48 protein-coding genes (1 of these 48 running past the window's edge) are annotated in these 57,671 nt (G+C 60.0%); 24 read left to right on the top strand and 24 right to left on the bottom strand.

The window, feature by feature from the left end:
* The 4 genes from V5E99_RS25835 to V5E99_RS25820 form a co-directional block, all read right to left on the bottom strand.
* A protein-coding gene (locus V5E99_RS25835; protein WP_213939047.1) for a mandelate racemase/muconate lactonizing enzyme family protein crosses the window boundary here: on the bottom strand, positions 1-659 show its 5' portion. The gene continues 559 nt to the left of window position 1, outside the view; only the first 659 of its 1,218 coding nucleotides appear in the window; the start codon lies at positions 657-659; its stop codon lies beyond the left edge, outside the window.
* A 1-nt stretch (position 660) separates the two neighbouring features.
* A complete protein-coding gene (locus V5E99_RS25830) occupies positions 661-1,980 on the bottom strand; it encodes an MFS transporter (protein WP_499805075.1) in 1,320 nt (439 codons plus the stop codon).
* A 192-nt stretch (positions 1,981-2,172) separates the two neighbouring features.
* On the bottom strand, positions 2,173-3,597 hold the full coding sequence (aldA, locus tag V5E99_RS25825; RefSeq protein WP_499805074.1) for an aldehyde dehydrogenase: 1,425 nt from the start codon (positions 3,595-3,597) through the stop codon (positions 2,173-2,175).
* A gap of 232 nt (positions 3,598-3,829) precedes the next feature.
* Positions 3,830-4,750, bottom strand: coding sequence for a LysR substrate-binding domain-containing protein (locus tag V5E99_RS25820; protein ID WP_499805096.1), 921 nt, complete (start codon positions 4,748-4,750; stop codon positions 3,830-3,832).
* A gap of 469 nt (positions 4,751-5,219) precedes the next feature.
* Here V5E99_RS25820 and V5E99_RS25815 point away from each other — a divergent pair, with 469 nt between their 5' ends.
* A complete protein-coding gene (locus V5E99_RS25815; protein ID WP_499805072.1) occupies positions 5,220-6,413 on the top strand; it encodes an MFS transporter in 1,194 nt (397 codons plus the stop codon).
* Here V5E99_RS25815 and V5E99_RS25810 read toward each other — a convergent pair.
* Positions 6,351-7,265, bottom strand: a complete 915-nt coding sequence (locus V5E99_RS25810; RefSeq protein WP_499805071.1) for a LysR substrate-binding domain-containing protein — start codon at positions 7,263-7,265, stop codon at positions 6,351-6,353. The two genes, V5E99_RS25815 and V5E99_RS25810, sit on opposite strands and share 63 nt — an antisense overlap.
* Positions 7,266-7,381: 116 nt before the next feature.
* On the opposite strand from V5E99_RS25810, the gene V5E99_RS25805 reads away from it, so the two are divergent.
* The 8 genes from V5E99_RS25805 (at position 7,382) to V5E99_RS25770 (ending at position 17,503) form a co-directional block, all read left to right on the top strand.
* Positions 7,382-8,263, top strand: a complete 882-nt coding sequence (locus tag V5E99_RS25805) for a HalD/BesD family halogenase (RefSeq protein WP_499805069.1) — start codon at positions 7,382-7,384, stop codon at positions 8,261-8,263.
* 60 nt (positions 8,264-8,323) lie between these two features.
* Positions 8,324-9,553, top strand: coding sequence for a M24 family metallopeptidase (locus V5E99_RS25800; protein WP_499805067.1), 1,230 nt, complete (start codon positions 8,324-8,326; stop codon positions 9,551-9,553).
* A 449-nt stretch (positions 9,554-10,002) separates the two neighbouring features.
* Positions 10,003-11,637 carry an ABC transporter substrate-binding protein gene (locus V5E99_RS25795; protein WP_499805066.1) on the top strand — a complete coding sequence of 545 codons (1,635 nt, stop codon included), beginning with the start codon at positions 10,003-10,005 and terminating at the stop codon, positions 11,635-11,637.
* Between the two features lie 76 nt (positions 11,638-11,713).
* A complete protein-coding gene (locus tag V5E99_RS25790; RefSeq protein ID WP_499805065.1) occupies positions 11,714-12,667 on the top strand; it encodes an ABC transporter permease in 954 nt (317 codons plus the stop codon).
* Positions 12,664-13,500, top strand: a complete 837-nt coding sequence (locus tag V5E99_RS25785; protein ID WP_123511858.1) for an ABC transporter permease — start codon at positions 12,664-12,666, stop codon at positions 13,498-13,500. The genes V5E99_RS25790 and V5E99_RS25785 overlap by 4 nt, the downstream gene beginning before the upstream one ends.
* Positions 13,501-13,502: 2 nt before the next feature.
* Positions 13,503-15,149, top strand: coding sequence for a dipeptide ABC transporter ATP-binding protein (locus V5E99_RS25780; protein ID WP_499805064.1), 1,647 nt, complete (start codon positions 13,503-13,505; stop codon positions 15,147-15,149).
* An 86-nt stretch (positions 15,150-15,235) separates the two neighbouring features.
* Positions 15,236-16,417, top strand: a complete 1,182-nt coding sequence (locus V5E99_RS25775; protein WP_499805062.1) for a hypothetical protein — start codon at positions 15,236-15,238, stop codon at positions 16,415-16,417.
* A gap of 210 nt (positions 16,418-16,627) precedes the next feature.
* Complete coding sequence (locus V5E99_RS25770) at positions 16,628-17,503, top strand: LysR substrate-binding domain-containing protein (RefSeq protein ID WP_499805061.1); 876 nt, start codon at positions 16,628-16,630, stop codon at positions 17,501-17,503.
* Between the two features lie 122 nt (positions 17,504-17,625).
* Here the strand turns inward: V5E99_RS25770 and V5E99_RS25765 are convergent, their stop codons facing one another.
* The 7 genes from V5E99_RS25765 to V5E99_RS25735 form a co-directional block, all read right to left on the bottom strand.
* Positions 17,626-18,990, bottom strand: coding sequence for an MFS transporter (locus V5E99_RS25765; protein ID WP_499805059.1), 1,365 nt, complete (start codon positions 18,988-18,990; stop codon positions 17,626-17,628).
* A gap of 137 nt (positions 18,991-19,127) precedes the next feature.
* A complete protein-coding gene (locus V5E99_RS25760; protein WP_499805057.1) occupies positions 19,128-20,561 on the bottom strand; it encodes an NAD-dependent succinate-semialdehyde dehydrogenase in 1,434 nt (477 codons plus the stop codon).
* Positions 20,558-21,592, bottom strand: a complete 1,035-nt coding sequence (locus V5E99_RS25755) for an aldo/keto reductase (RefSeq protein ID WP_499805056.1) — start codon at positions 21,590-21,592, stop codon at positions 20,558-20,560. The genes V5E99_RS25760 and V5E99_RS25755 overlap by 4 nt, the downstream gene beginning before the upstream one ends.
* A gap of 10 nt (positions 21,593-21,602) precedes the next feature.
* Positions 21,603-22,115 carry a formaldehyde-activating enzyme gene (gene fae / locus V5E99_RS25750; protein ID WP_054615233.1) on the bottom strand — a complete coding sequence of 171 codons (513 nt, stop codon included), beginning with the start codon at positions 22,113-22,115 and terminating at the stop codon, positions 21,603-21,605.
* A gap of 377 nt (positions 22,116-22,492) precedes the next feature.
* The gene (locus V5E99_RS25745) at positions 22,493-22,789 is read right to left on the bottom strand and encodes a pentapeptide MXKDX repeat protein (RefSeq protein ID WP_499805053.1); all 297 of its coding nucleotides are present in this window, start codon (positions 22,787-22,789) and stop codon (positions 22,493-22,495) included.
* 54 nt (positions 22,790-22,843) lie between these two features.
* Positions 22,844-23,623 (bottom strand): molybdopterin-dependent oxidoreductase, encoded by a 780-nt coding sequence (locus V5E99_RS25740; protein ID WP_499805052.1) that lies wholly within the window; start codon positions 23,621-23,623, stop codon positions 22,844-22,846.
* Positions 23,620-24,237 (bottom strand): cytochrome b/b6 domain-containing protein, encoded by a 618-nt coding sequence (locus V5E99_RS25735; protein ID WP_499805051.1) that lies wholly within the window; start codon positions 24,235-24,237, stop codon positions 23,620-23,622. Before V5E99_RS25735 ends, V5E99_RS25740 begins: the two co-directional genes overlap by 4 nt.
* 157 nt (positions 24,238-24,394) lie before the next feature.
* On the opposite strand from V5E99_RS25735, the gene V5E99_RS25730 reads away from it, so the two are divergent.
* Complete coding sequence (locus V5E99_RS25730; protein WP_499805049.1) at positions 24,395-25,333, top strand: class I SAM-dependent methyltransferase; 939 nt, start codon at positions 24,395-24,397, stop codon at positions 25,331-25,333.
* A 90-nt stretch (positions 25,334-25,423) separates the two neighbouring features.
* Here V5E99_RS25730 and V5E99_RS25725 read toward each other — a convergent pair whose 3' ends face one another.
* On the bottom strand, positions 25,424-26,191 hold the full coding sequence (locus V5E99_RS25725) for a helix-turn-helix transcriptional regulator (protein WP_499805048.1): 768 nt from the start codon (positions 26,189-26,191) through the stop codon (positions 25,424-25,426).
* Positions 26,192-26,302: 111 nt separating this feature from the next.
* Between V5E99_RS25725 and V5E99_RS25720 the strand changes: the two genes are divergently transcribed.
* Positions 26,303-27,406: an extracellular solute-binding protein gene (locus V5E99_RS25720; RefSeq protein WP_499805046.1), complete on the top strand. Its 1,104-nt coding sequence runs from the start codon at positions 26,303-26,305 to the stop codon at positions 27,404-27,406.
* Positions 27,407-27,561: 155 nt separating this feature from the next.
* Entirely contained in the window at positions 27,562-28,677 is a 1,116-nt protein-coding gene (locus V5E99_RS25715; protein WP_499805044.1) for a DmpA family aminopeptidase, read from the top strand.
* A 106-nt stretch (positions 28,678-28,783) separates the two neighbouring features.
* On the opposite strand, the gene V5E99_RS25710 is transcribed toward V5E99_RS25715, so the two are convergent.
* The gene (locus V5E99_RS25710) at positions 28,784-29,506 is read right to left on the bottom strand and encodes a GNAT family N-acetyltransferase (RefSeq protein WP_499805042.1); all 723 of its coding nucleotides are present in this window, start codon (positions 29,504-29,506) and stop codon (positions 28,784-28,786) included.
* 326 nt (positions 29,507-29,832) lie between these two features.
* Between V5E99_RS25710 and V5E99_RS25705 the strand changes: the two genes are divergently transcribed.
* The 5 genes from V5E99_RS25705 to V5E99_RS25685 all read left to right on the top strand — a co-directional run bounded on the left by V5E99_RS25705 (position 29,833) and on the right by V5E99_RS25685 (position 38,047).
* Positions 29,833-33,234, top strand: coding sequence for an Ig-like domain-containing protein (locus tag V5E99_RS25705; protein ID WP_499805041.1), 3,402 nt, complete (start codon positions 29,833-29,835; stop codon positions 33,232-33,234).
* 143 nt (positions 33,235-33,377) lie between these two features.
* Positions 33,378-34,484, top strand: a complete 1,107-nt coding sequence (locus tag V5E99_RS25700) for an alkene reductase (protein WP_499805039.1) — start codon at positions 33,378-33,380, stop codon at positions 34,482-34,484.
* A 172-nt stretch (positions 34,485-34,656) separates the two neighbouring features.
* On the top strand, positions 34,657-35,568 hold the full coding sequence (locus V5E99_RS25695) for a LysR family transcriptional regulator (protein WP_499805038.1): 912 nt from the start codon (positions 34,657-34,659) through the stop codon (positions 35,566-35,568).
* 186 nt (positions 35,569-35,754) lie between these two features.
* Complete coding sequence (locus tag V5E99_RS25690; protein WP_499805037.1) at positions 35,755-36,837, top strand: Gfo/Idh/MocA family protein; 1,083 nt, start codon at positions 35,755-35,757, stop codon at positions 36,835-36,837.
* A 466-nt stretch (positions 36,838-37,303) separates the two neighbouring features.
* A complete protein-coding gene (locus tag V5E99_RS25685) occupies positions 37,304-38,047 on the top strand; it encodes a hypothetical protein (protein WP_499805035.1) in 744 nt (247 codons plus the stop codon).
* A gap of 39 nt (positions 38,048-38,086) precedes the next feature.
* Here the strand turns inward: V5E99_RS25685 and V5E99_RS25680 are convergent, their stop codons facing one another.
* Positions 38,087-38,881, bottom strand: a complete 795-nt coding sequence (locus tag V5E99_RS25680; RefSeq protein WP_499805034.1) for a hypothetical protein — start codon at positions 38,879-38,881, stop codon at positions 38,087-38,089.
* Positions 38,882-39,040: 159 nt separating this feature from the next.
* Between V5E99_RS25680 and V5E99_RS25675 the strand changes: the two genes are divergently transcribed.
* Positions 39,041-39,244, top strand: a complete 204-nt coding sequence (locus V5E99_RS25675; RefSeq protein WP_499805032.1) for a hypothetical protein — start codon at positions 39,041-39,043, stop codon at positions 39,242-39,244.
* Positions 39,245-39,367: 123 nt separating this feature from the next.
* Here V5E99_RS25675 and V5E99_RS25670 read toward each other — a convergent pair whose 3' ends face one another.
* From V5E99_RS25670 to V5E99_RS25650, 5 genes are all read right to left on the bottom strand, one after another.
* A complete protein-coding gene (locus V5E99_RS25670; RefSeq protein ID WP_499805031.1) occupies positions 39,368-41,773 on the bottom strand; it encodes a TonB-dependent siderophore receptor in 2,406 nt (801 codons plus the stop codon).
* A gap of 269 nt (positions 41,774-42,042) precedes the next feature.
* The gene (locus V5E99_RS25665; protein WP_499805029.1) at positions 42,043-42,990 is read right to left on the bottom strand and encodes a FecR domain-containing protein; all 948 of its coding nucleotides are present in this window, start codon (positions 42,988-42,990) and stop codon (positions 42,043-42,045) included.
* A complete protein-coding gene (locus V5E99_RS25660; RefSeq protein WP_499805028.1) occupies positions 42,987-43,523 on the bottom strand; it encodes a sigma-70 family RNA polymerase sigma factor in 537 nt (178 codons plus the stop codon). Before V5E99_RS25660 ends, V5E99_RS25665 begins: the two co-directional genes overlap by 4 nt.
* 106 nt (positions 43,524-43,629) lie before the next feature.
* Positions 43,630-44,199 carry a YceI family protein gene (locus V5E99_RS25655; RefSeq protein WP_499805027.1) on the bottom strand — a complete coding sequence of 190 codons (570 nt, stop codon included), beginning with the start codon at positions 44,197-44,199 and terminating at the stop codon, positions 43,630-43,632.
* A gap of 133 nt (positions 44,200-44,332) precedes the next feature.
* On the bottom strand, positions 44,333-45,244 hold the full coding sequence (locus V5E99_RS25650; protein WP_499805026.1) for a universal stress protein: 912 nt from the start codon (positions 45,242-45,244) through the stop codon (positions 44,333-44,335).
* 198 nt (positions 45,245-45,442) lie between these two features.
* Between V5E99_RS25650 and fnr the strand changes: the two genes are divergently transcribed.
* Positions 45,443-46,201 carry a fumarate/nitrate reduction transcriptional regulator Fnr gene (gene fnr, locus V5E99_RS25645; RefSeq protein WP_499805024.1) on the top strand — a complete coding sequence of 253 codons (759 nt, stop codon included), beginning with the start codon at positions 45,443-45,445 and terminating at the stop codon, positions 46,199-46,201.
* 23 nt (positions 46,202-46,224) lie between these two features.
* Positions 46,225-47,208 (top strand): zinc-dependent alcohol dehydrogenase family protein, encoded by a 984-nt coding sequence (locus tag V5E99_RS25640; RefSeq protein WP_499805022.1) that lies wholly within the window; start codon positions 46,225-46,227, stop codon positions 47,206-47,208.
* On the opposite strand, the gene V5E99_RS25635 is transcribed toward V5E99_RS25640, so the two are convergent.
* On the bottom strand, positions 47,198-48,109 hold the full coding sequence (locus V5E99_RS25635) for a universal stress protein (RefSeq protein WP_499805020.1): 912 nt from the start codon (positions 48,107-48,109) through the stop codon (positions 47,198-47,200). The genes V5E99_RS25640 and V5E99_RS25635 overlap by 11 nt on opposite strands.
* Positions 48,110-48,332: 223 nt before the next feature.
* Here V5E99_RS25635 and V5E99_RS25630 point away from each other — a divergent pair, with 223 nt between their 5' ends.
* Positions 48,333-48,896, top strand: coding sequence for a GNAT family N-acetyltransferase (locus V5E99_RS25630; protein ID WP_499805018.1), 564 nt, complete (start codon positions 48,333-48,335; stop codon positions 48,894-48,896).
* A 50-nt stretch (positions 48,897-48,946) separates the two neighbouring features.
* Here the strand turns inward: V5E99_RS25630 and V5E99_RS25625 are convergent, their stop codons facing one another.
* Positions 48,947-49,864 (bottom strand): universal stress protein, encoded by a 918-nt coding sequence (locus V5E99_RS25625; RefSeq protein WP_499805016.1) that lies wholly within the window; start codon positions 49,862-49,864, stop codon positions 48,947-48,949.
* Positions 49,865-50,416: 552 nt separating this feature from the next.
* On the opposite strand from V5E99_RS25625, the gene V5E99_RS25620 reads away from it, so the two are divergent.
* Positions 50,417-51,343, top strand: coding sequence for a universal stress protein (locus tag V5E99_RS25620; protein WP_499805015.1), 927 nt, complete (start codon positions 50,417-50,419; stop codon positions 51,341-51,343).
* 86 nt (positions 51,344-51,429) lie between these two features.
* Here V5E99_RS25620 and V5E99_RS25615 read toward each other — a convergent pair whose 3' ends face one another.
* Complete coding sequence (locus tag V5E99_RS25615) at positions 51,430-51,834, bottom strand: acyl-CoA thioesterase (RefSeq protein ID WP_499805013.1); 405 nt, start codon at positions 51,832-51,834, stop codon at positions 51,430-51,432.
* 44 nt (positions 51,835-51,878) lie between these two features.
* Between V5E99_RS25615 and V5E99_RS25610 the strand changes: the two genes are divergently transcribed.
* Complete coding sequence (locus tag V5E99_RS25610; protein ID WP_499805011.1) at positions 51,879-52,526, top strand: VOC family protein; 648 nt, start codon at positions 51,879-51,881, stop codon at positions 52,524-52,526.
* Between the two features lie 198 nt (positions 52,527-52,724).
* Here the strand turns inward: V5E99_RS25610 and V5E99_RS25605 are convergent, their stop codons facing one another.
* Entirely contained in the window at positions 52,725-54,023 is a 1,299-nt protein-coding gene (locus tag V5E99_RS25605; protein WP_499805009.1) for an MATE family efflux transporter, read from the bottom strand.
* 277 nt (positions 54,024-54,300) lie between these two features.
* On the opposite strand from V5E99_RS25605, the gene V5E99_RS25600 reads away from it, so the two are divergent.
* The coding region (locus V5E99_RS25600; protein ID WP_499805094.1) for an SIR2 family NAD-dependent protein deacylase at positions 54,301-57,671 on the top strand (3,371 nt) is incomplete at its 3' end.

Here is a 57,671-nt window from a genome sequence, read left to right as displayed (position 1 = left end):
AGGCGAATCGCCGAGGACGGCACCATTTGCCCGTGGGTGCCGAACAGCAAGTCGCACTTGTCGCCCACCGCTTCGCGGATCTTGCGGCAGAAGGTTTCGCAGCGTTCCAGCACTTCCAGGGAGATCTGGTGCCCGGAGTACGCGGTGTACGGTCCGGCCGGGTCGAACTTCACGGCGGTGAAGCCTTTGTTCATGTTCTCGATGGCGCACTCGGCAGCCAGGTCCGGATCGTCGTAGTCGTACTCACCCTGGCTGTTGACCGGGTACAGGTAGGTGTAGGAACGCAGGCGTTCGTTGACCTTGCCGCCCAACAGTTCATAAACGGGTTTGTTCGCCGCTTTGCCGATGATGTCCCAGCAGGCCATCTCCAAACCGCTGACCACACCCATCATGGTCAAGTCCGGGCGCTGGGTGAAACCGCTGGAATAGGCCTGGCGGAAAAAGCGCTCGATGTGGTGCGGGTCGTGGTTGAGCAGGTAGCGTTCGAACACGTCTTCGATGATCGGCAGCATGGCTTTGGGGCCGAAGGTCGCGGCGTAGATTTCGCCCACGCCTTCGATGCCGCAATCAGTCTTGAGCTTGACGAACAGCCAGTACATGCCACCGATGTGCGGTGGCGGTACGGCAACGATATGGGTTTCAAGGGCGACGATTTTCATCTCAGGCACCTGTTTTGTTCAAAGATTGACGATTGATACGCGCGCGCAGGGTCAGGGCCGCGAGGGTCCCGAGCAGGCCGACGAAAGCGATGTAGCCGAAATACAGCTTGTAACCAACGGCACCGGGGAAATGTTCGGTGAGGTAACCGTTGATCAACGGAATAAAGGCGTCCGGCAGGTAACCGACCACCGAAACAATGCCGATGGCCAGGCCGGTGATGCGCAGCGGAATGTTGCAGGTGTCAAGGATCGCCCAGTACAAGCCGCGAATCGCATAGGTCATCAGGCCGATGAAGATCACCGTGCCGATCAGCAAACCCATGCTGTTAAGCGCCGGGAACACGATCAAGCCGACCATCGCCAACGTCGCGAAAAACAACGCCACGATCAGCACCGAGATGTTCGAGAACTTGTCACCGAGCCAGCCACCGCCGACCCCGCCAATCGGGCGCATCCACAACTTGATGGTGGTGATGGTGCCGGCCATGACGGCGGTCATGCCGCCGCCCTGCAAGTAATCGGAGAAGCTGTAGGTGGCCCAGAAGATGTGGTAACCGCAAAACACGATGGCGGTGACCAGCCACAGTTCGGGGATCTTCACGAGGGTGGTCAAATCGCTGAGCAGGTTGTACTTGCCCTTCTCCACCGCTGCCGTGTCTTCCATCGACTTCGGGTCCTTGATCAGCACCAGCACACAGCCGATGGCGATACAGGTGAAGGCATACAGGTAAACCACATGCTTGAAGCCTTCAGCAGCGGACTCCCCACGGGTTTCGGTGGCGAAGGCGAACAACCCCAGCGCCACGGTTGCCAGCAACGCTTCGACCAAACCGCGACCGCCGTCGAGGATGCCGAAGAACCGGCCCTGCTCCGTGTGGTGGGCAATCATCTTCACGCGCTTGAGCACCGAGGCCCAGAACGTCAGGCCGGTGGTCAGGCCCCAGCAGCCGAAGATGATCATCAACCCGGTCATCGACGGCGCCGTGGAGTACCAAAGCCCCAGGGCGCCGGTGGCCACCAGCGAAAAGAAAATCAGGAACCGTGGCGCGATGCGGTCCGCCAGCCAGCCGCTCGGCAAGTAGCTGAGCAGGAAAATCGTCCCGAGCATCGAGTACAGATAACCCAGCTCACTGTGGTTGATCTGGAACACTTCGAGCATGGTGGTCTGGTAGACCTGACGCAGGTACAGGATCGGGTAGATCGCCCCGGCGGCGAGCACCAATAGCATCAACTGGACGTAGCGACCTCCCTTGTCACTGTGGCTTTTTTCACCCGCGTTCGAACCCTGAACAGCGGCAACAGTGGTTGCAGGCTTGGACATCTGTGAGACCTCTGGCGCCCAGTAGTCTGGGCGCTCCAATAATTATTTTTATATATTTCGGGTGTACTCAGGCCTTTGTGGGAGCGGGCTTGCTCGCGAAAGCGGTGGATCAGGCTATTGATGTATCTACTGACACACCGCCTTCGCGAGCAAGCCCGCTCCCACATAAGCGAGAGAGGCGCTGCACGTGGATCAATAGTTCATGACGACCAATCGCGTCTGGGTGAATTCGAGCATGCCGTGCTTGCCGTCATCGCCGCCCAGACCGGAACGTTTCCACCCGGCGTGGAAGCCCTGGTACGGGTCGGCCGGGGTGCGATTGACGTACAACTCGCCCGCCTCGATGGCGTTGGCGACTTTCATGGTCGTGCGGTAGTTCTCGGTGTACAGCACCGACGACAGGCCGAACTGGTGATCGTTGGCCATGGCCAGCGCTTCGTCGATGTCGCGGTACTTGAGCACCGGCAGCACCGGGCCGAAGATTTCTTCCTGGATGATTTCCATGTCCTGGCGGCAGTTGCTCAGCAACGTCGGCGGGTAGAAATGGCCTTTGCCCTGAGGGATAAAACCGCCTGTCTCCAGTACAGCACCGTCGGCGACGGCGCGCTCGACCATGGCGTGAATGTTCTGCCGGGAACTGGCGTTGACCAACGGGCCCATCAGGCTGGCGTCGGTGGCGCGGTCGCCGAATTTCACGGCGCTGATCTTGGCTTTGAGCAGCGCGAGGAACTGGTCGTAGACACTTTCCTGCACGTAGACCCGCTCCACCGCCGTGCACAACTGGCCGCAATGCGTGGTCTTGGAGGCGACGATGGCGCTGGCGGCGGCTTCAAGATCGGCGTCGGCTTCGATGATCGCCGGGGTTTTGCCGCCCAGTTCCAGGGATGGCTTGGCGATGTTGGCCTTGCAATAGTCGAGCACGATGCGCCCGGCGTTGACGCTGCCGGTCAGGGTGATCAAACCCACGGCTTTGTGGGTGCACACCGCTGCGGCAGTGGCGTGATCCATGGTCAGGATGTTGACGACACCGGCCGGCAAACCGGATTGCTGCACAGCCTTGGCGATTTCAAACGCCGAGGTCGGGGTGTTGTTGCTCGGACGCACCACCACGGTGTTGCCGGCAATCAGCGCCGGGGCGATTTTGCGCAGCAAGGTGTAGACCGGGTAGTTGAACGGAATCAGGCACGCGACCACGCCAATCGGCTCGCGGTGCAGGAAGAGATTTTCGTTCGGGGTGTCGCTGGGAATGATCTCGCCTTCGATCCGCCGCGCCCACTCGGCGTGGTAACGGGTGATCTGCGCGGCGTAACGGGCTTCGTTGCTCGCGTCTTCTACGCTCTTGCCGGATTCGGCGGCCAGGGCTGCACCGATGTGTTCGGCGCAGGCTTCAAGGGCGTCGGCGAAAGCGCGCAAGTGTTCGGCGCGTTCGATGCTGGTGAGCTTGCCCCAGGTTTTCTGGGCAGTCGCTGCGGCGTCGACGGCGGCGGTGGCTTCAGCGGTTGTGGCCGCCGAGACTTGGCCGACCAAGGCTTCGGTCGCCGGGTTGTAGACCACAATCAGCGCATCGCTGGCAGGCTCAATAAAGTGACCGTTTACAAAGTTTCGCTCGAGTCGCATGTGCATCGCCCATCGTTGTTTTTATCCAGTTCTCGCAGTCTTGGCATCCTGACGGGGTTGAACAAACGATTTATTGAGCGGGGGAACATTCGAAAAAAGCAGGTTACCCCCAAGCACCGCACGATCCCCTGTAGGAGCTGCCGCAGGCTGCGATCTTTTGACGTTGCTTTTAAAAAATCAAAAGATCGCAGCCTCGTTGCACTCGACAGCTCCTACAGGGGGTTTGGGGTGTTCAGGTGGCGGCGGTGGAGGGTTCGAGTTGACGTTGCGCCAACCAGATTTCCTCCTGCAACCACTGGCTGAACACTTGCAATTGCGGCATTTCAGTCTGCTCCGGCCGGGTCACCAACCAGTAGGATTGATGCCCTTCGACATGCACGTTCAGCACTTGGGTCAACTGCCCACTGGCCAGTTCCGGGGCGACCATGTGCCAGTCCGCAATGGTGATGCCCAAACCATCGGTGGCGGCGCGGATCGCCAGGTCCAGCAGGTCGAATTCATAACCGCCCTGGGTGTCGACACCGCTGATCTTCGCGGCGTCGAGCCAGTGTTTCCAGGTCAGGTAGCGCTGGTCTTCCCGGGCCAGCACGTGCAGCAGCGTCAGGCGATTGAGGTCGATGCCGCCCTCGCTCCATTCCCGCGAATATAACGATGGCGCGCAGACCGCTATGTGCCGTTCCTGAATCAGCAGCGAGGCGTCCAGGCCATCCCATTCGCCATCGCCAAAACGAATCGCGCAGTCCAGGGTGCTGGTTTCCGCCAGGCTGTCTTGCAGGCGCGTGGTGATGCTCAATTCCAGCTCCGGGTGCATCTCGCGCAGGCGTCCCAGGCGTGGCATCAGCCAGCGACTGGTGAAGGTCGGCGGTGCGTTGATGTGCAGGCGATTGGCGTGGGATTTCTGCTGGATGCTGCGCACCGTCAGCTCGATTTTGTCGAACGACTGGTGCAACGCCCGCAGTAACACCCGGCCGGCGCTGGTCAGTTCGAGGTAATGGTGCCGGCGCTCCAGCAGGTTCTCGCCAAGCTGTTCCTCCAACTGGCGCACCTGGCGGCTGACCGCGCTTTGCGTGACATTGAGCAACTCCGCCGCCCGGGTAAAGCTGCCGGTGCTGCCGGCCACTTCGAAGGCTTTGAGCGCATTGAGCGCGGGCATTTTGCGTTTCATGAAGGTTACTCGCGCAAGGGCTGACGAGCGCCAAGCATCCCACGGCCTGTGGGAAATTTCCTGAGTAACATGCATTTTTGTGTTGTGCAGGACGATTTAGACGCCATCACCGACCCCTGTAGAAGCGAGGCTTGCCCGCGAAGGCGTCAGTCCATTCAACATTGATGTTGGCTGACACGCCGCCTTCGCGGGCAAGCCTCGCTCCTACGGGGTCGTTTTTTGATTAGGGAACTGTCGCTCACGCATAAATAGCATGAGTATTTCGCCGCACACTCATGACTATTAAGCACTGGCTGTTTTCTTTATATAAACGCTAGTCTGATTTTAATTAAACATTGCAATAAACCACCGCACTTACATAGGGCGAATCTTTCAACTTCGCCCCATCCTGTTGCAATTAATCCGAGCCGAATACATGCCAACCATTGTTCACTCACCCGCAAGAAGTATTGGCCTATTGGCGCTCATTTTTACCGCCTGTAACGCCACCACCCACGGTTTCAGCATTTTTCTGTATTCGGCGTTATTACCCGAGATCCGTCAGGTATTTGAACTGAGCTACAGCCAGGCTGCGTTCATCGCGGCGCTGCTGCAACTGTTCTATATGGGCGCGTCGATTGTCAGCGGTATCGCGGCGGCGTGGATCAGCCCGCGCAACATGGTACGGCTGACGATGGCCTTGAGCCCGGCGCTGCTGGCCCTGGCGGTCGCCACACCGTGGGTGCTGCCGTTCGCGCTGTGCCTGGCGCTGGTTTCGGCCTGTGCGGTGTCGAACTGGAACGCCATCGCCGCGCTGGCCAGCGAAGTGATCCCCGCCTCTCACCGCAGCCGCGTGCTGGGGCTGGCGTCGTCCGGGGCGGCGTTTGCGATTTGCCTCAACGGTGTGTTGATCGCCTTGTTGCACGGCATCTCGTTGATGCACTTCTGGCTGATTTGCGCCGGCCTGACGCTGATCGTCACTCTGCTGACGTTCTGGGCTCTGGCCCCTTTGGCCAAAGACCAGCGCATCAAGCCCGGCAATGCGCCGTCGTTGCGCCGGGTACTCAGACAATGGCTGAACCTGTGCCTGGAGCATCCGGTGGCGCTGCACATTTTGCTGCTTAGCGGGTTTATCGGCGCGATCAGCGGACCGTTTCTGAACTTTCTCTCGGCATTTGCCAGTGAACGGTTGGGCGCCAACGCGCAGATTACCGGGTCGCTATGGACACTGATCGGTATCGGCGGGGTTGTCGGCGGTTTGTTGCTGGGTTCACTGGCCGATCGTTGGGGCGCATTAAGGGTGATGGCATTAAGCATCAGCGCCTTCGGCCTCGCCATGCTCGCCCTGCTCTGGCAACCGAGTTTGAGCCTGACCTGGCTGGCCGCCGCACTGTTCGCGCTGTTCTATTTCCCGGTCTGGGGCCTGATGGCCGCCTACCTCAGCGCACGACTGAGTCCGGTGCAAAGCCTGCAAGTGGTGAGCCTGAGCATGGTCGGTTATGGCCTGGGCAGCGCCACCGCCAATTGGCTGTGCGGCTGGCTGCTGCAAGCCACCGGGCAGTTTGCCCTGGTGCATGGCTGGATCGCCTGCTGGGTGGTGGCCAGTCTGTTATTGCTGGGGCTGATGGCCCGCCGCCAACGCCGTGAGCCCGCGCTCGGCCAGCCATTCTGAACCGCTCAACTGCTGCGAAAGCATGCCCACCAAGGCCTCGACCACCGGGGCCTGGCATTGAGTCGAACGCCAGAACATCAACCGCGCCGGCTCAATCGGCGGAAAGCCCTGCGCCTCATCGAGCACCTGCCACCCGGGAGGCACCAGGCGTCGCGCGGTAACGCCTACCGACTGACCCTGCTCGATGGCAATCCCGATGCCACGCGGGCTCTGGCTGGTATAAACCACATGCCACGGCCGCCCTGCCTCGGCCAGCGCCCGCACCGCGTTGGCCCGAAACGCGCAGCCCTCGGCGTACACCGCCAGCGGCACCGATGCGCCCTCGCCTGCGCTCCATCCCTCAGCCGCCACCCACACCAGCGGCTCGTCGCACAGGTACTCACCCGGCGCCTGATTGGCGTGCTGCACGCCCACCACCAGATCCAGCTCGCCGCGCTGTAAACGGCTGACCAGCGCCGTGGACATCTCACAACAAATGTCCGGCCGCACCTGGGGGAACTGCGCTTGAAAGTCGCGCAGCACCCCGGCCAGGCAGAACTGGGCGTAGTCCTCGGGCATGCCGACGTGAATGCACACCTGTTCATCGGGCAGGTGCACAGAGTTGATGGCGTCCGCGTGCAGCTTGAGGATCTGCCGCGCGTAAATCAGAAACGTCTCGCCGCCGGGCGTCAGGCTTATCGAGCGACTGGTGCGCTGCACCAACGGCGTGCCAACAATCTCTTCCAGGCGCTGCAAACTCTGGCTGACGGTCGATTGGGTTTTATGCAGACGTTCGGCTGCCGCGGAAAATCCGCGGCACTCGATAATCGCGACAAAGACTTTAAGTAAGCTCCCATCCAGTTCGCCCGACATAACTATCGCCCCTGCCGATGGATTCGATCACAACTTGTAATTTCCACTTCGCACCTCTTTAAGCAACTATCGATTCAACGCCAAACACTGTTCATTGATAGTTCCAGGAGACTTGCATGAGCCTTCAACTTGCCGACGCCGAAGTGGGCGATATCAGCGACATCATTAATACCGAGTTGTACCCCATACATGATTCGGGCCATGTCCAATTGCAGGCGCTGATCGAACACGCTCGCGCCGAACTGGCCGAGGACGGTTGCTGCCTGCTGAAGAACTTCCTGCGGCCCGAGGCGCTGGAACAGGCCCGCGCCGAAGGTCAGGCACTGTCGGGCAAGACGTTTTTCTCGGTGCGCAAGGTCAACGCCTATTTCACCGAAGACGACCCTGCCCTGCCCCAGGATGACCCGCGCCGCACATTCATGGAGCGCACCAGTGGCTTCGTCACCCGCGACATGATCGCCCCGGACGCAATCATTCATCGGCTGTACGTCTCGCCGATGATGAAACGCTTCATCGGCGCCTGCCTCAACGAACCGGAGATTTTCGAATACGCCGACCCGTTCGCCGGCCTGGTGATCAACGTGATGCCCGAAGGCACCGAGCAGCCCTGGCACTTCGACACCAACGAATTCATCGTCAGCATGATGACCCAGAAGCCCGAGGCCGGCGGTCTGTTCGAATACGCGCCGATGATCCGCACCCGCACCCAGGAAAACCTCGGCGCCGTCGGCAAAGTCGTACGCGGCGATGACCGCAGCCGCGTGCAGGAACTGGAACTCAACCCCGGCGACTTGCAGATTTTCAAGGGCCGCTTCTCGGTGCACCGGGTGACCCGCGTCGAGGGCGCCACCGAACGCAACACCGCGATTTTCGCCTACTCGGAAAAACCCGGAATCATCGGCCGCGCCCAGCGCACCAAGCAGCTTTACGGACGCCTGTCCGAAGCCCATCTGCAAGCCGAACGCAACCTGGTGCGCAGCGACCAGTTGCTCGACTGATTCGCCCCCAAAAAAAATTCCTAGAAAAACCAACCGTATTTGCCCTGCGAGGAACACCCCATGAGTCTGTCCGGCCCTAACCGCAACCCCGCCGACTGCGAACCGACGTACGACGAGATCCAGCAGATCCAGCTCGACCGTTTGCAACGAGTACGTAATGAACTGAAAAAACGCGACTACGCCGCCTGCGTGCTGTTCGACCCGACCCACATGCGCTACGCCACCGGCTCGCGCAACATGCAGGTGTATTCGGCGCGCAACCCGGCGCGTTACGCCTTCATCCCGGCGGAAGGCCCGGTGGTGGTCTTCGAATTCGGCGGCTGCCTGCACCTGGCGGAAAAGCTCAACACCGTCGATGAAGTGCGCCCGGCCAAAGCCATTTCCTATTACTTCTGCGACAGCTTCCTGACCAACGTCACCGCCGAATGGGCCGCCGAAATCGATGAACTGGTGCGCAAATGTGGCGGCGGCAACAAACGCATCGCCATCGAAAGCGCGACCTCGGCCGCTGCGTTCGAACTGCAAAAACTCGGCTACCAGATTTTCGACGCCCAGGAACCGCTGGAACGGGCGCGCTGCATCAAGGTGCCAAACGAGCTGAAGATGATCCGCGCCAGCCTGCGCGCCACCGAGGCCGGCGTGCGTTTGATGGAAAGCAAACTGGTGCCCGGCATCAGCGAAAACGAACTGTGGTCACACCTCCACCAACACGTGATTGCCACCGACGGCGACTACGTGGAAACCCGTCTGCTGTCCTCCGGCCCGCGCACCAACCCGTGGTTCCAGGAATGCAGCACCCGGCCGATCGAGGCCGGTGATCTGGTGGCGCTGGACACCGACGTGGTCGGGCGTTTCGGCTATTACGCCGACTTTTCGCGGACTTTCCTCTGCGGCGAACAAGCCGCCACCGCCAAGCAACAGGAACTGTACAAACTGGCTTACGAGCAAGTGCAGACCAACATGGAAATGCTCAAGGCCGGGCGCAGCTTCAAGGAGTACGCCGAGCTGGCGTGGAAGATTCCGGACAACTACAAGGCCAACCGTTACTTCGCCCTGGCCCATGGCGTGGGCATGACCGGTGAGTACCCCTACGTGGTGCACCGCGAAGACATTGATGCGCTGGGCTACGACGGCGTGTTCGAAGCCGGCATGACCATCTGCGTTGAAAGCTACATCGGCCACGATGCGGGCGGCGAAGGGGTCAAGCTCGAAGAGCAGATCTACATCCACGAAAACGGTATCGAATTGCTCTCCGATTACCCGTTCGATCCGCGCCTGATGCCCCGTTGAGTTGCCCCGGACGGCGCCGTCACCTCCTTCGACGTCGTCCGTTTTCCCCCTTGTTCCGGTTCGGAACGAGGGGCGTTTGTGGCCTCAACGCCCCGCGCCTTCATCAGTCCGGCCTGTCTAGCTCAAGCGGCAGCCCTCCTTACGGTCAGTAACATGCATTTATCGAACGTTCCACCGTTGAATTTATCGTTTGTCGATCTTTGCCCAGATGACAAAACTGCGGGCATCTCAAATAAAAACAACATGAGAGCAGCCCTATGTCCTATCCCGCCTCCGTCCTCCTGATTCCGTTGCGCCTTGTTCTACTGCCGGCTTCACGCCTGTCTTGCCTGCGCCTTCGCGGCGCCTGCCACTGACAGTTTCGGTTTATCGAAAACCGACCGCGTCTGCCGCTCGCCCTGCCTGCGGCCAGTCGAAAAACGCACTTTTGCACGTTATCGGAGAGGCCTATGAAAGACTTAATGACACTGGACGGCGCCCTGCCGCATCCAGCGGTAAACAACCTGTGCACCCAAGTCAAAAGTGGCGAGATCAATCGTCGCCAGTTCCTGCGCACCGCCGCGCTGCTGGGCATCACCGCCGCCAGCGCCAGCACGTTTCTCGGTTCCGCGCTGCTCGGTAATTCGGCCCGCGCCGCCGATGCGGTCCCGCCGCGCCAGGGCGGCAGCCTGCGGTTTGCCTGTGCCATCCAGGAAATCCAGGACCCGATGCTGATCACCTGGATCGAAGCCTCGAACCTGCTGCGCAACTCCCTGGAATTCCTGACCTGGGTCGACGCCGACAACATCACCCACCCGTACCTCGCCGAGAGCTGGAGCCCGTCCGAAGACCTCAAGACCTGGACCTTCAACCTGCGCCAGGACGTGAAGTGGAGCAACGGCGACACCTTCAACGTCGAGGACGTGCAGCACAACATCCAGCGCTGGATTGCCGCCGACTCCAAGTCGGTCAACCGCACCGCATTCCAGGACATCACAGCCTTCGAAAAAATCAGCGACTTCCAGTTCCGCCTGGTGCTGAAGCGGCCGATGCTGGCGATCCCGGAAATGCTCAACGCCTTCACCTGCGCCATCGTCCACCGCAGCTTCAAGGCCGGTGACGACTGGGCGAAAAACCCGCTGGGCACCGGGCCGTTCAAACTGGTTTCCTTCGCCGTGAACAAGCAGGCGACCTTCGCCAAGCGCGCCGATTACTGGCGCAAACCGGCCAACCTCGACGAGTTGCGTTACGTCGATATGGGCACTGACATTTCCACCCATCTCGCGGCGTTGCAGGCCGGACAAGTGGACGTGTTGTACCGGGTGACCGTGGCCGAACTGGACCTGGCCAAACGCTTGCCGGGCGCGCAATTGCTGACCTGCAAATCGGCGCAAACCGTCGTCATGCGCATGGCCTGCGACCAGAAACCGTTCGACGACGTGCGGATTCGCAAAGCCGTGGTGCTCTGCGCCGACAACGCGCAGATGCTCAAGATTGCCTATCGCGGCATGGGCACCCTGGGCGAAGACCACCATGTCGCGCCGTCCCACCCGGAATACTTTCCGCTGCCCAAGCGTGCCCGTGATGTGGCTGGCGCCAAAAAACTGCTCGCTGAAGCGGGACATCCGAACGGCATCGACATCGACTTGATCGTCGGCAACACCCAGGGCCGCTACGAACAGGACTGCGCGCAGATCCTGCAACAGAACTGCGCCGAGGCCGGCATCCGTATCAACCTGAAAGTGATCCCCGCCACCCAGTACTGGCCGATCTGGGACAAAGCCGCGTTCAGCCTCACCTACTGGGCCCATCGCCCGTTGGGCGTGATGTCTTTGGAACTGGCTTATCGCAGCGGCGCCGCCTGGAACGAAAGCCATTACAGCGACCCGGCGTTCGACGCCGCGCTGGACAAGGCCATGGGCATCATCGACCCGAAACAACGGGCCGCCGCGATGCAAAACGTCGAGCAAATCCTGCAAGACGCCTGCGTCATGGTGCAGCCGTTCTGGGGCGACAAGTTCACCGCCGCGAGCAAAAAGGTCCAGGGCTTCCAGGTTCACCCGTCGGACTTCTACCCAATGGATGAAGTCTGGTTGAACGCCTGATTCAAGCGCCCCTCACGCGGCTCGCCCACCTCGGTGGGTTGGGCCGCCATCCCTTGATTAGCCGGAGCGTGCGAGCATGGCTGAATTTCTATTGCGCAAGTTACTGGCGCTGGCGGCAACCCTGCTGTCGGTGTCAGTGATCGTGTTCCTGGCCCTGGAACTGAACATCGAGGACGTCGCGATCAACGTCCTCGGCCCCTACTCCGCCGCCGACCAACGCGCCGCGTGGCTGGTGGAACACGGTTACAACCAACCCTTTGTCTGGCGTTACCTGATCTGGCTGAAGGATTTTCTCAGTGGCGACTGGGGCACCTCGGTGCACTTTCGTGAACCGGTGATTGACCTGTTGCTGCCGAATCTCGGGCAAACCCTGATCCTCGCGGGCCTGGCTCTGGCGGTGATGGTGCCGGTGGCGTTGACCCTCGGCATTCTGGCCGGGATTCGCCAGGGCTCGGCGGTGGATCGGCTGGTGTCGTTTCTGTCGATCGTCACCACCTCGATTCCGGACTTCGCCAGCGCGGTGTTTGTCTCAGCGATCTTCGTGTTCTGGCTCAACTGGCTGCCGGGCGTGAGCAGCATGAGCGACGGTTTCAACCCGGTAGAACTGGCGTTGCCGCTGATGGTGCTGTGCCTGTTCGGCATCGGTTACCTCGCGCGGATCACCCGCGCGTCGATGGTCGAAGTGATGCAGGCGCCGTACATCCGCACTGCCCGCCTCAAAGGCGCGCCCACGTCGCGGATCGTGCTGCGCCATGCGTTGCGCAACGTGCTGATCGCGCCGATCACGGTGATCATGTTGTACATCCCGTGGCTGCTGTCGAACGTGATCGTGGTCGAAGTGTTCTTCGCCTACAAAGGCTTCGGTTCGCTGCTCTACACCGCGTCGCTGAACCATGACGTCTACCTGATCGAAGCCTGCGCGATGATCAGCGGCATCGTGGTCGGCGCGACCAAAATCTTCTCGGACCTGGCCTACACCTGGCTCAACCCGCGCATCACCCTGCGCAGTCTTGGCGGAGGCGGCCAATGAACTTCCTCAATTCGTTCAAACATCCCTTGGCGTTGCTCGGCTTGCTGCTGGTCGGCGGCTGGGTGCTGATGGCGTTGTTCGCGCCGTGGCTGGCGCCTCACGATCCGCTGGAAAGCTTCACCCCGCTGCTGACGCCGATGACCCCGGACGGTAACGGCCTGAGCTTCCTGCTGGGCACCGACATGATCGGCCGGGACATTCTGTCGCGACTGATCTGGGGCACCCGCACCGTGTTGTTCTGGTCGATCCTCGCGACCCTGACCGCGTTCGCCGTCGGCATCGCCATGGGCCTGTGCGCCGGTTACTTCAATGGCTGGGTCGATGCGCTGTTGTCATACGTTGCCGACACCGTGCTGTCGTTCCCGGTGCTGGTGTTGTACATCGTGATCATCATCGCCCTCGGCGCGTCGGCGCTGAACATCCTGATTGCGGTGACGTTCACCAGCGCCCCGGCGATCTTCCGGATCATGCGCGCACTGACCATCGACATTCGTTCCCGGGACTACGTGCTCAGCGCCATCACCCAGGGCGAAGGCTCGCTGCGCATCATGCTGGTAGAGATCCTGCCGAACTGCGGCGGCCCGTTGATCGTCGATTTCTGCCTGCGCATCGGCTACACCGCGATCATGATCGGCGCCCTCGGCTTCCTTGGCCTCGGCCTGCCGCCACCGACCCCGGACTGGGGCGGCATGATCAACGAAGGCCGCAGCATGGCCATCGCTTTCCCGCACCTGGTGATCTTCCCGTGCATTGCCATCTCCACCCTGATGCTGGGCCTGAGCCTGCTGGCGGACGGTCTGGACGAACACGCCCAGAAAGGCACAAGGAGTTGAGCATGAGTCTTCAACAAGTGTTGAGAGTAGAAAATCTTTCCATCGAACTGCCCGCCGGCGCTGACCGTAGCCATGCCGTCAAAGGCATCAGCCTCGACGTGCGCAAGGGTGAAATTCTCTGTGTGATCGGCGAATCCGGCTCCGGCAAATCGGTGCTCTCGGCAGCGATCATGGGCGACTACGCCAAAGGCCTGCGGCACAGCGAAGGGGTGATCGATTTTCTCGGCCATGACATCTGCCGCATGGACGAACCCGCCCTGCGCCAGTTGCGCGGCAACCGCATCGCGATGATTTTCCAGGAGCCGATGGCGGCGCTGAACCCGGCGATTCGCATTGGTCAGCAGGTCGAAGAAATCTTCGACATTCACGCGCCGACCATGCCCGCCGCCGAGCGCCGCGAACGCATGCTCGCCCTGCTCGATTCCACGCAATTGCCCGACCCGCCACGGATCGCCAACAGCTTCCCGCATCAACTCTCCGGCGGCCAATGCCAACGGGTGGTGATTGCGATGGCGCTGGCGATGAACCCGGATTTGTTGATTGCCGACGAGCCAACCACGGCGCTGGATGTGACCACTCAGGCCCAGGTGCTGAAACTGGTGCGCGACCTGCGCGGTCGCGGCCAGCACGGCATTTTGTTCATCACCCACGACTTCGGCGTGGTGGCGGAAATCGCTGACCGCATCGCCGTGATGGAGGGTGGTGTGCTGGTGGAAATCGGTGAGCGCGATCAAGTGCTCAATGCGCCGAACCACCCGTACACCCGCAAGTTGATCGCGGCCGTACCGGCGCTGCATCCGGAGTTGCACGCACCGTGCGCCGACGGCGAGTTGGCGCTGCGCATCGAACACCTGACCAAAACCTACAACGTCGGCGGTCGCTTGGTCCCGGCGCTCAAGGACGTGTCGCTGCAATTGCCTCGGGGCAAGACCCTGGCGATTGTCGGCGAGTCCGGCTCGGGCAAGAGCACGCTGGTCAAAGCCGCGATTAGGCTGGTGGAAAGCGACAGCGGCCACGTCTGGGTCGGTGACACGGATTTTCTCGCGTTGCGCGGTTCGGCCCTGGCGGCCAATCGGCGGCGTATCCAGATGATTTTCCAGGACCCTTACGGCTCGCTGAACCCACGGCATCGGGTCGGCGACATCATCGCCCGCGCCGCGCAACTGCGCGGGTTGTCGGCCAAGGATGCGTGGACCGAGGCCGGCGATTTGCTGGAGCAGGTCGGGCTCAAGCGTGACGCCCTCAAGCGCAAGCCTCGGCAGTTCTCCGGCGGCCAGCGTCAGCGCATCGGCATCGCCCGGGCCCTGGCAATGCGCCCGGAAGTGCTGATCGCCGATGAAAGCGTTTCGGCGTTGGATGTCTCGGTGCAAAAACAGGTGCTGGAGCTGCTCGCCGAGCTGCAACAGAGACTCAACCTGAGCATTTTGTTCATCACCCATGACCTGCGCGTGGCAGCGCAGATCAGCGATTACATCGCGGTGATGCGCCAGGGCGAAGTGGTGGAATACGGCACGGCGGAACAGGTGTTGCTGCGCCCGCAAAACACCTACACCCAGACGTTGCTGGCGGCGGCCCCCGGTGCATCGGCGATCCCGGTGGTGCCAGTCGCCGAACCCACGCTGAGGCTGATCCGCCCCCAGGCCAACTGAGTCAATAACCCTTTTCCCGGGTCGCAGCGTTCGCTGCGGCATGGGCTGCTGTTGCCAACGATAACTAAAAAATCAGGAGTATGACTGTGCGCACAACTACCCCACTTGCGGTCCGTTCCATCGCTCTCATTCCACTGCTCGGCGCCTTCGCGGCGCCGGCCATGGCGGTACAGGTCACCGACAACCTCGACCTTGGCGGCGCCGTCCGGGCACGCTGGGACTACGACCCGGATCGCGATATCCAGAAGTTTGGCCTGGACACCGTGTTCCTCAGCGCCAAATACAACTCCGACACCTGGATCGGTGAGGCCCAGTACCGTTTCTACGGACGCTCCTACCCGTACCAGTACACCAAGAACTACGGCGATATCCAGTTCGCCAAATTCGCCTGGGCCGGCTACAAGTTCAACCCCGACCAGCAAGTGCAGGTCGGCCTGAACACCATACCGTTCGGCTTGCAGCCGTACTTCGGCAGCACCTTCTACGAAACCCTGGGCAACGTCATCGGCCTGGAAGATGTGCAACAGGTCGGCGCCAAGTACATCCAGCAAAGTGGCGACTGGAACATCCAGGCCGGCTACTACCTGCGCCCGGCGTGGCAAGGCAAAGGCACCAGCAAAGGCGTGACGTACTCCAGCGTGGTGTCCGGGGCGGACAGCTACGTGGGCGACGGCAGCGACAACCAGGAGCGCAACACCGTGGTGCTGCGGGTGGCCAAGGCCCTGGACCTGGGCCCGTGGAAATCTGAAGTCGGCATCTCCGGCCTGACCTCGACCCTGGAGAACAAGGACACCGACAACGACGGCCGGCGCAACGCCGTGGCCGTGCACTACCTGGGCAAGAACGGCCCGTGGGGCGTGCAACTGCAAGCGGCGCGGCAACAGATGTCGCCGCGCAATGCCGGTACCGATGAACTGGTCACCCTCGGCGGTTACGACGGCACGTTCAACGTCGCCAGTCGCGGCAACCTGTACGTGGCGGACCTGAGCTACGACGTCGGCGGCAAGTACCTGTTCGATCAGATCAGCGGCGTGAAGCTGTACGCCAACTACAGCGCCTTCGATAAAGATGCCAGCGAGTTCAAGACTTCGCAGCGGATGATCCTGGGCACCTCGTTTTCCTTCAGCAAACTGTGGATCGCGACCGAGTGGTTGTATGGCAAGAATGACCCGTACATCGGTGGCAGCAGCTACACCCAGAGTCTGGGGGCTGGCGGGAGTAACCAGTGGGAGAATCAGTTGTACATGAACATTGGGTATTACTTCTAAAAGCTGAAAAGATCGCAGCCTTCGGCAGCTCCTACAGGGTCCACCCATTCCAAAGTAGGAGCTGCCGCAGGCTGCGATCTTTTTGCTTCACCCCCTCTATCAAACCCTTGCATCAACCCATGCCAGAGGAGTCAGATACGCCCTACAGAATATTCACCAAAAAACAATAAACCTGCCCCACATCGGCGTCAGGTGCGGAGTCACCCTTTCATGCGTCAACTGCCCTCACTCAACATGCTGCGCGTCTTTGAAGAAGTCGCGCGGCATCGCAGTTTCAGCCAGGCGGCCCTGGGGCTCAACGTCACCCAAGGCGCGGTGAGTCGTCAGATCAAGCAGCTCGAAGACTACCTCGGTGTGGCGCTGTTCATCCGCACGCCCCAAGGCCTGTCCCTCACCGAAACCGGCCTCGCCCTCTCCCCGCAACTGAGCGACGCATTCGACCATGTCGAACGCGCCCTGCAAGCGGTACGCGTGCCCAACCTGCGCCAACGCCTGCGTATCGTCGCGCCACCGACTTGGGCCACGCGCTGGTTATCGGCGCACCTGCGTGCGTTCTGCCAGCGCTACCCGGACATCAGCCTGAGCGTGACCCACCAAAGCGGCCACGACAACCTCGCGGAAATCGATTGCCACATCCGCTTCGGCCTCGAAGCGGCTACACAGTGCAGCAGCCAGTTGCTGGTGATGGAACGGCACATGGCGGTGGCCAGTCCGGAGTTGTTCGTCAACGGGCAACCGCCGGACCTGCGGCAGTTTCCATTGCTGCACATCCTGCACGACGGCAAGCGGTTGAAGGTCTGGGAAAACTGGTTGGCGGCGATGGGCCGCGAGGATGTCGATGCCGGGCAAGGGCTGGAATTCAGCACCCTGGACCAAGTGATCCACACGGCGCTGGCCGGTGGCGGGTTGGCGGTGATTGATCGACAGATGATTGAGAAGGAGCTGGCCAATGGCAGCCTGTTGCCAATCACACCGGTGGAAGTGCTCGGGCCCTATGGCTATTGGCTGGATGTGGCGAACGACAAACAGGGGTTGTCGAAAGTGCGATTGTTTACAGATTGGTTGGGGTTGGTCAGCAACCCTTAAGACACTGATGTTCCCTGCGGGAGCGAGCTTGCTCGCGATGGCGGAGTATCAGTCAACATCCCTGCTGAATGTGATGGCCTCATCGCGAGCACGCTTGCTCCCACAGGGGACATAGCGTTTTTTTAGATCGGTGCCGCGACTTTGACGGCCACCGGCGCCCCACTTTCCACGGGGCTCTGCGCCTTGCACGCCTGGCTCAATGTCAGTGATTTGGTTTCCGGTGCCCAGGCCCAGGAAATCATCGCCCCCAGCGCCAGAATCGCCGCCAGAATGCCCATGGTCGGGCTCAACCCGATTCCCGCCACGCTCACCGGCAACAGAAAGGTGCTGACCGCCGAGCCCAAACGGCTCACCGCCGTCGCCAGGCCAATCCCGCTGGCGCGCACTTCGGTCGGGAAGCTTTCGGCCGGGAACACGCCCACCAGGTTACTCACCGCCGACAACACCAGCGTGAACACGCCGAACACCAGCACCATCAGGAACGCCGCACTGCCCGGCAACGCCGCCAACAGGAACAACGCCACCGCGAGGATGATGAACGAATTGATCAGGAAGCCTCGGCGCGAGAACTTCACCGTGCACCAGATCCCGATCAACGCACCAAGGATCAGCAGCATGTTCAGCATCAGTTCGGTGCCAAAGCCTTCGGCCAAACCCATCTTCTGCAGAATCGACGGCAGGAAGGTGTAGATCGCGAAGTACGGCATCACGATGCACACAAAAAACAGGCAATTGAACGCCGTGCGCTTGCGGTATTCGCGGCTGAACAGCACTGCATAGCCGGAACGGGTCTCGGTGGAGCGGGTTTCGTCGAGTTCAACGTTATCGCCCAGGTGTTTCTTGACGATGGCTCGGGCCTCGGCAATCCGCCCCTGATTGACCAACCAGCGCGGTGACTCGGGCGTGCCGATCCGCGCGATCAAAATCAACGCTGCCGGGATCGCCGACGAGGCCAGCATCCAGCGCCAGGCGTCGTCACCGAGGTTGAGCATCGCCGTGCCGACGAACGTTGCGGCGACGTAGCCGAAGGTCCAGATCACACTGAATGAACCGAGCAACACGCCCCGGTGTTTCTTCGGTGAGAACTCGGCAAGCATCGCGTGGCCGACGCTGAAGTCGCCGCCCAGGCCGATGCCGATCAGCACCCGGCAGAGGAACAACTGCATCGCGGTTTCGGCGTAGAACTGCATCACCGAGGCAATGGTGATCAGGACAAAACTGACCAGGAAGATTTTCTGCCGGCCGACTTTGTCGGAGATCCAGCCGAAGAACAGGCTGCCGAGGAACAGGCCAATCAACGCCGAGGCGCCGATCAGGCCCTGCCAGAAGGCATCGAGGTGCATCTGCGGGCTCAGCAGGGTGAAGGCGATGCCGATCAGGCCGAGGATGTAGCCGTCGGTGAAGTGCGCGCCGAAGGTCAGGCCGGCGATTTTAATATGGAAGCGCCCGATGGGCAGGTCATCGATCTTTATCGATTGAGCGGACATGTTCGTCTCCAGTTGTTGTTATTGACGGAGAAATGAAACCGATAGCTCGCCCCTTGTAGGAGCATGGCTTGCCCGCGATGGCGATCTCGAGGGCACGATCGCGGGCAAGCCTTGCTCCTACCGGGGGATGTAGTGCGTTAGAGCCCGCCCATCAACAGGTATTTGATTTCCAGGTAGTCTTCCAGACCGTACTTGGAACCTTCGCGGCCCAGGCCCGACTCCTTGATGCCGCCGAACGGCGCAACTTCGGTGGAAATGATCCCTTCGTTGATCCCGACCATGCCGGCTTCCAGGCCTTCGGCCATGCGCCACACACGACCGATGTCGCGGCTGTAGAAGTACGCCGATAACCCGTACGGTGTGTCGTTGGCCCGTTGCAGCACCTCGGCTTCGTCCTTGAAACGGAAGCACGCGGCCACCGGGCCGAAGGTTTCGTCCTGGGCGATCAGCATGTCGCTGTTGGCTTCGGTGAGGATGGTCGGCTCATAGAAGGTGCCGCCGAGGGCATGCCGACGGCCGCCGCACAACAACTGAGCGCCCTTCTCCAAGGCGTCGCCGACATGCAGTTCAACCTTGGCCAGCGCGGCGGCGTTGATCAGCGGGCCTTGCTCGGTTTCACCGTCCAGCGCACTGCCGACGCGCATCGCGGCGACCGCTTCGGCGAGTTTGCCGGTGAAGGCTTCGTAGACGCCGTCCTGGATAAAGAAGCGGTTCACGCAGACGCAGGTCTGCCCGGTGTTACGGAATTTGGAGGCCATGGCGCCTTTGACGGCGGCGTCCAGATCGGCATCGTCGAACACAATAAACGGCGCATTGCCGCCCAGTTCCAGCGAGACCTTTTTCAGCGTGTCTGCCGCTTGGCGCATCAGCAATTTGCCGGTGCGGGTCGAACCGGTGAACGACAATTTGCGCACGATACCGGACGCTTGCAGCGCCCCACCAATCGCCACCGCGTCACCCGAAACCACGTTGAACACGCCAGCCGGGATGCCCGCCTGCTCGGCCAGCACCGCCAGGGCGAAGGCCGACAACGGCGTCTCTTCCGAAGGCTTGAGAATCATCGTGCAACCCGCCGCCAGCGCCGGGCCGACCTTGCGGGTGACCATCGCCAACGGGAAGTTCCACGGCGTGATCGCCGCGACCACGCCGATGGCTTCCTTGACCACGATGATCCGCGCATCAGCCTTGTGGCTCGGGATTACGTCGCCGTAAGCGCGCTTGGCTTCTTCGGCGAACCACTCCAAAAAGCTTGCGGCGTAGACCACTTCGCCCATGGCTTCAGCCAAGGGTTTGCCCTGCTCGCGGCTGAGCAACATGGCCAGGTCCTTCTGGTTGCTCAGCATCAGCTCGCTCCAGCGCTTGAGCTTCTGGCTGCGTTCCTTGGCGGTCAGTTTGCGCCAGGCCGGCAAGGCGCGATTGGCGGCGGCAATCGCCTGGTTGGTTTCTTCGGCACCAGCCTTTTGCACGTCGGCGATCAGCTCGCCGTTGGCCGGGTTCAACACCGGATACGTCGGGCCACCGCTGGACCATTGGCCATCGATGAAATTGCCGTTACGGATCAGCGCGCTCATGCCACAGCCTCGGTCAGATTGAAGCGTTCCAGCCCCGGACGGGCCGAGCGCAGGATGCGCTTGCCGGCGGTGTAATCGTTGATCACGTCGCACGGGGTGTAGTTGCGTTCCAGTTCCTGCAGTTCTTCGGCATCAAGCTTGGTTTCCAGGGCTGCCAAAGCACTGTCGAACTGCGCGGTGGTGTCGGCGCCCACGAGCATGCAATCGACACCCGGATGATTGGCGACCCAGGCCTGGGCAATCTGCGCGTTCGACACACCACGGGCACGGGCCACGCGCTGCACCGAATGGGCGATTTCGAAGGAGGCTTCGTCGCTGTACATCTGCTGGGTGAAGAAGTCGGTCTGGTTGCGGGTTGACTGCACGTCACCGGTCAGCAAGCCACGGGCCAATGGACTGAACACCGAAACACCAAGGCCCTGGTCGCGGCAGAACGGGATCATCTCGCGCTCTTCTTCGCGGTAGGCGCAGTTCAGTTGCAGTTGCATGTTGATCGGCTTGACCCAGCCGTTGCGCTCGCAGGCCATGAGGATTTTCGCCAGTTGCCCGGTGAGCATGGTCGACACGCCGATGTAACGGGCCTTGCCGGAACGCACGATGTCGTTCATCGCGCTCATGGTCTCTTCAACCGGGGTGTTCACATCGAAGTAGTGCAGCATGAACACATCCACGTAATCCATGTTCAGACGCTTCAGCGAAGCGTCGATGCTGTCCATGATGTGCTTGCGCGAATGACCGCTGGCATTGATGCCGGTGCGGGTGCCGTAGCCGACCTTGGTGGTGATCACCAGATCTTCGCGACGGGCCAGGCGTTTGACGATACGCCCCACCACTTCTTCGCCGACGCCAGCGGAATAGAAGTCTGCGAGGTCGATGAAATTCACCCCGTTATCCAGGGCGTGGGCGACGATTGGCTCACTCTGCTTCTCATCGAAAATCCACGGTTTCCAGTCCGGGGTGCCCATGTTCATGGTGCCCAGGCACAGGCGGGAGACTTCAAGGCCGGAGTTGCCCAAACGAATGTATTGCATGGCGCGGACCTCAGGCTTTTGGCGTGTAGAAAGGGTTGCTGATGTGATCGACCACATCCGCCAGTTGCGCGGTTTCCGGTTTGCCGGTCAGGGCGGCGCGGATCGCGGTGCGGCAGGCGTTGTAGTTGTTCAGGTACACCGCATCGAGGTCATCGCAGGCCGGGTTGACCCAGTTGGCGGTGACGATGGCCCATTCGTCTTCGGCTTCCGGCGGCAAGGTGCCGTCCAGCAATGCCTCCAAAACAGCCTTGGCGATCCCGGCCTGGGACGCGCCCCAGGTGGCGTTGCCGTGCAGGTCGCTGCTGATCGCGGCTTTGTTGACGTAAAGGGTCATCGGCTTGACCGGGATGTTCGGCTGGGCGATCACCATGAACGGGCAATGCCCCTGGCTCGGCGACGCCAGGCTGTTGGCAAACGCCTGCCCCGCCGGACCGTTGCGCGGGCCGATCAGAATGTTGATGTGCGCGGCGTTCACGCCAGGGCCTTCGAAACCTTCACCGATGTACAGGTCGAGTTCTTTCATGAGTCGTTACTCTTTTTGGATTTTTTGGGTGATCAGAAGCGCACGCGGATCGTGAAAATCGCGGGGCAAATATCGGGGATCGAAGAGCGCAGCACAGGGCTGGCGAGGACGCGGCAGTGAGGATCAGTCATGGTTGCAAACGCTCTTTTTTGTTGTTGATGAGCTGTGTTTGCGATTTTTTAACACTGGGGGTTGGCGGGGCTGTAACCATTAAAAGTCATGAGGGTATGAGCTGAGGTCATACCCGATGCAAGCGGTAGAAAAACCTGTGGGAGCGGGCTTGCTCGCGAGGGCGTTGTGTCAGTCAACATTGATGTCGACTGGACTGACGCCTTCGCGAGCAAGCCCGCTCCCACAGTGGATTGCGGTGTGTTGGATTACTGCGACATGGCGTCTTTTTTCATCGTGTCTTTGGACATCGCGTCTTTGCTCATGCTGTCCTTGGACATCGTGTCTTTCTTCATCGTGTCCTTGCTCATGGCGTCTTTGGACATGGTGTCTTTCTTCATGGTGTCCTTGGCCATGGAATCCTTTTTCATCGTGTCTTTGGACATGGCGTCTTTGGACATCGAGTCCTTGCTCATGCTGTCGTTGCTCATCGTGTCGGCGGCGTACACGCTGGCGACGCCCATGGCCAAGAACAGGGACAGTGCGGCGGTGGCTAACTTCTTCATGGTGGTGTTCCTTATAGAGTTGAGTGTGCTTGCGTTGAATTGCTTGAACATTCCTCAGCTGCCACCGAACCAGTTGTAGCCCTGGTCTTCCCAGTAGCCGCCGCTGTAGGTGTTGCTGACGAAAATGGCCTGAATGTGTTTGGGGTTCTTGTAGCCAAGCTTGGTGGGCATGCGCAGCTTCATCGGGAAGCCGTACTCACGGGGCAACACGGCGCCGTCGTAGGTCAGGGCCAACAAGGTTTGCGCATGCAGGGCCGTGGCCATGTCGATGCTGGTGTAGTAGTCGTCGGCGCATTTGAAGCCGACGTACTTCGCGTCAGTGTCGGCGCCGATGCGTTTGAGGAAGTCGCTGAACCGCACGCCGCCCCAGCGACCAATCGCGCTCCAGCCTTCGACACAGATGTGCCGGGTGATCTGGTCGGTCTGGGCCATGGCGCGCAGTTCCTCAAGTTTCCAGCTGCGCTTGTCGGCGACCATGCCGGTGACTTCCAGTCGATAGCTCTCTTCCTCCACCGTCGGCGCCTCGTCGATGCCGTAAAAGGCATTGAAGGGAAACGGCCGGGTGATCATCGACTCGGCGTAAGTCGGGGCCATGGCGTTGGGGTTGAACAGCCAGCCCTGGACCCGGTCATTGAAGCGGGACATGGAGGACAGCGCGGTTTCAACACTGTCGTTGTCGGTGATGTTGCAACCGGACAACATCGCCACGCCGCCGAGGGTCAGGCTGCGCATCAGGAACGAGCGCCGTGAGCGGTCCTCGATTTGCGGGGCCAGGATTTTCCGGGCGTCGGTCAGGATGGATGACTCGTCGAGTCCTTCGATGCGCTTTTTCATACGGACTCCTTACGACCAACAATCATGTACCACAGGGTTTTGGGCACCAGCAGTACCATCGCCAAATGCACCCCGATGAAAGCCACCAGCAGCGACATGGCGATGAAATGCACCTGCCGCGCCCCTTCGTAACCGCCCAGCAATCCACGCAACAGCGGGAACTGCACGGACTTCCAGAGCACCAGCCCGGAGACCACCATCATCGTGATATCGAGCATGACGAACAGGTAGGCAAACCGCTGGACCTGGTTGTAATGACTCAGGTCGGCGTGCCCCAGCCGCCCTCTCAGCGCGGCCCAGAGGTCATGCAAAACACCTTTGGGCGACACGGGCAGAAATTTTCGAAACAGGCGACCGCTGGCGATGTTGATGATCAGGTAGATCAGGCCGTTGACCGCGAGGAACCACATCGCCGCGAAATGCCATTGCAGGGCGCCACCGAGCCAGCCGCCCAGGGTGAGCGCTTTCGGGAAACTGAAATCGTAGAGCGGCGAGGCGTTATAGATGCGCCACCCGCTGGCAATCATCACCAGCACCGCCAAGGCATTGAGCCAATGAGTCAGACGCAGCCAGCGTGGATGGCTGGGCTTGGGTGAAGCAGTTAGCTGCGACATGTCCGACTCCTTGTTGTTGTTCGTTGGGGCCAAGTATGGGAGCCGGAAGATCGCCAAATCCTCACGTAAAGTTAAATTAATCGTGATAACTCTCCGGACGCTGCTGGCGCGCGATTGTGGTTAAAATGCCGCCCACTCACTTTGCCGACTTTGCCCGATGACCCCAGAAGCCCTCGCCACCCTGCACACTCACTTGCTGACCGCCCTGGCCACCGCCCCGGCCGAAACCCGCCGGCTGTTCCACGGGCGCGGGCGCTGCTGGCCGGGCCTGGAGCAGTTGACCGTCGATTGGTTGCAGGGTGTGGTGCTGGTGTCGCTGTTCAAGGAGCCGGAACCGCAACAGTTGGAAGACTTGAAACAGGTGCTGATGGCGGTCACCCAGTCAGCCGAGTGGCAGTCATCGGGGGCACACACCTTACTGCTGCAACACCGCTACCTGCTGCAAAGCACTACCGAGTGGCTGCTGGGGGATGCGCTGGAGGAAATGACCATTACCGAGGGCGGTCTGCACTATCGGGTGGACCTGGGCCGCAAGCAGAATGCCGGGCTGTTCCTCGACATGCGCTACGGCCGCAACTGGGTGCGGGCCAACGCCGAGGGCAAACGGGTGCTGAACCTGTTCGCCTATACCTGCGGTTTTTCGGTGGCGGCCATCGAGGGTGGCGCGACGCAAGTGGTCAATCTGGACATGTCGAGCTCGGCCCTGAGCCGGGGCCGCGACAATCATCGGCTCAATGGCCACGACGTGAGCAAGGTGACGTTCCTCGGCCACGACCTGTTCAAGTCTTGGGGCAAAGTGATCGGCAAAGGGCCGTATGACCTGGTGATCATCGACCCGCCGTCCTTTCAGAAAGGCAGTTTCCTGCTGACCAAGGACTACCAGCGCGTATTGCGCCGCTTGCCGGAGCTGCTCACGCCCGAGGGCACGGTGCTGGCGTGCATGAACGACCCGGCGCTGGGTTCGGACTTCCTGATAGAAGGCGTCACCCGCGAATCGCCGAGCCTGCGTTTTGTGCAGCGTCTGGAGAATCCGCCGGAGTTTCCGGATGCCGATGCTGAGTGCGGGTTGAAGGCGTTGGTGTTTCAGCAGGGCTAGTTGAAGATCGAAAGATCGCAGCCTCCGGCAGCTCCTACGGGATCGGGTTTTCACACGGTCAATGTAGGAGCTGGCGAAGGCTGCGATCTTTTAAAGCGGTTGCAACACCAAGGCAAACAACTCGCCATGACCGCTGACATTGAGCTTGTGATAGAGATTGCGCCGATGCACCTTCACCGTTTCCGGGGAGATGCTCAGTTGCTGGGCAATGGCTTTGCTGGAGAAACCCTGGAGGATCAGCCGGGCGGTCTCGATTTCCCGCGCGGTCAAGCGGGCGCCGAAGCGATCCAGCAACGTCGCCAGATCCCCCGCCACTGCGGTCGGCCCCTCCGGCGGCACCAGTTGCAGGTGTCGGCCCATCGCCGCCAGTACCCAGTCGCGCACGCACAGCAGACGCCCTTGCTCTTGTGCGGTGAAACCCGTCGAGCGGCCCAGCGATAAACCAAGCACGGCGCCGTCCACATTGATCATGAACTGCAACTCATCAGCGCCTACGACCCGGCGGAAGTAACTCTGGTAGTACTCGCTCTGTTGAAACTGGTCGGGGGCCACGGAATCCAGGCTGTGCAAACCATCGGCGATACCGGCGCAGGCGGCTTGGTAGAACGGATCGAGCAGGTACATGCCGGCGCTGTAGTCGGCCAGTTCTTCCTCTTCGTGGGCGCTGGCCCGGGAATCGAAATCGATCAGCAGCCGTGGCACTCGCCCCGCGCGCATCACCGCGACCAAGGCATTATCCAGCGGCACCAGCAATCGCAGGGTATCCACCAGCGCACGCCAGAACCTGTCGTGGCCCAGCGCACCAAAGACCCGCGCCAGCCCTTGGTGCACCGGCATTTCCTTGAGCAACGCCTCCACGCTCTACCCCTTTTGTGTAACCCATGATGGGAATGGGGCCAGGTCCACCCCGCCGATACCCTGACCACTCCTGAACATTACCGGCCTGCAGCAGGCCAGGAGTGCCGCATCATGAGTGGTCACCGCTCGTATTTCAATCTGGGGCTGGGCGCTTGCCTGTCGGTCTCGCTGTCGGCCTTCGCTGCCGATGCCCCCACCGTGCACGTCTACAACTGGTATGACTACATCGGTCCCACGACCCTCCACGACTTCAAGCGCGACACCGGTATTGCGCCGGTCTACGACACGTTCGACAGCGCCGAAGTGCTGGAAGGAAAATTGCTGACCAGTCGCAGCGGCTATGACGTGGTGGTGGCGAGCAACTTCAGTTTGCCGACGCTGATCAAGGCCGGCGCCTTGCAGCCGCTGCCTCGGGCACAGATGCCGGATTTCAACAACATGGACACCGACCTGCTGGCCAAACTGGCCAACAACGACCCCGGCAACCAGTACGCCGTGCCATACCTGTGGGGCACCAACGGCATCGGCTACAACATCGACAAGGTCCGCGCCGTTCTCGGCGACAAGGCGCCGGTGGATTCCTGGGACCTGGTCTTCAAGGAAGACAACCTGGCCAAACTCGGCGAGTGCGGCGTGGCGATGCTCGATTCGCCGTCGGAGATGCTGCCGGTCGCCCTGCACTATCTGGGCCTGCCGCCGAACAGCACCGACCCCGAGGATTACAAGAAGGCCGAAGCCCTGCTGCTCAAGCTGCGCCCGCACATTGCCTACTTCAACTCGTCCAAGTTCATCAGTGACCTGGCCAACGGCAACATCTGCGTGGCGGTGGGTTGGTCCGGGGCGATGCTCGAAGCCAAGAAAACCGCTGAACAGGCCGGCAACGGCGTGAAGATCGCCTACAGCCTGCCGAAGGAAGGCGCGCCCGTGTGGTTCGACACCCTGGTGTTGCTCAAGGATGCGCCGAACCCGGCGCAGGGCCTGGCGTTCATCGACTACCTGATGCGTCCCGAGGTCATCGCGCCAGTCAGCGATTACCTGTCCTACCCCAACGGCAACAGTCGTGCGACCCCACTGGTGGCCCAGGCAACTCGCAACAACCCGGCGGTCTACCCCTCGGCCGAAGCCATGGCCACCCTGTTCACCCTCCAACCCCTGCCGCCCGCCACCGAACGCGTGCGCACCCGGGTCTGGAGCAAAGTGAAAAACGGTCAATAACCAACACCGCAAACTCCCTGTGGGAGCGGGCTTGCTCGCGAAGGCGCCGGCACATTCAGCAGGAATGGCACCTGACCCACCGCTTTCGCGAGCAAGCCCGCTCCCACAGGGATTGCGTCATTCAGTGAGTAGTTGAATTGAACATGAGAACGACAATGAAACCCCGTGCCCGCGACCTGAATATCCAGTTTGGCCAGCTGCAACCCGGCCCACTCAATGCGATCACCGATGTACCCGGCGTCCGGGTCGGTCACAGCGATGTCCGGGGCCGCAGCGCCAAGGGCCGCGAGATCCTGACCGGCGTCACCGTGATCGAGCCCCGCGCCGGTTCCACCAGCCAACAGCCGTGCTTTGCCGGCGTGCATGTGCTCAACGGCAATGGCGACGCGACCGGGCTGGAATGGATTCGCGAGGCCGGTTTGCTGACCAGCCCCATCGCCTTCACCAACACCCACAGCCTGGGCGTGGTGCGCGATGCGCTGATTGTGCTGGACCGTGAGCAGCAACCGGATGACGGTCGCCTCTACTGGAACATGCCGGTGGTGCTGGAAACCTTCGACGGCTTGCTCAACGACATCAACGGTTTTCACGTGAAGCCGGAGCATGTGGCCCAAGCCCTGCGCACGGCGGTGGGTGGCCCCGTCAAGGAGGGCAATGTCGGTGGCGGCAGCGGCATGATCTGCCATGAATTCAAGGGTGGCATCGGCACCGCATCGCGACGGTTGAGCAGCGTTCAGGGCGGCTGGACGGTGGGCGCCATCGTCCAGGCGAACCACGGCATTCGCAACGAATTGCGGGTCGACGGTTACCCGGTCGGACGCTACATGGAACAGGCTGACTCGCCGTTCCTCAAGGCTTCGCTGCCGCATCCGGGCATGGGCTCGATTGTGGTTTGCCTGGCCACCGACGCGCCGTTGCTGCCGCACCAGTGCACACGCCTGGCCCAGCGCGCCAGCCTCGGCCTGGCCCGCACCGGCGGCGGCAATGAAGACCACAGCGGCGATATCTTTATCGCGTTTTCCACCGGCAACGATGTGCCGCCCGCCGCTTATGAAAGCAAGAAGGCACCGACCTGCGACAACCTGAGCATGGTCAACAACGACCACATCAGCGAACTGTTCCTGGCCGCCACCGAGGCGGTGGAAGAAGCGATCATCAATGCCTTGTTGGCGGCTGAGACGGCCGAGGGCAACGGGCATACAGTGCCGGGGCTGGATGCCGACACGTTGTTGCAAGCCCTGCGCAAGGCCGGTTGGCCGGGAGCCGTGTAGGAGCTGCCGCAGGCTGCGATCTTTTGATGTTGCGGTTATAGATCAAAAGATCGCAGGCTTCGCCAGCTCCTACAGGGGGCCGGGGATCCCGGGGTTTTGCGCGGGGTCAGACCAGGCGCAGGTGCGGGGAGGCGGTTGGCACGGCTTCATCGCCCAATCGCCCGCGCACAAACTCAGTGGCCTTGCGCGTCAACTGGTCCAGGTGCCGGTCCCGTTGTTTCTCCGCATCGGTCATCGCCCGTTTGCCGTGTTTTTGCAGCAGATAGGTATGAATCTGCCGCACCTCCAATGCGCTGTAGATCGGTGCCGTGTCGAGCACGGCCATCAAGCCGTCGGTGCCGTGATCGCGAGTATTCATCAGCACTTGCGTGGCGCGCACGCCGACCACTTGAAAACCCAGCGCTTCAAAGTACGGGACCTTGGCGACGCTACAGGTCAACTCGGCATGAGGGTAGCGAGCGACCATTTCCCGCAACATCGCCCGGGCGACACCCTGGCGCCGATAGCTGGCGTCCACCGCCATATACGCGACGCCGCAGGCTTGCGGATCGTCCTTGACCGGCAGGTACAGCACAAAACCGATGACTTTCTCGGGATCGTCCACGTCCGTGGCCACGACCAACTCCACCGCCAGCCCCTTGGACCCGTTCAACGCCTCCAGATAGAGGTGAACCTCGTAGCCGATCGCGTACTGATACACGTTGTACAGCAGGTTGCTCGGCGGCAACGCCACCGCGCTGATGTCGGTGAGGTTGTCGACAACCAGTTGCAGGATCTGGCTGGTGATGTGCTCGGGGCACGGGGTTTTGAAATGGCTGATCTGGGGCATTGCGGGGGCTGACTCCTGGAGCGGTGGCGAAAAGCGTGTGGCGAGCGCGGCTATCATAACGCGCTCGCCCCCTCTGGCCAGGAAGCTTTGTGGTGAGGCCGGGGTTTGTGCAGCCAGCCGCAGAGCCAAGGATGATGGTCCTCATACAGCGTCCCCAACACTGAGGATTTTCACCCGATTGCGCACACAGGCATGCCCCACGCGCAGGATTTAAGGCGCATCCATTTGATTTAAAACGACTTTTCTCCATAACGCCGGGATGGCGCGGCTTTTGCGTTGACGCTAGGGCAAGTGCCGTCACACGGCATGCCCCCCGAGAGAACACCATGAAAAGCTCAGTTCCTGTGAAGAAGTCGCCCGGCTTATTCCGGGTGCAAGGCGTCACGTCGGTGATGCTGATGACGTTCAGCCTGGCCACGGTCAGCGCGGCACCGCTCGATGATGTCGGGCAACCGCCACCGACGGACCCCTCGGCCTTCACCAATCCCCCCGCCGACCCCAAAGCCGCGCTGGAAGCCCTGAAAACCTTGCCGGAAGCCAACCAGGGCTCGCTGGCCTTGCCCAATGGCGCATTCGGCGACCGCAACACACCCCGGGCCGATAACGTCTTGCCGCCGGTGCTGCAAACGTCGTTCAACTTCCCCACCAATGGCAAGCCGAGCCCGTTGTTCGGCGCCCAGCCGTTCACCCAGCAACTGCTGCTGTTTGAAGAGTTCGGCACGGAAAAACTCGACCCGACGCTCCCGGCCCCACCCCTGACGTTTCCGGTGCCGACCGTGGGCCCCGCCCCCCAGCAGGACCCCAACAGCGTCGCCCGCAGCGCGCCGTCAAGTACGGCGCTGGAAGCATTCATGCGCCAGCCTGGCCTGTTCCCGTTCCCTTCACAGTTCTCCAACGTGCTGGACCGCAACCCCTGGAAGGCGCAGATCGAGGCCTTCCTCAATCGCCACCCGGTAGGTTCGCCCGCCGAGGGGCGGCCACCGGGAAAAGGCTGGTCGCACCAACGCTGGAACGAGTTCTTCCCTCAGGTCGCGTTCAAAACCGTACAAGTGGGTGCACGACTCAACAGCGGCCTGCGTGACCGCAAGCAATTGCACAACTACGCCGCCGGTGAATTCGGGCCCGGCGGGCTCTACTACCAGACCTCGGACATCCCGACCACAACGGGCACCACCAAAGGCATCGACACGCGCTTCCACCCGAGTTTTCCGCTGCAGAATCACAACTCAGTGTGGACCTTCGACGGCACCTTTCCGCCCAAATTGCTCATGGTGCGCTACGGCCAACCGGTCCTGATGCGCCATTACAACGCCCTGCCCATCGACCCGGCCGCCAACGCCGGTTTCGGCCTGCACACCATCAGCACCCACGAACACAACGGCCATTCCCCGGCGGAAAGCGACGGTTATACCAACGCGTTTTTCTTTCCGGGGCAGTACTACGACTATCGCTGGCCGCTGCAACTGGCCGGTTACGACACCATCAACACCAGCGCCCAAGACCCACGCGCGGCGTTCCCCTGCTCGCCGGGCGAGACGCTGTTCGTCAACGATGCCAGCCCCGGCCTCAAGACCTGTGACCACGGCACCATCAAGATTCGCGGCGACTGGCGCGAGACCATGAGCACCCACTGGTTCCACGACCACATGCTCGATTTCACCGCGCAGAACGTCTACAAGGGCAACGCGGTGATGATGAATTACTACAGCGCCCTGGACCGTGGCAACGAGGCCATCGAGGACGGCGTCAACCTGCGCTTGCCCAGCGGCTCGGCGCTGCCGTGGGGCAACCGTGACTACGATGTGAACCTGCTCGTGGCCGACAAGGCCTGGGATGAAAACGGCCAATTGTGGTTCAACCCGTTCAACACTGATGGCTTTCTCGGCGATCAGATCCTGGTCAACTGGCAGTACCAGCCGCGCCTCAAAGTCCGCGCGCGCAGCTATCGTTTCCGCATTCTCAACGGCTCGGTGTCGCGGTTCTTCAAGTTCGCCCTGGTGCGTGAAGTCAGCGGCACCAGCGGCGAGTTTCCCGGCCCGGCGGGGTCGGGGGTGTCGTATAACCGCGTGTCCTTCCACATGATTGCCAACGACGGCAACCTGATGGAACACACCGTACCGTTCGACGGCAGCCTGGACCTGGATGGCGACGGCGACCTGCAAGACCACAACGCCATTCTGCCGACCCAAGGCATCGCCGAACGCTTCGACATCATCGTCAACTTCGCGAAAAACGGCATTCAGCCCGGCGACAAACTGTACTTCGTCAACCTACTGGAACACCGCACCGGCAAAGGCCCGGAGAAAAACGAACTGGCCCTGGCGGACGTGTTGTCCGAGAAATACAAAGCGGTGATCAAGCAAACCGGCAAAGGCCCGCAATGGGACAAGGGCGACCCGACCGTGGGCAAATTCCTGCAACTGCTGGTGCAGCCCTACAGCGGCCAGGACGTGAGCATGAACCCGGCGGACTTCGAACCCGCCAAACCGGGCAAACCCGCCGGCAAGACCATGATCCCGCTGACCCTTGATCGCGACAGCCCCAGCGATCAAGCCAAACTCAAACTGGCTCGGCATCGGCACTTCGTGTTCGGGCGTTCCGACGGCACCGACGAAGCACCGTGGACCATCAAGACCGACGGCGGCCCAGGCTACAACATGGACCCACGCCGGATCAGCGCCGCGCCGCAACTCGCCAACGGCCCGACCGACGCCGGTTTCACCGGTGACGGCACCCTCGAAGTGTGGAAAATCGAGAACGGCGGCAACGGCTGGAACCACCCGGTGCACGTGCATTTCGAAGAAGGCGTGATCCTCAGTCGCGACGGCAAGGCGCCGCCGGAATGGGAAAAGTGGGCGCGCAAGGACGTCTATCGCATCGGCGAAGGCATCGACAGTTCGGTGAATGTGGAAATGGCGATCCACTTCCGCGAGTTCGCCGGCACCTACATGGAGCATTGCCACAACACCCAGCACGAAGACACGTCGATGTTGTTGCGCTGGGACATCGAGCATCCGGGGCAATTCCAGTTGATGCCCACGCCGCTGCCAGGTTGGGACGGCGTCACTTACGTGAACTCTGCCGCGCTGCCCACCTTCCGCACCGGCAATCAGGATGAGGACAACAACGGCCCGAACAAAAAACCCGTGGCCAACCCCGACAGCGCCACCAGTAACAATGGCCAGCCGCTGACCATCAATGTGTTGGCCAACGACACCGATCCCGACGGCAACCTGCCGCTCAAAGTGGTCGGCCTTAGCCAGCCGGATTCGGGCCAGGGCACGGTCAGCACCGACGGGCTGCGCGTGGTCTACACCCCGCCGGCCATCGTCAGCGCGCCGCTCACCGCGACCTTCACCTACCAGGCCAGTGACAGCAAGGACGCGGTCTCGGACAAACCGGCCACGGTGTCGGTGGCGGTCAGTGCGGCGGCGGTCAATGAAGACTTGCAAGTCACCAGCGCCACCGTCGTCAGCCGCAGCAACAACCGCTACACCTGGGACTTGGCCGGCACCACCTCCCGCGCCGCCGGCAACAGCATTACGGTGACCGCGACCACCACCGGCGGGCCACTCAACCTCGGCGCAGCCGCGCTGACGCCCAGCGGGGCCGGGGCACGCTGGCGGCTGTCCGTCACCACCACCGGTGACGGGCCGACGCCGAGTCCGACCGCCACCATCCGCTCAGCCTTCGGGCAAGCGCTGACCGTGCCGATCGCGGGGCATTAAAAGGGATATCGGCTGGCGCTCGATTGAACACCGGGCGTCAGCCGATTACGGAGCAATCGGTCCAGAGAGAGCGGATCGCCGGCCGGTTTTTCCGGGTATTCAATCGGCCTAAGGTGGGCTCCAGTCACTTATTGGAGATCACCATGAATCACCCTGCCCTGTTTTCCAACATCCAGCTCGGCCCGCACAACCTCTCTCATCGCGTGGTCATGGCACCGCTAACACGCATGCGTTCCGAGCCCGGCGATGTGCCCGGTGCGTTGATGGCCGAGTACTACTCGCAGCGTGCCACCGAGGGCGGCTTGATCATTTCCGAAGCCACGGTGGTGTCCACCACCGGCAACGGTTATCTCGGTTCGCCGGGGCTGTACAACGACGGGCAAATCCCCGGTTGGAAAATCATCACCGACGCCGTGCATGCCAAGGGCGGGCGGATCTTTTTGCAGTTGTTCCATGCCGGCCGCCAGTCCCACAGCGACATGCAACCCCACGGCGCGCAGCCCGTCGCACCATCGGCGGTCGAGTACGACGGCGTGGCCTACACCGCCAGCGGCTGGGTGCCGAGCACGCCGCACCGCGCCTTGAGCGAAGCGGAAGTGGTCGCGTTGGTGGAAGATTTTCGCAGCGCCGCGCAACGGGGCCTGGCCGCCGGTTTTGACGGCGTGGAAATCCATGGCGCCAACGGTTACCTGATCGACCAGTTCTTGCAGGACGGCAGCAACCGGCGCACCGACGCCTATGGCGGCACAATCGCCAAGCGGGCGCGGTTTCTGCTGGACATCACCCGCGCAGTGATTTCGGTCTGGGGCAGCGAACGGGTGGCCGTGCGCCTGGGGCCGAGCGGTACGTTCGGCGACATGAAGGACAGCCATCCCGAAGCACTGTTTGTGTATGTGGCCGAGCAATTGGCAACGTTGAAACTGGCTTATTTGCACCTGATCGAACCACGCGTGCTGGGCAATTCGATTGATGAGAGCAAGGACCAGAACCCGGTGGCGGCGCAGTTGATTCGTCGGCATTACGCCGGGTTGATCATGGCGGCGGGCGGGTTTACGGCGGAGTCTGCCGAGCAGATCTTGCGGGCCGGTGATGCGGACCTGGTGGCGTTTGGGCGGGACTTTATTGCCAACCCGGATCTGCCGGAACGCATTCGGCATGGCCGGTCGTTGAATGCTTATGACCGGGATACGTTCTACGGCGGTACGGAGGTTGGGTTTACGGATTATCCGTTTTATCAGCAGAGTGCCTGATTCGGCGTTCGTTTTTTAAGATCAAAAGATCGCAGCCTTCGGCAGCTCCTACGGGTGTTCACATCTCACCCGTCAGCGTTGCCGAAGGCTGCGATCTTTTCATCGTTTCCTTTGCAAATCCCCGGCCCGCCTCTACTCTGCGTCAACCCTCCCTGCATCGAGCACCCCGCCCATGATGGACAGCCTCAGCGGTATCACGGCCTTCATTCAGGTGGCCGAGACCCGCAGCTTCACCGAAGCCGGGCGCCTGTTGGAAATCTCCTCCTCGGCAGTCGGCAAAAGCGTGGCGCGCATGGAAGAACGCCTGGGCGTGCGACTGTTCCATCGCAGCACCCGCAGCGTCACCCTGACCACCGAAGGCGAGCTGTTCCTGGACCGGTGCAAGCGCATCCTCAGCGAAGTGGAAGCCGCGCAAATGGAGCTGCTGGAATTGTCCGCCACGCCCAAGGGCAAAGTGCGCATCAGCGTGCCGTTGCAGAACGTGCTGATCATGCCGGTGCTGGCCGGGTTCATGCGCGCCTACCCGGACATCGAGCTGGATGTGGACATGTCCGACCGCATGGTGGACATGTCCGACCGCATGGTGGACGTGATCGAGGAAGGGTTCGACGCGGTGATCCGCACCGGCGCGCCGCAAGACTCACGACTGATGGCGCGCAAACTCGGTGGCTATCAATTGCAATTGGTGGCCTCGCCCGAGTACCTGGAACGCCACGGCAACCCGACGCACCCGGACGAGTTGATCAATCACGTCTGCCTGCTGCACAAGTTTCCGGCGACGGGGATGATCGAGCGCTGGCCGCTGCGCATCGGCGAGACGCACATCGAGCCGAATCTGGCGAAAGCCATGACCTGCACCACGATGGACCCGCTGACGTATTTGGCGCTGGATGGGGTGGGGATTGCCTGCCTGCCGGACTTTTCAATCCGTCAGCCGTTGGCCGATGGCCGGCTGAAGGTGGTGCTGGACGACTACACCGACCACACCGGCAACCTGTGGATGCTCTGGCCTGCATCCAAGCAGACCGCACCGAGGCTGCGGGTGTTGATCGACTTCTTCAAGGACAACATTCTCAAGGTTTAGCGTTGCAGGGCCTCGGCAATCGGGGCTTTGCTGATGCGACAGCCACTTGAAACGTGGTCACCCGCATGCCCGGACCGCATTAGCGCCCTTTATGTCCAAAGAGTCCGGCCCGTTGGCCTGTTTTTCCCGAAGCCTGCGCTCCCTAGACTTTGCCTCGTCTGCCATCCCCTTTACGAGGCTAAACCCATGACCACTTCTCACGCCCCCATTCGCGTCGGCATCGTCGGCGTCGGCACTTGGGCCCGCCACGGCCACTTGCGTGTCCTCGCACTGCTGCCGCAATACCAGGTACAAGCGATTTACAGCGAACACCGCGAACGCGCCGACGCGGCGGCCAGTGAATATGGGATTGCCCAGGTCGCCGATTCGCTGGATGCGCTGGTCAACAACCCTGACGTCGATCTGGTGGTGGTGCTCAACACCGCGCCCCAACACGAACAAACGGTGCGCGCCGCCATTGCCGCCGGCAAAAATGTCTACTGCGAATGGCCGTTGACCACCACCACGGCCGCGTCCGAGCAATTGGTGCACCTGGCCAAAGACGCGGGCGTGCGCCATATCGTCGGCCTGCAACGCCGCCACGCGCCGCACAACCGTTACCTGCAGGACTTGTTGCAACAAGGCTATGTCGGCCAGTTGCGCTCGGTGCGGATGCACGTCAGCACCCATTATTTCCAGGCCTTGCGCGCCAATGCCCTGCGCTGGACGGCGCCTGAAGAAAACTTCTCCAGCATCGTCTCGATCTACGCCGGGCACTTCCTCGACATGCTGTTTACCGCCACCGGTTGGCCGCTGAGTGTCTCGGGGTTGATGGTCAGTCAGTTCCCGAAAATCACCATCGTCGAAACCGGCGAAGTGCTGGACAGCACCGCGCCCGATCAACTGGTGCTCAGTGGTTTGCTGGAAAACGACGCGGTGGTGTCGATCCATATCGAGGGCGGAAAACGCAACGGCTCCGGGGTGCAGATCGATATCACCGGTGATCAGGGCGACCTGAAAATCACCAACCGCTCAGCCTTTGGCAGCGTGGGCGATGACTACGTGATCGAAGGCGCTCACGGCGATGATTTGCCGCTGCAACTCTTGCCGCTGCCGGACAGTTATCAGCGCTTGCCCGAATCAGACTTGCCGTCGGCGGTGCTGGAACTGGCGGAGCTGTATCACGTGTTTGCCCAGGACCTGGCGGACGGCACCCATGCGGCGGCGACGTTTGAAGAGGCGCTGCGGATGCATCGATTGCTGGACGGGATCAAAACCTCACGCAGCTAGACGGACGTACTCCCGCCCGTAGGAGCTGCCGAAGGCTGCGATCTTTTGATCTTGATCTTCGGTGGTTCCAAATCTGTCAAAAAGCACAATCAAAAGATCGCAGCCTTCGGCAGCTCCTACGGGTCCGTCAATGCCGGGGGTGACGGGGATGTCGGGGATGTCGTCGAACAGTCGACCTGACAGCCACTTGATACAACCCCGTTACGCAACCTGTTACCTGAGTGTTCTGCGCTGGCTCAACGGCTGCCGCGAATGTAACGCCAAGACACTTCGCCCCGCTCCCCGTCGCCCTTACTGTGAAGCCGTCAATGTGCTGAAAGGGGTGTGACACATCATCGGCATCGCCCGCCTCCCGCCAGTGGAGGCATGGAAGACCTGTCACGGGTGCTGCCTGATGGTTGGCCGGATTCGACGCCCGCAGCCCATTGATTGCCTATACACAACCCAGACAGAACAGAGGGACACCATGAGTAAGTCAAGCGCTGCAAGCAACCAGAAAGCACTGCACGACGACGTTCAAGCGGCCGTCAAATCGATCCTCGGCGCCTCCAGTTCAACGGCCCTGAAAACCACCGACTACAGCAAAGTGCTGACGTCGACCCTGGCCGCCACTCAAAAAACCGTCACGATCCAGATCGACTCCGCAGACCTGACCCAACTCAAGCAGTCGGGCTACAAGCTGTGCTTTGCCAAAAAAGTCGGCAACGAAGCGTACAACGTGATCTGGCAGTCCTACACCCAGTACCTGAGCTTCAACGATTTCAGCTGGACGCCACAGTATCAACTGTTCGGCTCCAACCAGTTCCAGGCCAACGTGCAGGTCAGAGCCTCCACCAACACCGTCAATATCGGCCTGGGCCAACAGTCGATACTCGACCAGAACGGCCTGCTGGGCTCGGCGATTACCAGTGGTCCTGACACCTCGATTACCTTGGTGAACAACTACGGGTCGATCCACCCTGGTATCAACCAACTGTCCACCGGCCTCGATGGCCAACAGGTCAGCACCCCGATCTACGTGGCCACTAACCCGGTGGTGCTCGGTCAGACGGTATTGACGCCAATCGAGACGATTCTGGTCTGGTTCGAACAGAACGTGCAGACCAGCACCATGTTCAGCACCTCGCGCTCCAATGCCATTGAAATCGACCTGACCTTCGATAACAGTGCAACCCGTCTCTATGTGGGCGGCGTCTGGAAAACCGTGTAACGGCGACACCCGGGGGCAACCTCGCGGTTGCCCCTCTTTTCAGCCTTCGTCACTGCCCCGGGCGAAATAGCCGGTCAGCGACTGACAGATCGACGCCGCCAGATCCTCCTGGGTCGCGATGCCGTAGGGTCGATTGCGATCAAACTGCTCGGACCAGCGAATCCGCCCCTGAGCAACATCAATCAATCGCACCGAAGCCCGGACCCGCGCCGGCTCGACCCGCACACTGCCTTCCAATGAATAACTGCCGCGCCTTGAAACCGCTGCTTTGACGCTGTGGCGTGGCACGTTCATCAACACATGGTTGCTGTGGGTCTGGGTTTGCTCAAACGACTCGAACAGCCGACAGCTCAACTCTTCGCTCAAGCCCCGGGTAAAGTCGTCGCCGTCCAGCGTAATGCAGGTAAACGGTTGCAATTGCAGCACCGGATGATGGGCGCTGACTGTCTTGGGGCTTAGCCGCTCATACGTCAGCCGATAGCTGCCGGCCGGCACGCTCAGGCGCACCGGGTCTTTCTGGCCAAGGGTGGCGTAATAACTGGCGAGCTTGCGCCGCAACCGGCCGACCTGCACCCGCACCACCGGATCGTCGCCCGTGCAGTAGACCGCCGGGTCGCGCCGAAACACCGCGATGCCGATGGCGTGCTCGGTGAGAGGCGTATTGGAGAATTGAAGGTCATGCTCGACCAGAAAACGCAGCAAGCTGCCCATTCGTCGAGACTTGGCGAACAGTGAACTGGCCAGCAGTTGCGCCAGCGCCTGATCCACGGCTTCCCGAGCGAGAGGCTCAGCAACCGCGTGCACACTCGTACTGCCAATGCGTTTGATCATCATCACCTGCCTCCTTGCAGATTATCGTCGTCAGCCTGGATGTTGCAGGATCGAAGCTTAGCAGCTCGGGGAGATTGAGTAGTGGCACCCTGCTATTTAGCAAAAGCGATACAAAGCAGGAAATCCATAGAACCGACCCTGCCCTTGTCGCGATCAGCCAAATTGTTGCGTAGAAAGCTGCGCGCAGCACCGGCCAGCCATGGCTTGAAGGATCTGGATACGCCGTGCCAGTCGACTTACCCGGACGTCAAACCACGCTGCGCCGAGCCAGCGGCTCATTACTACTGGGACGAATGGCACCCGACCACCACCATTCACGGGTTGGCGGCCGAAGGCATGGTTGAGGCGCTGAAGGGTGATCGTTGAGGATCAAAAGATCAAAAGATCAAAAGATCGCAGCCTTCGGCAGCTCCTACGTGACCGCGTGATGTCGGGGTGCAGCAAATTCCTGTAGGAGCTGGCGAAGCCTGCGATCTTTTGATGTTGGCCTCACCAGTCGTAGCTAAGCGTCGCAATCACATTGCGTCGATTGCCGTACAGCACCGAGTCCGCATAGAAACCCGGCTCGAAGTAGTGCTTGTCGAACAGGTTGTTGCCCGTCACCGAGACCTTGGTACCCGTCAGCCCGACCTTGCCCAAGTCATAACGCAACGAAGCGTCGGTCAAGGTGTAGTGCGGCACTTTGACGGTGTTTTGAATGTTGTACGAAGAGCCCACATAACGCTGCCCGACCCCGGCGCCGAGGCCGTCGAACACACCGCTGTCGAGGGTGTAATCAAGCCATACACCGGCTGTGTTACGCGGAATCGCTCGCGGGGTGTTGCCCTGGAAGTTGCTGTCCTGGGTGATTTCGGCATCGGTGTAGGCGTAGGACGCGATCATGTTCAGGTTATGGCTCAGGCTGGCCTTGCCCTCGATTTCCATCCCGCGCGAGCGCACTTCACCGCTCTGCACCGAGAACCCGGTGTTGACCGGATCAGCGGTGGTGACGTTTTTCTGGGTCAGGTCAAACGCCGAGACCGTGACCGAACTGTTGTAGCCCGGTGGCTGATACTTGACGCCGATTTCGTACTGCTTGCCTTCGGTCGGTTTGAATAACGCGCCGGAAATGTCGGTGTCCGGGTTTGGCTGGAACGAGGTGCTGTAACTGGCGTAGGGCGTGATGCCGTTATCGAACAGGTACGCCAGGCCAATGCGCCCGGTGAACTTGTGATCGCGTTGCTCGGTGTCGACGTTTTCGGTGCCGAAATAAATCCCCTTCTCCCGATCGGTCGCCCAATCTTCACGACCACCGATGGTCAGCGCCCAGCGATCCAGTTTGATCTGGTCCTGCACGTACACGCCGACTTGCTGCATCCTGGTGCGGGTGTCCCGTTGCAACGGGTCGTACCAGATCGCCCCGCCACCGTAGACCGGGTTATACACATCGAGCATTTCAAACTCAGGGTCCGGGTCGCCGTTGCGGCGGGTTTCCTCGGCGTTGTAGTGCGAGTAATCGACGCCGGTCAGCCACGTGTGTTGCAACGGCCCGGTGTTGAAAGTGCCCTGGAGGTTGTTATCGACCATAAAGGTGTTGCTGCTTTTCGGCCGGTTCTGCAAACCGACGTCCTGGGTGCGACCGTCGTCGTTGAGCACCACGTCCGGGCCGCTGGCGAGGAAACCGACGTTGGAATGCATGTAGCGCAGGTTCTGGCGGAACGTCCAGCCGTTGTCGAACAGGTGCTCATAGATCGAACCGACCGAGGTGGTTTCAACCTGGTAATAGCTGCCCTTCCAGCCCAGGTAAGTGTCCGAGGCGATGTGGCCGAACGGGCTTTTCAACACGGTGCCGATGGCCGGGAAACTCTGTTCCGAGCCACCGGTTTTGCTCTTGTTGTAGCTCGCGAGCACGGTCAGGGTGTTGGCGTCGTCGGGTTTCCAGGTCAGCGACGGCGCAATGTAGGTGCGGTCGTCCGGGGAATGATCGACCTGGGTGCCGCTGTCGCGTTGAATCATCACCACCCGGCCAAACAGCGTGCCGTCGCTGCTGAGCTGATCGTTCACGTCCAGCCCGAACTGCTGTCGATCAAAGCTGCCGCCCTGCACTTCGATGTGATGAATCGGCGTTTCCTGGGGCCGCTTGCTGGTCATGTTGACCACGCCGCCGGGGGCCATTTGCCCAAACAGCACCGAGGCCGGGCCCTTGACCACGTCGATGCGCTCCAGGCCGAACGTTTCGAAATTGGTGTCGTACTGGTTGAAACCGGTGCGCAAACCGTCCTGGTAAATGCCGAACAGGTTGAAGGCGCGGAAGCCGCGCATAAAGATGTCCGGCGCACCCTGCCCGCCCGCGTAATCGAGCACGCGGATGCCGGGGGTGTAGGCCACCGCCGAGTTGAAATCCTGCACGCCGCGCTGGTCCATTTCGTCGCGGGTGATCACCGAAATGGTTTGCGGGATTTCATTGATCGGCGTGTCGGTCTTGGTGCCGATGGTGGTGCGTTTGGCCACGTAGCCGTGCACCGGACCGTCGCCGGTTTCTTCATTCGGCGTGAGGCCCTGGACCTGGATCGGGTCGAGTTCCAGCGAGGCGTCACCCTGGGGAATTCGCGTCAATACATACACGCCATCGCCCTCGGAATCCGCACGCAAACCGCTGCCGCTCAGCAACCGGGCGAAACCGCTTTGCAGGGCAAAGTCACCCTCCAGCCCGGCGCTGCGACGGCCCTGCACCAAGGCCGGATCAATCGCGAGGTTGATCCCGGCGGTGGCGGCGAAACTGGACAACGCCTGCCCGAGGCTGCCGGGCGCAATCGAGTAATGCTGGACTTCAGCGGCGAATAACATTGGGCTGGCGGTGGCCGCGAACGCCATAACGGCACACGCAAGCGAGGACAAACGAGGGGAAAAAGGCATGCACACTCCGTATCGAAAAACCTGTTTGCTGAGAGGACACGCCAGCGTTTGAAAACCGGACAGGCAATACGAAATTAATTTATGAATCGCGAACATCCCCCGTAGGAGCTGCCGAAGGCTGCGATCTTTTGACGTTGATTTTTTAGAAGCAAGATCAAAAGATCGCAGCCTTCGGCAGCTCCTACCTGGGGGGCGGAGTTGGAGTCGAAAAATCGTAGCCGTCGCGGTATTGGGTCAAGTCGAAAAATCGTGGTTGTCGCCGGGTGGGATCAGGCTGTTCGGGGTTGCAGGGTGACCCAATACCGCGTGCGGTACACCACGTCCACCGGCAACGCCCGGGTGACGGCGCTGAGGATCAGGTCGGTGTCGCGCAACTGGAAGGCGCCGCTGATCAGCAAGTCGCCGACCCCGGCGTCGCAACGCACCCAACCGGGCCGGTAGCGATTGAGTTCCTGGACGAACGCCGACAGCGGCATCCGCTCCACGCGCAACACGCCTTGGGTCCAATCGCCGCTGCCTGGGGTCAACGGCAGCGCCGCCAGCACCGTGCGGCTGTCGAAGCGTACCGTTTGGCCGGCGTTCAATCGCACTGGGGTGGTGCCGCGCACCGGTTGGATATCCACGGCCCCGGCGAACACCGTGACCAGGCTCTCGCCCCGCTCCAGTCGCACGCTGAAACGCGTGCCAACCGGGCGCACGTTGCCCTGATCGGTCTGCACCAGCAGTGGCCGGTTGAGGCGATCCTGAGCCGTGGTCACCAGAATCTCCCCGGCGCGCAGGCGAATCAGCCGCTGGGTCGCGTCGAACGCAATGTCCACGGCACTGTTGGTGTTCAAGTTCAGCTGCGTGCCATCCGGTAAGTTTATCTGCCGCTGTTCGCCGATGGCCGTGCGCTCATCCGCCGACCACGACGACTGCCGCCACGCCACCAGTGCGGCGGGGCCGGCGGTCATCAGCAAAATCAACGCCTTGAGGCTGGAACGACGGCTCAAGCGATCGGCGCGCTCCAGGGTCGGCAGGCCCACACCGTTGGGAATGCCTTGCCACTGCTGACTGACCCGTTGCGCCAGTTGCCAGGCCCGTTCGTGATCCGGATGCTGCTTGCGCCATTGCTCGAAACGCGCCTGCTGCGTGGCGTCGGCGTCACGGTCGTTGAGGCGCATAAACCAGCGCGCCGCTTCCCGCACGATGCTGCGTTCCAGCGGTGCTTCGCTCATGATTCCTGCGCCATCGCGAGCAGCATGCATTGCTCCATCGCTTGGGTGAGGTAGCGCTGCACGGTGCGCACCGTCACGTTGAGCATTTCGGCGATTTCGACGTAGGTATGACCTTCCAGTTGCGATAACAGAAACGCCCGGCGCACTGCCGACGGCAAGCCGTGCAGCATCGTATCGAGCGCTTGCAACGCCTCGCGGATCAGCCATTGCTCCTCGACCGACGGCGCCAGCGCTTCGGGCAACTGCGCCAGGGTGTGCAACCACGCCTCTTCCACCGAACGACGCCGATGCAAGTTGAGCATCAAGCGCCGGGCAATCGTCGCCAGATAGGCCCGGGGCTGACGAAGGTCTGGCTCACGGGGCGCCGACGCCGGCCGCAGCAACCGGACAAAGGTGTCCTGCGCCAGATCGGCCGCATCGCTGCGGCACCATACCCGCTGACACAACCAGCCCTGAAGCCAGGAATGATGCTCGACGTACAACTGCGCAATGTCGCGATGCAGGGCTGAGTCGCGGGAAGAAACAGGACCCATTGGGCGGTTTTCCTGAGAGTGCGAGGTGATTGCATTTGAGAATGGATCGCACTATAGCGACGAGGCAGGCGGGTGACAATCAATCGGAGACGGCCGGAGTGGAAAACTATCGTTCAGGGGCAACCATGCGAAAGCGTATGTTGATGTCCTTGGACACCACGCCATCGGCCCACTCCCCCGCGCCGATCTTGAAATCGTCACGGTTGAGCGCGAACTCGCCGACAAACACGCCGATACCGCTTTGCGCGCTCAACTGCACCGGGACCTCCACCGGCAAGGTCAGGGTTTTCAGGGTCAACGTGCCGATAAATAAGTAGCGGTCGCCGCCGAGGGCTTTAACACGGGTCGATTTAAAGGTGCCCACCGGAAAATGTTCCGTGTCGAACCAGGCCGGTTTTTTCAATTCAGTGTTCGCGTCGTCGCTGCCCGCGTCGATGCTGGCGAGCTGAATGTTAAGCACGGCGTGGGCGGCGCCGGGGTTTTGTGTGTCGAAATCGAGTGATCCGCCGAATTCACCGAACGTGCCGTAGACCCGCGAACCAAACTGGCTGAAGGTGAAACTGATCTGGCTGGCGGCGGCGTTGACCTGGTTGTATTCCACGGCTTGGGCGCAGGCCAGGCGGCCGAGTGCGAGGACGACCGTCAATGCGATGAGATGAGGAAATCGAAAGTGCATGGAGTGCCCCGCTTGGATGGCCCTGAGGAACGCCCGTGCATAAGTCATAGCATGGCCTCACGGAAAGTCTAGGCAAGGACGGTGCGGGGTGCTCCATTTGGGGTGAGCCGGCACTGGACGCGAACCTCAAACCTTACCGCCCTGGCTTGACGATCATCAAACTGCACGGTGCACGGTTTAACAGGCTCTCGGCGGTGCTGCCGGTAAACCGGTCGATCCCGTGGTGACAGGCCGTGCCCAGCACCAGCATGTCGAAGTCATGCTGGTGAGCGAACTGTCCGATCACGGTGTGGGGAATGCCGGTCAGCAGATGTCGATGTTTTTTCTCGATCCCGTAGCGGTCGGCGAGCACATCAAAGGCCTCTTCCTGGGCATCGTTGATCGCGTCTCTCAAGCTCGCACCCAGCGCCGGCGTCGGCAGACTCCTGAGCGCGCCGCCCACGACCGACCAGTTACGGACATTGAGCACCTGCAAGACCGCGCCACAGGAGGCCGCCAGCGTCGAAGCCAGGTCAAGAATCCGTTCATTGAGCCCTTGGGTCAGTTCCTCCAGATGCGAAAGATCGATGGCGGCGAGCAGCTTCAACGGTCTCGGGTTTTTCGCCTCCGTTACCAGGTGCAAGGCTGCCGGGCAGTCGCGTAGCAACAGCCAGTCCAGCGGGCGATGGAACGCACGGTCGAGCGCCGGTACATGATGGGTGTCCTTGATCACCAAATCCGCATGAAAGTCATTCACGTAGTCGAGCATATGCGCCAGGCTCGGCGTGGCCCAGACCACTTCAGTGGTGACCTGCAACCCCGCACACCGTTGAAACCGGGCTTGCTGCTCCAGCCAGTGACGGTGCACCTGCAAGTAGCCCTCTCGTGCCTGGGCCATCGCGTCATGGTCAAACAGACCGGCCACCGCCAGCGCGGGGACAAAATCGAACGCAACAATGTGCAACAACGCCCCGGTTGCACTGGCCAATGCCTGCGCCCGATCAAACGCCGGGGTGTGGGTCATTTCGTGGCGGGCAATCAATAGAATCCGTTTGAGTTTCAGCATCTTGGGCCTCGTCCTGATGGCTCAAGTATCTGGCGTTATCCGGTCAAGACTCTGATCTTTGTCAATCAATTGCCCAAGCCCGGCGGCGGTGCTCAAGCAAAGAGGCACCGGGCTTTCCCCGTTGGTCGATTAACCCGGCAAACCCCGGAATGAACGGTGCGTCCCGGCGCCTGGCGCCTATGCTGGATACACTCCCAAATGGCGTCATTTCTCATGCCGGAAACCCGATCGCTGCAGATTCAGCACCTCAAGGCTGCCTGTTCCAGTTGCAGCGTCTTGGAGTTGTGCCTGCCCCTTGGCCTGACCGGCCCGGAGGTCCAGCGTCTGGACACCCTGATCGTGCAGCGCTTGAAGGTCAAGAAAGGCGCCACCCTCTACCGCGCGGGCGATCCGCTGCGCTCGTTGTACGCGGTGCGTATCGGCTCGTTCAAAACCAGCGTGCTGTCGGTCGATGGACGCGAACAGGTCACCGGGTTCCAGATACCCGGCGAAATCCTCGGCCTGGACGCCATCAGCACCGATCAGCACGCCTGCAATGCCTTTGCCCTGGAGGACAGCGAAGTCTGCCCGATCCACTTCGCGCACCTGGAAAAACTCGCTCAAGAACTGCCGTCACTGCAACACAACCTGAACAAAATTCTGAGCCGGGAAATCGTCCGCGATCACGACATGCTGCTGATGCTGGGCAACATGAACTCCGACGAACGTCTGGCGGCTTTTCTGTTGAACCTGTCGCAGCGTTTGAACCTGCGTGGCTACTCATCCAGGAACTTCGTACTGAAAATGCGCCGCGAGGAAATCGGTTCCTATCTGGGGCTGCGTCTGGAAACCATCTGCCGGGGCATCGCGCATTTACGCGATCAAGGCCTGGTGGAAATTGCCGGCCGCAACGTCAAGATCCAGAACATTGAAGGCATCAAACAACTGGTCGTGGGCTGTCACCGCCCTCTGCGCTAACAACGCACATCTGGAGCACCATCATGCGCGCCATGGTTTTGCATCGTCCCGGTCAGCCACTGCAACTGCAAGAACGCCCCGTCCCGACACCTGGCCCGCAGCAACTGCTGATTAAAGTCCGGGCTTGCGGTGTGTGTCGCACCGACCTGCATCTGCTGGACGGTGAGTTGCCCCAAGCGGTACTGCCGCGAATCCCGGGCCATGAAATCGTCGGCGACGTCACCGCCGTGGGGCCAGACGTCGCGCCTGAGTGGGTCGGCCAGCGTGTGGGCGTGCCCTGGCTTGGCTGGACCTGTGGCCAGTGCGCGTTCTGCCGCTCGGGTCGGGAGAACCTGTGTGATCAGGCGCGGTTTACCGGATGTCATCTGGACGGTGGTTACGCCGAGTACACCGTTGCCGACCCGCGCTTCTGTTTCCCCATTCCCGAGGTGCTCTCGGACCTGCAAGCGGCCCCGCTGCTGTGCGCCGGGCTGATCGGTTTCCGGGCGTTGCAAATGGCAAAGGATGCCCGGCACCTGGGCCTTTATGGCTTCGGGGCAGCCGCGCATCTGGCGATTCAAGTGGCCCGGGGCCGGGGTCAACGGGTGTATGCCTTTACCCGTCCGGATGACAGCGAAGGCCAGGCCTATGCCCGATCACTGGGGGCCGAGTGGGCCGGCCCGTCGGACCAGCCACCGCCGCATCTGCTCGATGCCAGCCTGATTTTCGCCCCGGTCGGGCCGCTGGTGCCGTTGGCACTGGCCGTCACCGTCAAGGGTGGCTGCGTGATTTGCGCCGGGATTCACATGAGCGACATCCCCGCTTTCCCCTATCGCCTGCTGTGGGGCGAGCGCAGCGTTCGCTCAGTGGCCAACCTGACCCGCGAAGACGGCACCGCGTTTTTTGAAACGTTACAACACACCCCCGTGCACTGCGACGTCACTCGTTTTGCCCTGGAGGACGCCAATCAGGCGCTGGCGCACTTGCGGACCGGTCAGTTCAACGGCGCAATCGTGCTCACCCCCTGACAGGCTGGCGGACCGCCAGAATACTGCCCGGCACCGAGTACAGCGCCCGTTCCGTATTGCTGCCGATCAACCGGTCAACGCCCACCCGGTGCACGGTGCCCATCACTACCACATCCGCCTGGTACTCCTCGACAAATTCACTGATTACCGGCACTGGCAGGCCCATGACGAAATGCCGCCGCTCCGGCGGTACACCGTAGCGATCCGCCAGCGTGACAAAAGCCATGTGCAGGGACTCACGCAACGCCTCGACACAGTCCACGCCCCAGCCCCCGCTGACCAGCGGCGCATCACCGTTGAACGCCGGTGACAAGTCATAGGCATACAGCAAGTGCAGCGGCGCATCGCATTGCAGGGCCAGGGCATTGGCGGTCTGGATGATCGTGTCGTTCAAGCCGCTGATGTGTGTCGATGGATCGAACGGGGCCACGGCGGCGACGACCCGGTGCGGCAAGCCGTATCGGGCCTGGTTGACCAAATGCACGGGGACCGGGCAGTCGCGCAACAGGTGACAATCGAGCGGCGTGATGAACACCCGCTTGAGCACCGGTTCCAGGGTCACATCCTTGATCAGCAGGTCGGGTTTGAGGTCTTCGACCGTTCGTAAAATATCCAGCAACGGATGGGTGGTGAAGACCACCTCGACCGTCACCTCCAACCCCCGGCCACTGAGCCGCTGGACCTCATCAGCCACCCAGCGACGATAACGGCGCAAATAGCGCTGATAGCCGGCGTCGTCGGTTTTTTCTTCCCACAAGTGAACCACTGGCGCCGGTTCGACAAACGCCCGCACATGCGACACGGCCCCTCCGGCCTTGGCCAGCGCGACGGCCCGCAGCAACGCGGGGGATTGATGCAGGGTTCGGTCGGCGATCAGCAATAAGCGTTGATATTGACCCATCACACACCTCGGCTCGGCACCGGCCTTATGCGCCGGCAGGCTTGAAGATGCGCGCGTTGGCCCCTGCCCCGGTTTGATTTACATCAAACACACGCCAATCAACGCCATCGTCACGGGTGTCTGATCCAGATCAGATTCACGCGCCAGCAACGGCGTAGAAAGGAATGAACCGCGTGGTTCACCACCACGCGCCAACCTTTCGAACCGGATGGAGGATCACCCCATGCTCAACGTCAAAGACCACAATGACCGGGCCGTCGCAGCTTATGCTGCCGTCACCGGCAAATACTGGATCGAAGCGCTCAAGGATGGCCGTCATGTGTTGATCCGGCCCCTGGCGGAAAAAGACCGCGAGCGTGAATACGCCTTTATCAAGCGCCTGTCTCCCGAGTCCCGGCACATGCGCTTTCTGGCCCACGTCAACGAACCCGGCGCCGCCCTGCTCGACCAATTGATGGACACCGACAATAAACAGCGCACCGCTTACATCGCGCTGGTCCACGAAAATGGGCAACTGATCGAGATCGGCATCAGCCGCTACGCCGCCACCGCTGAACATGAATGTGAAATCGCCGTGACCGTCGCCGATGAATGGACGCATCTGGGGCTGGGCACGGCGTTAATGGAGCATTTGATCAAATCCGCTCGCCAGAATGGCTTTCGCCAGATGTATTCGGTGGATTCTTCGAGCAATACCGCGATGCGCGACCTGGCCAAAGCCCTGGGTTTTGAAACACGCAACGACCCCAATGACAGCACTCAGGTCATCCATCGGCTTTGCCTGTAAAGAGCAGCCCCGCGACGGACCGGCCATCGGTGCGTCACGGGGTTTCAGGATTACCGCGTCTGCGCCGGTTTGATCGCCAGCACACTGCACGGCGCCCGGTGCAAAAGCTGTTCGGCGGTGGTGCCCAAGCGTTTATCCAGCCCGCTGTTCTGCACGGTCCCCATGACAATCACGTCAGCCCGGTGCTCCGCCGCAAAATCACAGATCCCCGCCAGCGGCGCGCCCTCGATAAAGTGACGACGATCCGCCGGTACGCCGTGGCGTTCGGCCAGCGCGGCAAACGCCTCGTGTTGCGCGACACCTAGCGCCTCATAGAGCCCGGTGGCCAGCGGCAGCGCGCCGATGCCCATGTCCTGGGTGTAGACGGCCGTCCAGTCATACACATGCACCAGTTCAAGCGTGGCCTCACATTCCTCGGCCAGTTTCACCGCTGCGTCGATGATCTGGTCGTTGAACACCTGGTCCTGTTCTTCGCTGCGCAGCACATCGACAATCGCCAGCACATGGCGCGGCCGTGGGTTAAGCGCATTCGTCACCAAATGCACCGGCACCGGGCAATCGCGCAGCAACTGCCAGTCCAGCGGCGTGAAAAACACCCGTTTCAGCGCGGACTCTTCCTCGGCATCCTTGATGATCAGCGCCAACGACATCTCGCTGACGAAATGCAGGATCTCTTCATAAGGGTGCTGCACCCACACCACTTCACTGGTGACCTCGACCCCATGCTCACTCATCAACCCGGCTTGTGCCGCGAGCCATTGCCGATGGGTCTGCAAATAGCCTTCACGGGCCAGGTCGATTTGTTCCGGAGCAAACAGGCCGGCTACCGCCAGAGCCTTCGAATAATCAAACGCCACGATGTGCAACGGCAATTTCATCGCCCGTGCCAGCGCTGCCGCCCGGTCGAACGCCGGGGTGCGGGTCATGGCTGGAGGAGCGATTAACAGTAAACGCTGAGTTTGCGACATGGGGGCACCTCGGCACGCGGCCATCGGGACATGAGTAGAGGTCCAGATTGAGCGTTCCAGCACCGGACGACTTGATCTTTGTCAGTGACAGAGCTGTGCATCTCGCGAAGCCCGACGCACAGCCGAGACCGCGGTATCTGACAGACCGCTTTCGCGAGCAAGCCCGCTCCCACAATGGATCGCTGGTGAATGCAGGATTTGAGCTCAACCTCAACCCCCTGTGGGAGATTCTCGCGATGGGGCCGTGTCAGCCAACACTGCTATCGCCTGACACACCGCTTTCGCGAGCAAGCTCGCCCACAATGGATCGCTGGTGGACGCAGGATTGGGCTCACCTCAACTCCCCTGTGGGAGCAAGTCTGCTCAATGCTGCAATGTGACGGTCACATTGGCGACCACACGTCGGCGCGGCAAATGCCGTAACGCGCCGGTTTGATTCAGATCAAGCCCCAAACACCATTCAGCGCCAGCATCGTCCCCAGATGTCACCGCCAACAGCCTTTCGCGGCCATGTCGGGCCAGCGTTTGTTTGATGACCCAAGGGAGATTTCCATGTCTGAGCAAGCACGTTTCATGCTGGTCGCCTCGCCCCTGATGCAAAACAGCCCCGCGTTCGATCGGGCCGCCGCACTGGCCAAGGCCGAAGACGCCGCGTTGCACATTGTCGCCTTCGACTACCTGGAAGGCCTGGCCACCGCCGGCATGGTCAACGAACAAGCGCTGGAGCAGATGCGTCTGGGGTACGTCGAGCGCCACCGCCAGTGGCTGGAGGAACAAGCCCGGCCGTTGCGCAAAATCGGCGTCACCGTCACCACCGAAGTGGTCTGGGTCGAAAACCCCTTGCAGGAAATCCTGATCCACCTCAAAGAACAACCCATGGCCGTGCTGATCAAGGCGCTGGAACATGAATCGCTGCTCTCGCGGCTGATGTTCACCCCGCTGGACATTCACCTGCTGCGCGAATGCCCGGTGCCGTTGCACTTTGTGAGTCATGTGCAGCACGCCTTGCCCCGAAGAATCGTCGCGGCGGTCGACCCCTTCCATCACGATGGTCAGTACAAAGACTTCAACGACCGGATCTTGCGCGAAGCGGTGAAATTGGCCACCGCGTGCAACGCCCAGGTCGACGTGATCTACGCCCATGACCTGTCCTCGATCAGCGCCGATGAATTCGGCTTCGACAGCGCGTCGGCCTTCTTCTCCTCAAGCAACGCCAAAACCCTGTTCGACGCACAGGGCCAGGCCTTCAACGACCTGGCCGAACGCAACGGCATCCCGCCGGAACAACGGCACATGGTCATGGGCAACCCGGCCAACGTCCTGGCCAGTTATGCCGATGCCTACAACGTCGACGTGATCGTCATGGGCCGCGTCGGCCATCACGGCGTCGGCCGGTTGGTGGGCAGCACCGTGGAACATCTGCTGTACAAAATGCCTTGCAGCGTTTGGGTGGTGTCGCCGGAAGTACTGACGGAGTGATCAGCGAACGCCAGGCAGGAAAAAGGGGCCGACGTGTGAGCGTTGGCCCCTTTCTATAGGGCAATAAGCAAGCCTGAACGCCCCGCTTAAGAAAGCCGCGCCCTCAGCCCTTCCGGAATGGCGACCACCTCTTTGGTGTCTGGCGAGATGCACACATGGGTGACAGTGGCGGTGAATGCCAACGTCTCGTCATGGACAAAGCCCTCGACCAAAAAAGTGAAAGAGTGAACGCCCAACCTGGCCACGCTGACCTTGATGTTCAGCTCATCATCCCAGGTCAACGGCTTGAGCATCTCCACCGACATCGCACGCACCGGCGGCAGCACATCAAAACCCATCAGCGTTCTAAGCCCGGGCACGCCCAACCAGCGATCCAGCGCGGCGTAAATCGCCTCAATGGCGAAGTATGAAAATCGCGGCGTGAACACCACGCCGGCGGGGTCGCAATCGCCGAATGAAACGGTTCTGCTGACAAACACTGCGTTAGGCATCTATGGTTCTTCCGTGTTGTTTTTGAATTGAAGGCGCAACCCCCATGAAAAGCACCCTCGATCACCTCGCCATCGTCGCCCCCGACCTCGACACCGGTTGCGCCTTCGTGACCCGCGTGCTCGGCGTCGAACTGCAACCGGGCGGCGTGCATCCGCGCATGGGCACCCACAATCGGCTGCTGCGCCTGGGCCCGGACACTTACCTGGAAGTGATCGCCATCGACCCGACCGCCCAACGCCCCGACCGGCCGCGCTGGTTCGGTATGGATCAATTAGCCGTGGATGCCCCGGCACGGCTGGCGACCTGGGTGGCGCGCACTGACGACATTCATGGCATGAGTGAGGCCTGTCGCGCCATCGCCGGTAACCCAGAACCCATGACCCGGGGCGAATTGGCCTGGCAGATTACCATTCCCGCCGACGGCAGCCTGCCTTTGGGCGGGTCAGTGCCGACGTTGATTCAATGGGAACAGACGCCACACCCTGCGAGCGCCATGGTGGACCGAGGTTGCTCGCTGGTGGCGTTGGATGTGTTTGATCCTGATCCGGGGAAAATCCAGGCGCTGCTGAACGCGATCAACTTTGCCGGGGCGGTTCGTCTTCATGGGTTGGGCGCGGGGTCAGAGCCGTACCTGGTGGCGCATATTCAAACGCCCAATGGCTTGAAAATGCTGCCGGTATCAAATGCCTGAAGATCAAAAGATCGCAGCCTTCGGCAGCTCCTACGGGGGAATACGTGGCCCCGGACGTTGCGATCATCAACGTTGAAATACGTCCCCCAAACGCCACAACCACCTGCCTTGAAATACCTTCCCCGTAGGAGCTGCCGAAGGCTGCGATCTTGACGCCCGCCGCCACGCCACATCCCTCAAACAACCACCACAATCCCCCTAAACCAACCGCTCAATCTTCTGATGCTGCCAAACAAATTTGTAATACGCCGTCTGCAACGCCAACATCCCCAAATACGCCACCGGAAACGCCATCCAAACACCCTGCAACCCGTACTTCGCATCCAACAGATACGCCACCGGCAACTGCACCCCCAACACGCACACAATCGAAATCACCATCGGCACCAACACCGTGCCGCTGGCGCGCATGATCCCGCCGATAATCGCCTGGAAGCCAAACACCAACAGGCTCCACAACATGATGTGCAACAGATGCTCAGCCATCGCCCGGGTCGAGTCTTCCGTGAGAAACAACCCCAACAACCAGTGCGACAACAAATACCCGAGCAACACCAAACCACCGGTCAAACACACGTTGATCAAAAGCCCCGTGCGCAAGATCGGCGTGATCCGCTCCAACCGCCCTGCCCCAATCGCCTGCGCCCCAAGAATCGACGCCGTGATCGCAATCGACAACGCCGGAAACTGCACGTAATTCACAATCTGCGTCACCGCCCCATACGCCGCCGTCGCCTGGGAACCGTGCTGATTCACCAACGCCAGAATCACCAACTCCGACGCCGACAACACCACCATCTGCAACCCGGTCGGCAACCCAATGCGCAACACCTTGCCCAAAATCTCCAGGTCCAGCTTCATCGCCGCAAACATCTCCCGATCCGGCGCCAACGGATGCCCCTTGCTAATCAACCGCCACGCCAGCCACCCCATCGCCGACAAATTCCCCGCCAACCCCGCAAACGCCGCACTCTGAATCCCCATCGGCGGCAAGCCCAACCAACCACGGATCAACGCCGGCGTCAGCGCCAACCCGATACACGTCGACACCACCAACGCAATCAACGGCGAAACCGTATCACTCACCCCCCGCAACAACTGCGTAAACAGCACATACACCAACAGCGACGGCATGATCCACATCATCACGTGCGCATACGCCACCGCATCGTCCAACACATCCACCGGCGTGCCCAAACCCTGCAAGGCCGGCCTCGCAAACACACTGCCCAACACGGCGGCGACCAGCCCAATCATCGCGCCCAGCAACAAGGTCGTGGCTGCGATGGCCTTCACCATGTGCGGCTCACGCGCGCCCCAGGCTTGACCGATCAGCACACCCGCCCCCGCGCCGAGGCCGATGACCAAGGCGATGAAGAAGAAGACGATGGGGAACATGCCCGATACCGCCGCTAAAGCCTGGGTGCCGAGCATTTGGCCGATGTAGATGCTGTTGATCGTGCCCGACATGGATTGGAGGAAATTGGACAGGACCATGGGGGCTAGGAAAAGGAGGTAGGTTTTCCAGAGGGGGGTTGGGTGGGTGGGGGTTTGCATTGAGTAGAGCTCTCAAGGGTGAAGTTTAAATTTATAACAGATGACCAATCTCACAAGGCAACATAGCTAGTATGTTTTTCGCTTGGCCTTTCAGTGCCGCAGAGCGGCGACCAGCACTTCGACTCATTGAAGCTCATCCCGGCAAACTGAGTTTTGAGCCTGATACCATAGCTGAGAGAATGTAGCTACCAACCACGAATAGGGAATTAATGTGACTATGGTTCAGCTTGATATATTCCAGAAAATTACGCAGCTTGCTGATTACTCCGCGATAAAAAAGCTCGCCGCAGCTTTATGGCAGCAGGATGCTTCATATCACGGGGCCGCCATTATGATAGGCGCTGGCTTTAGTCGATGTGCTTCGCAATGCGGCGACACTTCTAAAAAACTACCGCTTTGGATCGATTTTTCAAAAAAAATTGCGGAAGAATTAGACCCTACGAATGAAAAGCTGCCTCATTCAGATCCGCTTCGACTTGCTGAAGAATATCGTGCTTATTTTGGACAACAACCACTAAATGACCTTATAAAAAAAGAGATAAATGATGCCGCCTGGCTACCCGGCACTCTATACAATTCACTATTAACCTTACCTTGGACAGAAATTTTAACTACCAACTGGGACACTCTACTCGAACGAGCTTCCTACAACATTAACCAGCCAATATACAATATTATTTCAAAACAATCCGACCTATCTTCTGTCCGCGCACCCAGAATAGTAAAACTACATGGAACTATAAATACAACAGAAGACCTTATATTCTGCCAAGAAGATTACAGGAAATACCCAGAGACACACGCAGGATTCGTCAACTTCGCGCGACAAGTATTTATTGAAAACGAATTATGTCTTTTGGGGTTTTCTGGCGACGACCCAAACTTCCTGCAATGGGCTGGCTGGGTTAGAGATCACTTATCTAAAAATTCACGTCGCATCTACCTAATAGGCGCGCTAAATCTAACAGCTGCTAAGCGAAAATACCTTGAATCCATCAATATATCTCCTATAGACCTAACAGAACTCGTCTCCGAATTTGACAACCATGACATAAGACACATAAAAGCTACTGAATATTTCTTCCAGGCTTTAAATAACTTAAAACCTAAACAACCGTCAGAATGGTCTCCAATAGATTTAGAAAAAACGAATTCCACAGAGGAAAAAATTTCACTACTTAGAAAAGACCGCAGCCTTTACCCAGACTGGTTAGTTTGCCCACATAATTTACGCTGGAAAATCAAGAGCCAAATAAGCGTACATCAATTCAATAAAAAAAGCATATCACAACTTTCCACCGTCAACCGTGCGCAACTCCTTTATGAAATCGCTTGGCGATATCGCATAATTTTTGAGGCCATCCCTCAGTGGCTAGGCGATGAATTCATAAAAATTTGTGACCCAATAACTGATTGCGGTCTTAATAAAAAGCAACAAATGGAAATTGCATTACTACTATTAAAAAATACCCGTTGGCTTGAAAAATCGTCAGAAAAGTCTTCAATCGAAGACAAAACTGCTAGCATACTGATAGATAACACTCAACACTGGCCAGAATGCGAAACTGAGTTAGCTTTCCACCAAGCCATTGTTGCTAGAGACGATTTAAACTATACAAAAATGGAGGAAGTTGTTGACAACATAATTGGAATAGATCCTTTCTGGAAAATAAAAAAATCCTTTATTCTTGCAGAACTCGGTCGCTTTACAGAAGGAAATGATTTAATACTGAGCGCTTACAATGAACTCTTGGAACATTTTCGCCGAGATCGAAACTCGATCCATATACTCTCTAGACTTTCTTGGGCGCACACACTATTACGGGGGATACAGTCGTGGGACACTGAAAAAAAATTAGATGCTTTACCACCAATTCATAAAAACTGGAAATGCGACCCTTGGGAGGAAATTGAGCATCTTAAAGAAAGAGTTTCAAAAGACGTTGAGGAGCACTACAAACAGCAAAACAGCATCGAACCTTTATTTGAGCCTGGACACTACAAAGACAACTCAAACAAAATAATATTCAATAGCGATACCCATTTATTCTTATTACTTGACGGCATAACACAAAATACCGGAATGCCATTGCGATGGAACAACACAAGCTTTCTAACAGCACCCGCGGAGAAAATAATTTCCTTAGACTGCCTAGACGAGCCTGAAACTTTTAAATTCTCAATTCGCACAGCTACTACAAGTTCTTCCGCGTCGATTAACAATACATTCTCTCGTATCAAGCTTGCGTGCGCTTCACAAACTGAAGTCCTTGAAGCTTTAAACTACTGTAATCGCGCAATTGATTATTGGCGCGAAAAGCTTACTCTCGGCACCGCCACTCATAGAAATTACTGCATAGATCGCCTGGGTGTTTTCATTGAGGTTTTTGCACGTTTATTGATACGTTCAACACCAGAAAGAGCAAAAAATGCTTTCAAACTAGGAATAGAGATTGGAAATGAAAAGTTCTCTAGTTATCCACGACTTCACGACCCACTTAAAAGCCTTTTCAAATATTCATTAAACAGCATACCTAAAAGCCTGCACTCCGAGTTATTGCTAGACGCATTGCGCTTCCCCTTGTCCAGCGAAACAAATATCACAGCGTGGCCAAACCCTATAATAGATCAACCGGGCCTTAGACAACCCAATCTAAGTTTAGACCTTAGAATCTCAGAGCTAATCGAAGCTATCAATCCAACCATGAGTACCTGCTCTTTATTTAAAACCAATTCAGAGGAGCGCGCTGTTAAAGTAGAAATATCAGAAGGCAACAATAAAAAACAAAAACTCAACACACAGGCAATATCGCGACTTCTACCATTAATCTCCAACAGCTTCACAACACCATTAGAAAACTCAAAATTGTCAGACGCAATATATAGAAACAACTCAAACCACACAAATTTACCACACTCCGATTTTTTCCCCCACGTATTCAGTATCCTGCCTTCAAATGATAAAGAAAGAACTTTATCACTCATATCTAAAACATTATTTCCGGAGATTTGCCTCTTCGAACCAGACAAACTACAAGCAATTATTTCCGCTTCAAAAAACACAAAAAATACAATCACCCCTACACAACGACAATCCATTAGCTATTTCGACCAGCTTGTTGCTTGGAGAAACAAAAAAGACCAAAATGACTCAGTAAACCTATTTGAGCAGACAGATGCACAACAAGGAAAACTAATAGGAGAAGTCCTTGCATACTGTGTTGCACCCAACCTACCGCTAGAAGCACTTACTAAAGTTAGATTTGAACAGCTACATGCTTTCTGGTCAGAAGTCGACGCGCCGGCGGCTGCAATGGCACTTGTTTATTTTATAAAAACAAACGAAAACTTAAGTGAAAGCATAGAAAAACCCATAAGAAAGAGCTTGCAAGACCGGCGACAAAACAACGTCTCCTTCGCCGCCTTCGCAATTTTAAAGTGGAGAGAGCTATCCGACGAGGAAACCCCTAAAAAACTAATATCAAAACTCATATACTTAATCGAATCCGGCCGCACTATTGGCTTAGCGTCTTTGCTCTGGACTATCAACGAAGCCTTCATTAACAAATGGCTTTCCAACGACGACCT

Source organism: Janthinobacterium sp. LPB2021202312-11-4, from assembly GCF_037049705.1.
GTDB lineage: Bacteria > Pseudomonadota > Gammaproteobacteria > Pseudomonadales > Pseudomonadaceae > Aquipseudomonas.
Note: the sequence above shows the minus strand (reverse complement) of the source record. Positions and strands in the feature narration are given on the sequence as shown.

What these genes read in the sequence shown, in the direction of transcription:
- V5E99_RS25770 (WP_499805061.1), top strand. Translation starts at nt 16,628, where the DNA reads ATGCGTCAACTGCCCTCACTCAACATGCTGCGCGTCTTTGAAGAAGTC.
- V5E99_RS25700 (WP_499805039.1), top strand. Translation starts at nt 33,378, where the DNA reads ATGAATCACCCTGCCCTGTTTTCCAACATCCAGCTCGGCCCGCACAAC.
- V5E99_RS25670 (WP_499805031.1), bottom strand. Translation starts at nt 41,773, where the DNA reads ATGCCTTTTTCCCCTCGTTTGTCCTCGCTTGCGTGTGCCGTTATGGCG.
- V5E99_RS25780 (WP_499805064.1), top strand. Translation starts at nt 13,503, where the DNA reads ATGAGTCTTCAACAAGTGTTGAGAGTAGAAAATCTTTCCATCGAACTG.
- V5E99_RS25640 (WP_499805022.1), top strand. Translation starts at nt 46,225, where the DNA reads ATGCGCGCCATGGTTTTGCATCGTCCCGGTCAGCCACTGCAACTGCAA.
- V5E99_RS25715 (WP_499805044.1), top strand. Translation starts at nt 27,562, where the DNA reads ATGAAACCCCGTGCCCGCGACCTGAATATCCAGTTTGGCCAGCTGCAA.
- V5E99_RS25810 (WP_499805071.1), bottom strand. Translation starts at nt 7,265, where the DNA reads ATGTCGGGCGAACTGGATGGGAGCTTACTTAAAGTCTTTGTCGCGATT.
- V5E99_RS25680 (WP_499805034.1), bottom strand. Translation starts at nt 38,881, where the DNA reads ATGATGATCAAACGCATTGGCAGTACGAGTGTGCACGCGGTTGCTGAG.
- V5E99_RS25690 (WP_499805037.1), top strand. Translation starts at nt 35,755, where the DNA reads ATGACCACTTCTCACGCCCCCATTCGCGTCGGCATCGTCGGCGTCGGC.
- V5E99_RS25705 (WP_499805041.1), top strand. Translation starts at nt 29,833, where the DNA reads ATGAAAAGCTCAGTTCCTGTGAAGAAGTCGCCCGGCTTATTCCGGGTG.
- V5E99_RS25730 (WP_499805049.1), top strand. Translation starts at nt 24,395, where the DNA reads ATGACCCCAGAAGCCCTCGCCACCCTGCACACTCACTTGCTGACCGCC.
- V5E99_RS25740 (WP_499805052.1), bottom strand. Translation starts at nt 23,623, where the DNA reads ATGAAAAAGCGCATCGAAGGACTCGACGAGTCATCCATCCTGACCGAC.
- V5E99_RS25635 (WP_499805020.1), bottom strand. Translation starts at nt 48,109, where the DNA reads ATGGGTCAATATCAACGCTTATTGCTGATCGCCGACCGAACCCTGCAT.
- V5E99_RS25620 (WP_499805015.1), top strand. Translation starts at nt 50,417, where the DNA reads ATGTCTGAGCAAGCACGTTTCATGCTGGTCGCCTCGCCCCTGATGCAA.
- V5E99_RS25710 (WP_499805042.1), bottom strand. Translation starts at nt 29,506, where the DNA reads ATGCCCCAGATCAGCCATTTCAAAACCCCGTGCCCCGAGCACATCACC.
- V5E99_RS25655 (WP_499805027.1), bottom strand. Translation starts at nt 44,199, where the DNA reads ATGCACTTTCGATTTCCTCATCTCATCGCATTGACGGTCGTCCTCGCA.
- fae (WP_054615233.1), bottom strand. Translation starts at nt 22,115, where the DNA reads ATGAAAGAACTCGACCTGTACATCGGTGAAGGTTTCGAAGGCCCTGGC.
- V5E99_RS25665 (WP_499805029.1), bottom strand. Translation starts at nt 42,990, where the DNA reads ATGAGCGAAGCACCGCTGGAACGCAGCATCGTGCGGGAAGCGGCGCGC.
- V5E99_RS25630 (WP_499805018.1), top strand. Translation starts at nt 48,333, where the DNA reads ATGCTCAACGTCAAAGACCACAATGACCGGGCCGTCGCAGCTTATGCT.
- V5E99_RS25755 (WP_499805056.1), bottom strand. Translation starts at nt 21,592, where the DNA reads ATGCAATACATTCGTTTGGGCAACTCCGGCCTTGAAGTCTCCCGCCTG.
- V5E99_RS25765 (WP_499805059.1), bottom strand. Translation starts at nt 18,990, where the DNA reads ATGTCCGCTCAATCGATAAAGATCGATGACCTGCCCATCGGGCGCTTC.
- V5E99_RS25695 (WP_499805038.1), top strand. Translation starts at nt 34,657, where the DNA reads ATGATGGACAGCCTCAGCGGTATCACGGCCTTCATTCAGGTGGCCGAG.
- V5E99_RS25720 (WP_499805046.1), top strand. Translation starts at nt 26,303, where the DNA reads ATGAGTGGTCACCGCTCGTATTTCAATCTGGGGCTGGGCGCTTGCCTG.
- V5E99_RS25785 (WP_123511858.1), top strand. Translation starts at nt 12,664, where the DNA reads ATGAACTTCCTCAATTCGTTCAAACATCCCTTGGCGTTGCTCGGCTTG.
- V5E99_RS25830 (WP_499805075.1), bottom strand. Translation starts at nt 1,980, where the DNA reads ATGTCCAAGCCTGCAACCACTGTTGCCGCTGTTCAGGGTTCGAACGCG.
- V5E99_RS25610 (WP_499805011.1), top strand. Translation starts at nt 51,879, where the DNA reads ATGAAAAGCACCCTCGATCACCTCGCCATCGTCGCCCCCGACCTCGAC.
- V5E99_RS25625 (WP_499805016.1), bottom strand. Translation starts at nt 49,864, where the DNA reads ATGTCGCAAACTCAGCGTTTACTGTTAATCGCTCCTCCAGCCATGACC.
- V5E99_RS25745 (WP_499805053.1), bottom strand. Translation starts at nt 22,789, where the DNA reads ATGAAGAAGTTAGCCACCGCCGCACTGTCCCTGTTCTTGGCCATGGGC.
- V5E99_RS25760 (WP_499805057.1), bottom strand. Translation starts at nt 20,561, where the DNA reads ATGAGCGCGCTGATCCGTAACGGCAATTTCATCGATGGCCAATGGTCC.
- V5E99_RS25660 (WP_499805028.1), bottom strand. Translation starts at nt 43,523, where the DNA reads ATGGGTCCTGTTTCTTCCCGCGACTCAGCCCTGCATCGCGACATTGCG.
- fnr (WP_499805024.1), top strand. Translation starts at nt 45,443, where the DNA reads ATGGCGTCATTTCTCATGCCGGAAACCCGATCGCTGCAGATTCAGCAC.
- V5E99_RS25820 (WP_499805096.1), bottom strand. Translation starts at nt 4,750, where the DNA reads ATGCCCGCGCTCAATGCGCTCAAAGCCTTCGAAGTGGCCGGCAGCACC.
- aldA (WP_499805074.1), bottom strand. Translation starts at nt 3,597, where the DNA reads ATGCGACTCGAGCGAAACTTTGTAAACGGTCACTTTATTGAGCCTGCC.
- V5E99_RS25735 (WP_499805051.1), bottom strand. Translation starts at nt 24,237, where the DNA reads ATGTCGCAGCTAACTGCTTCACCCAAGCCCAGCCATCCACGCTGGCTG.
- V5E99_RS25800 (WP_499805067.1), top strand. Translation starts at nt 8,324, where the DNA reads ATGAGTCTGTCCGGCCCTAACCGCAACCCCGCCGACTGCGAACCGACG.
- V5E99_RS25685 (WP_499805035.1), top strand. Translation starts at nt 37,304, where the DNA reads ATGAGTAAGTCAAGCGCTGCAAGCAACCAGAAAGCACTGCACGACGAC.
- V5E99_RS25605 (WP_499805009.1), bottom strand. Translation starts at nt 54,023, where the DNA reads ATGGTCCTGTCCAATTTCCTCCAATCCATGTCGGGCACGATCAACAGC.
- V5E99_RS25805 (WP_499805069.1), top strand. Translation starts at nt 7,382, where the DNA reads ATGAGCCTTCAACTTGCCGACGCCGAAGTGGGCGATATCAGCGACATC.
- V5E99_RS25615 (WP_499805013.1), bottom strand. Translation starts at nt 51,834, where the DNA reads ATGCCTAACGCAGTGTTTGTCAGCAGAACCGTTTCATTCGGCGATTGC.
- V5E99_RS25790 (WP_499805065.1), top strand. Translation starts at nt 11,714, where the DNA reads ATGGCTGAATTTCTATTGCGCAAGTTACTGGCGCTGGCGGCAACCCTG.
- V5E99_RS25650 (WP_499805026.1), bottom strand. Translation starts at nt 45,244, where the DNA reads ATGCTGAAACTCAAACGGATTCTATTGATTGCCCGCCACGAAATGACC.
- V5E99_RS25795 (WP_499805066.1), top strand. Translation starts at nt 10,003, where the DNA reads ATGAAAGACTTAATGACACTGGACGGCGCCCTGCCGCATCCAGCGGTA.